The 45,989-nt window shown below is 44.1% G+C and carries 45 protein-coding genes, 1 other RNA gene and 2 pseudogenes; 46 read left to right on the top strand and 2 right to left on the bottom strand.

Annotated features, from left to right (window positions below):
* Nucleotides 1-72: 72 nt before the first annotated feature.
* The 6 genes and pseudogenes from LKD36_RS14570 to LKD36_RS14540 all read left to right on the top strand — a co-directional run.
* Nucleotides 73-351: pseudogene (locus tag LKD36_RS14570) on the top strand (VirB6/TrbL-like conjugal transfer protein, CD1112 family); the annotation flags it as partial.
* A gap of 332 nt (nt 352-683) precedes the next feature.
* Nucleotides 684-779: pseudogene (locus tag LKD36_RS17590) on the top strand (DNA-binding response regulator); the annotation flags it as partial.
* 45 nt (nt 780-824) lie between these two features.
* Complete coding sequence (locus LKD36_RS14555; RefSeq protein WP_308460054.1) at nt 825-3,317, top strand: VirB4-like conjugal transfer ATPase, CD1110 family; 2,493 nt, start codon at nt 825-827, stop codon at nt 3,315-3,317.
* Nucleotides 3,307-4,485, top strand: a complete 1,179-nt coding sequence (locus LKD36_RS14550) for a C40 family peptidase (protein ID WP_308460053.1) — start codon at nt 3,307-3,309, stop codon at nt 4,483-4,485. The genes LKD36_RS14555 and LKD36_RS14550 overlap by 11 nt, the downstream gene beginning before the upstream one ends.
* A gap of 13 nt (nt 4,486-4,498) precedes the next feature.
* The gene (locus LKD36_RS14545; protein WP_308460052.1) at nt 4,499-5,947 is read left to right on the top strand and encodes a hypothetical protein; all 1,449 of its coding nucleotides are present in this window, start codon (nt 4,499-4,501) and stop codon (nt 5,945-5,947) included.
* Nucleotides 5,948-6,024: 77 nt separating this feature from the next.
* A complete protein-coding gene (locus tag LKD36_RS14540) occupies nt 6,025-8,310 on the top strand; it encodes a VirD4-like conjugal transfer protein, CD1115 family (RefSeq protein WP_308460051.1) in 2,286 nt (761 codons plus the stop codon).
* A 63-nt stretch (nt 8,311-8,373) separates the two neighbouring features.
* Here LKD36_RS14540 and LKD36_RS14535 read toward each other — a convergent pair whose 3' ends face one another.
* Nucleotides 8,374-8,592, bottom strand: a complete 219-nt coding sequence (locus LKD36_RS14535; RefSeq protein WP_118771256.1) for a helix-turn-helix domain-containing protein — start codon at nt 8,590-8,592, stop codon at nt 8,374-8,376.
* 136 nt (nt 8,593-8,728) lie between these two features.
* Between LKD36_RS14535 and LKD36_RS14530 the strand changes: the two genes are divergently transcribed.
* The 20 genes from LKD36_RS14530 to LKD36_RS14435 all read left to right on the top strand — a co-directional run bounded on the left by LKD36_RS14530 (nt 8,729) and on the right by LKD36_RS14435 (nt 25,000).
* Entirely contained in the window at nt 8,729-8,938 is a 210-nt protein-coding gene (locus tag LKD36_RS14530) for a hypothetical protein (protein ID WP_308460050.1), read from the top strand.
* Nucleotides 8,939-9,266: 328 nt separating this feature from the next.
* Entirely contained in the window at nt 9,267-9,476 is a 210-nt protein-coding gene (locus LKD36_RS14525) for a hypothetical protein (protein ID WP_118771258.1), read from the top strand.
* Nucleotides 9,477-9,488: 12 nt separating this feature from the next.
* Nucleotides 9,489-10,364, top strand: a complete 876-nt coding sequence (locus LKD36_RS14520) for a hypothetical protein (RefSeq protein ID WP_308460049.1) — start codon at nt 9,489-9,491, stop codon at nt 10,362-10,364.
* 12 nt (nt 10,365-10,376) lie between these two features.
* Entirely contained in the window at nt 10,377-10,919 is a 543-nt protein-coding gene (locus LKD36_RS14515) for a hypothetical protein (RefSeq protein WP_308460048.1), read from the top strand.
* Nucleotides 10,912-12,162: an ATPase, T2SS/T4P/T4SS family gene (locus tag LKD36_RS14510; protein ID WP_308460047.1), complete on the top strand. Its 1,251-nt coding sequence runs from the start codon at nt 10,912-10,914 to the stop codon at nt 12,160-12,162. Before LKD36_RS14515 ends, LKD36_RS14510 begins: the two co-directional genes overlap by 8 nt.
* Entirely contained in the window at nt 12,159-13,277 is a 1,119-nt protein-coding gene (locus LKD36_RS14505) for a hypothetical protein (protein ID WP_308460046.1), read from the top strand. The genes LKD36_RS14510 and LKD36_RS14505 overlap by 4 nt, the downstream gene beginning before the upstream one ends.
* Nucleotides 13,237-14,184, top strand: coding sequence for a hypothetical protein (locus LKD36_RS14500; RefSeq protein WP_308460045.1), 948 nt, complete (start codon nt 13,237-13,239; stop codon nt 14,182-14,184). The genes LKD36_RS14505 and LKD36_RS14500 overlap by 41 nt, the downstream gene beginning before the upstream one ends.
* An 11-nt stretch (nt 14,185-14,195) precedes the next feature.
* A complete protein-coding gene (locus LKD36_RS14495) occupies nt 14,196-15,038 on the top strand; it encodes a type II secretion system F family protein (protein ID WP_308460044.1) in 843 nt (280 codons plus the stop codon).
* A 14-nt stretch (nt 15,039-15,052) separates the two neighbouring features.
* Nucleotides 15,053-15,472 carry a hypothetical protein gene (locus LKD36_RS14490; protein WP_308460043.1) on the top strand — a complete coding sequence of 140 codons (420 nt, stop codon included), beginning with the start codon at nt 15,053-15,055 and terminating at the stop codon, nt 15,470-15,472.
* Nucleotides 15,473-15,481: 9 nt separating this feature from the next.
* Nucleotides 15,482-16,033: a hypothetical protein gene (locus LKD36_RS14485; protein WP_308460042.1), complete on the top strand. Its 552-nt coding sequence runs from the start codon at nt 15,482-15,484 to the stop codon at nt 16,031-16,033.
* Nucleotides 16,034-16,046: 13 nt separating this feature from the next.
* Entirely contained in the window at nt 16,047-16,745 is a 699-nt protein-coding gene (locus tag LKD36_RS14480) for a CpaB family protein (protein WP_308460041.1), read from the top strand.
* A 501-nt stretch (nt 16,746-17,246) separates the two neighbouring features.
* Nucleotides 17,247-18,776: a hypothetical protein gene (locus LKD36_RS14475; RefSeq protein ID WP_308460040.1), complete on the top strand. Its 1,530-nt coding sequence runs from the start codon at nt 17,247-17,249 to the stop codon at nt 18,774-18,776.
* 16 nt (nt 18,777-18,792) lie between these two features.
* On the top strand, nt 18,793-18,999 hold the full coding sequence (locus tag LKD36_RS14470) for a hypothetical protein (RefSeq protein WP_308460039.1): 207 nt from the start codon (nt 18,793-18,795) through the stop codon (nt 18,997-18,999).
* A 633-nt stretch (nt 19,000-19,632) separates the two neighbouring features.
* Entirely contained in the window at nt 19,633-20,685 is a 1,053-nt protein-coding gene (locus LKD36_RS14465) for a hypothetical protein (RefSeq protein WP_308460038.1), read from the top strand.
* Between the two features lie 190 nt (nt 20,686-20,875).
* Nucleotides 20,876-20,974 (top strand): Flp1 family type IVb pilin, encoded by a 99-nt coding sequence (locus LKD36_RS17585; protein ID WP_308460037.1) that lies wholly within the window; start codon nt 20,876-20,878, stop codon nt 20,972-20,974.
* Entirely contained in the window at nt 20,931-22,370 is a 1,440-nt protein-coding gene (locus LKD36_RS14455) for a DUF5702 domain-containing protein (RefSeq protein WP_308460036.1), read from the top strand. The genes LKD36_RS17585 and LKD36_RS14455 overlap by 44 nt, the downstream gene beginning before the upstream one ends.
* 149 nt (nt 22,371-22,519) lie before the next feature.
* Entirely contained in the window at nt 22,520-23,131 is a 612-nt protein-coding gene (locus tag LKD36_RS14450) for a hypothetical protein (protein ID WP_308460035.1), read from the top strand.
* Nucleotides 23,119-23,508: a prepilin peptidase gene (locus tag LKD36_RS14445; RefSeq protein ID WP_308460034.1), complete on the top strand. Its 390-nt coding sequence runs from the start codon at nt 23,119-23,121 to the stop codon at nt 23,506-23,508. Before LKD36_RS14450 ends, LKD36_RS14445 begins: the two co-directional genes overlap by 13 nt.
* Nucleotides 23,505-23,930, top strand: a complete 426-nt coding sequence (locus LKD36_RS14440) for a hypothetical protein (RefSeq protein WP_308460033.1) — start codon at nt 23,505-23,507, stop codon at nt 23,928-23,930. Before LKD36_RS14445 ends, LKD36_RS14440 begins: the two co-directional genes overlap by 4 nt.
* Nucleotides 23,931-23,935: 5 nt before the next feature.
* The gene (locus LKD36_RS14435) at nt 23,936-25,000 is read left to right on the top strand and encodes a DUF6382 domain-containing protein (protein WP_308460032.1); all 1,065 of its coding nucleotides are present in this window, start codon (nt 23,936-23,938) and stop codon (nt 24,998-25,000) included.
* Here the strand turns inward: LKD36_RS14435 and LKD36_RS14430 are convergent, their stop codons facing one another.
* On the bottom strand, nt 25,001-26,905 hold the full coding sequence (locus LKD36_RS14430) for a sigma 54-interacting transcriptional regulator (protein ID WP_308460031.1): 1,905 nt from the start codon (nt 26,903-26,905) through the stop codon (nt 25,001-25,003).
* Nucleotides 26,906-27,205: 300 nt separating this feature from the next.
* Between LKD36_RS14430 and LKD36_RS14425 the strand changes: the two genes are divergently transcribed.
* The 20 genes from LKD36_RS14425 (at nt 27,206) to LKD36_RS14330 (ending at nt 45,730) form a co-directional block, all read left to right on the top strand.
* A complete protein-coding gene (locus LKD36_RS14425) occupies nt 27,206-28,240 on the top strand; it encodes a tripartite tricarboxylate transporter substrate binding protein (protein ID WP_308460030.1) in 1,035 nt (344 codons plus the stop codon).
* A 12-nt stretch (nt 28,241-28,252) separates the two neighbouring features.
* Complete coding sequence (locus LKD36_RS14420) at nt 28,253-28,699, top strand: tripartite tricarboxylate transporter TctB family protein (RefSeq protein WP_308460029.1); 447 nt, start codon at nt 28,253-28,255, stop codon at nt 28,697-28,699.
* Nucleotides 28,700-28,725: 26 nt separating this feature from the next.
* Entirely contained in the window at nt 28,726-30,207 is a 1,482-nt protein-coding gene (locus LKD36_RS14415; RefSeq protein WP_308460028.1) for a tripartite tricarboxylate transporter permease, read from the top strand.
* Nucleotides 30,208-30,443: 236 nt separating this feature from the next.
* Nucleotides 30,444-31,499, top strand: coding sequence for a tripartite tricarboxylate transporter substrate binding protein (locus LKD36_RS14410; protein ID WP_308460027.1), 1,056 nt, complete (start codon nt 30,444-30,446; stop codon nt 31,497-31,499).
* Nucleotides 31,500-31,577: 78 nt separating this feature from the next.
* A complete protein-coding gene (locus LKD36_RS14405; protein WP_118771278.1) occupies nt 31,578-32,030 on the top strand; it encodes a tripartite tricarboxylate transporter TctB family protein in 453 nt (150 codons plus the stop codon).
* Nucleotides 32,031-32,051: 21 nt separating this feature from the next.
* On the top strand, nt 32,052-33,551 hold the full coding sequence (locus LKD36_RS14400) for a tripartite tricarboxylate transporter permease (protein ID WP_308460026.1): 1,500 nt from the start codon (nt 32,052-32,054) through the stop codon (nt 33,549-33,551).
* Between the two features lie 28 nt (nt 33,552-33,579).
* Complete coding sequence (locus LKD36_RS14395; protein ID WP_308460025.1) at nt 33,580-34,758, top strand: amidohydrolase family protein; 1,179 nt, start codon at nt 33,580-33,582, stop codon at nt 34,756-34,758.
* Between the two features lie 148 nt (nt 34,759-34,906).
* Nucleotides 34,907-35,686, top strand: a complete 780-nt coding sequence (locus LKD36_RS14390) for a TatD family hydrolase (protein ID WP_308460024.1) — start codon at nt 34,907-34,909, stop codon at nt 35,684-35,686.
* Entirely contained in the window at nt 35,683-36,561 is an 879-nt protein-coding gene (gene rsmA, locus LKD36_RS14385; protein ID WP_308460023.1) for a 16S rRNA (adenine(1518)-N(6)/adenine(1519)-N(6))-dimethyltransferase RsmA, read from the top strand. The genes LKD36_RS14390 and rsmA overlap by 4 nt, the downstream gene beginning before the upstream one ends.
* Nucleotides 36,562-36,605: 44 nt before the next feature.
* On the top strand, nt 36,606-37,133 hold the full coding sequence (locus LKD36_RS14380; protein ID WP_308460022.1) for a hypothetical protein: 528 nt from the start codon (nt 36,606-36,608) through the stop codon (nt 37,131-37,133).
* Complete coding sequence (tadA, locus tag LKD36_RS14375) at nt 37,060-37,548, top strand: tRNA adenosine(34) deaminase TadA (RefSeq protein WP_331465246.1); 489 nt, start codon at nt 37,060-37,062, stop codon at nt 37,546-37,548. The genes LKD36_RS14380 and tadA overlap by 74 nt, the downstream gene beginning before the upstream one ends.
* Nucleotides 37,549-37,607: 59 nt before the next feature.
* Nucleotides 37,608-37,869, top strand: an RNA gene (gene ffs, locus LKD36_RS14370) — signal recognition particle sRNA large type.
* Between the two features lie 123 nt (nt 37,870-37,992).
* On the top strand, nt 37,993-39,069 hold the full coding sequence (locus tag LKD36_RS14365; RefSeq protein ID WP_118771284.1) for a 6-phosphofructokinase: 1,077 nt from the start codon (nt 37,993-37,995) through the stop codon (nt 39,067-39,069).
* A gap of 1 nt (nt 39,070) precedes the next feature.
* Complete coding sequence (gene dnaX / locus LKD36_RS14360) at nt 39,071-40,630, top strand: DNA polymerase III subunit gamma/tau (RefSeq protein ID WP_308460021.1); 1,560 nt, start codon at nt 39,071-39,073, stop codon at nt 40,628-40,630.
* Between the two features lie 13 nt (nt 40,631-40,643).
* On the top strand, nt 40,644-40,991 hold the full coding sequence (locus tag LKD36_RS14355; RefSeq protein WP_118771286.1) for a YbaB/EbfC family nucleoid-associated protein: 348 nt from the start codon (nt 40,644-40,646) through the stop codon (nt 40,989-40,991).
* A complete protein-coding gene (recR, locus tag LKD36_RS14350) occupies nt 40,991-41,587 on the top strand; it encodes a recombination mediator RecR (RefSeq protein WP_118771287.1) in 597 nt (198 codons plus the stop codon). Before LKD36_RS14355 ends, recR begins: the two co-directional genes overlap by 1 nt.
* Nucleotides 41,588-41,600: 13 nt before the next feature.
* The gene (locus LKD36_RS14345) at nt 41,601-42,644 is read left to right on the top strand and encodes an aldose epimerase family protein (RefSeq protein WP_308460020.1); all 1,044 of its coding nucleotides are present in this window, start codon (nt 41,601-41,603) and stop codon (nt 42,642-42,644) included.
* 118 nt (nt 42,645-42,762) lie between these two features.
* Nucleotides 42,763-43,881, top strand: a complete 1,119-nt coding sequence (locus tag LKD36_RS14340) for a LysM peptidoglycan-binding domain-containing protein (protein WP_308460019.1) — start codon at nt 42,763-42,765, stop codon at nt 43,879-43,881.
* Nucleotides 43,787-45,118, top strand: a complete 1,332-nt coding sequence (locus LKD36_RS14335; RefSeq protein WP_308460018.1) for a DUF5711 family protein — start codon at nt 43,787-43,789, stop codon at nt 45,116-45,118. The genes LKD36_RS14340 and LKD36_RS14335 overlap by 95 nt, the downstream gene beginning before the upstream one ends.
* Before the next feature lie 15 nt (nt 45,119-45,133).
* Nucleotides 45,134-45,730, top strand: coding sequence for a CvpA family protein (locus LKD36_RS14330; RefSeq protein ID WP_118771291.1), 597 nt, complete (start codon nt 45,134-45,136; stop codon nt 45,728-45,730).
* Nucleotides 45,731-45,989: the final 259 nt, after the last annotated feature.

Below are 45,989 nucleotides of genomic sequence, written 5' to 3'. Positions count from 1 at the left end.
GTGTAAGTCCGGTTCGGAGGGGAGTTCTCGGAAACCTGCCATAGTGATATGGTAAGGCGCCGGGTTCTTACCCTACTGCTGACCAGTCTGGCCCCCATCCCCGTTGCTACGCTTTCCAACCGGGAGCTTGGCGGCACCGGACAGAACTACATCAAGTCCCTGTTTGCCGTGGGCTTTCAAGGGCTGCTGATCCTTGTATGTGTTGCAATTTACGCGGTGCTCATTCAAGGCATCGCAACAAGCGGCGATCCCATTGGGGCGATTTGGGGAACTGTGGGCTACACGGTTCTGCTTTGCTTCATGCTCTTTAAGACCGGGAGCATTGCCCAGCGTATCTTTGGCGCTCATTAACAGGAGGAGGTGCTTATGCCGAGAAGATACGGGGCGGATGGAACGCGCTTATGGAATGGAAAAACGCCGGAGGAGTTTACTGAAGCGGACGCTTACCGCTTTATGGCGGAAACGGAGGCCGTCCTGCAAAAAAAAGAGCTGATGGACGACCCCGCCCAGCCTGCTCCGGCAAGCGGAAAGGAGGAATTTTATCTGAGTAAGAACGACGATGTATTGCTGACCCCGGAGCAGATTGCTGCGGAGGAGCGGCGCTGGCTATTTGATGCTCCCATCGCGGAGCTTGCAGAAGTCAAGGGCGTTAGTATTGACGAGGCGGTAAAAATGCGGACGGATGGGATTGCGACGGGAATTATATCGACAGTAGTACCCTTACGGTCTATATGCGTCGGCTTCGTATGAAGATCGAGGATAATCCAACAGAAATTTGAGAAATGTAGATGTGGCAACAATGGATGAGGTTTTCAGGAGAGAATATGGCAGCGATTAGGACAAAATACGAGCAGACAAAAGTGTACGATCCCCCGGTAAAGTCAGAAGTAAATAGTGTCCAGGATATTTTCTCTGTGGAAGCCATTGAGGAGAGCGGGATTTTTATTCTGCCAGAGCACCGGTATTCAAAGACCTATAAGCTTAGTGACATCAATTTTGCAGGCATAACAGATGAGGAACAGAAAACGATCATTGTAAGTTTTTCCAAGGTCCTGAAAGGTGTTCCCTGCAGATTTTCTTATAGCATTGCGAATGAGCATGTGGATGAGAAGAACTTTCACGAAAAAATTTTGTATAAGAAACGTGGGGATCCAGATGATGCTTTGCGTGATTCTTATAATCAGATAATCAGGGAGAAGCTGTCTGATGCAAAACAGGGGCTCTATCAGACCATTTATCTGACCCTTACTATTACTGCAGATGGAGCGAAAGACGCCAGAGCAACATTTATGTCAATTGAAGGGGCAATCAGATCTGCATTTATAGGGCTGGGGCTTAATGGGATGCAGGGATCATCCATGAAAGCACTTTCAATAGACGAGAGAATGCAGCTTATCTATAACTTTACGCACACAGGCCTTGGCAGTGAATATAAGTTTTCGTTTCACAAAGCAATAACCAGAGGACTGGACTTTATCAACATTCTGTCTTGTGCCGCTATTGAATTTGATAATGAATCCTTTGTGATGAATGGAATTTACGGGAAAGTGATGTACATAGATAATTACCCGAAAACATTAGAGTCAGATATTTTGACATCTATGTCCAAGATCAATTGTACCAGCTATGTCACTGTAAATAATGAACTTCTGGATATTTCCGGTTATAAACAGGAGATTGCAAGAAAATACATGGCGGTGGGAATGAAGATTGAGGGAGAAAAGCAGCGTAATCGGAACAACAACGATTATCTGGCAGATGCATCACAAAAACTTTTGAACGAGAAGGAAAAACTGGATCGGTTCATGAAAGAATTGGATAGCCTGGATGACCACTATTTCAACACAACGATTCTTGTCTTATTTCTGGCAGATACAAAAGAGGAACTGTCGCAGATAGAGGAAAAATTAAAGAATACCGCTTCGCTAAAGAGTCTGACATTGAAGAGCTGTTTTTCGATGCAAAAAGAGGCTCTTAATTCAGTATTGATATACGGAATACAGGAGTTCAAGCGTGTCGTGAACCTTTCTTCCAGTTGTCTTGCCATGTTTATGCCATTCAAGACACAGGAACTGAATGACGAAAATGGTATTTATTATGGAATCAATCAGTTGTCGCAGAATGCTATTTTTGCTGATAAGAAGCTTCTGAAAAATCATAATGGAATGATTCTGGGACAGTCAGGTTCTGGTAAAAGTGTATTTTCCAAAAGTGAGATGATCTCCCTGTATCTGAATAATCCGGCAGATCAGATCCTGATTGTGGATCCGCAGTCGGAATATGGTCCGGTGGTGGTGAAAATGCATGGAACAGTGATCTGCTTTGATTCAAAGAAGGAGTTCTATTTAAATCCGATGGATGTGGACTTCGAGGGAGTTGATTATGCGGGACTTCGGGAAATCATTTCGGAAAAGGCAGATTTTATTCTGACCTTGATTTCTTCGCTTTTAAAAAGAGATATGGAAGCAGAAGAACAAGGCATTGTGGATCGGGTGATTGATAAGGTCTATTCAGCAAATTATAGCATGCGAAAAAGGCTGAATGGGGAAAATGAAAAATCAGTGGAATACGAGGTGCCGGAGTTTATGAAAATGGAAGTTCCAGAGCTTTCATTGTCAGAGAACCTTTCAACGGAAGAACAGGTGCGTGCATATTCACCGACTTTGCAGGATGTATATCAGGGATTGCTGGATGAAGGGACAGACCTGTCAGATCACCTTGCTGCAGCAATGGAAATCTTTGTAAATGGATCTTTGAACCTTTTTAATCATAGGACAAACGTAGATCTGAGTAATCGCCTGGTTGCATTTGATATTGCAGGGCTTAAGGATAATCTCCGAGTTACAAGTATGCTTATTATGATGGAAACCTTACGGGGGAAGATTAGGAAAAATGCAAAACTGGACAGATGGACACATCTTTATATTGATGAGTTCCATGAACTTCTGTCAGTCGATCAAGTAGCTAATTTTGTCTTGAAGCTCTGGAAAGAGATCCGGAAAATGAAGGGAATTATAACTGGAATCACCCAGAACATGTCAGACCTCTTAAATGATGAGAATGCAGGAAAATTATCTGCAATTCTTTCCAATACAGAGTATTTTGCACTGTTATCCCAGTCATCCGTAGATAAGAGAAAGCTCATGGAGTTCCTGCCTAATATATCTCCGGCAATGTTCAATTTTGTGGACAATGCCGAGAGTGGAACCGGACTGTTGAAGATGGGAAGTATAACAGTCCCGTTTGATATGCGTATGAGTAAGGGATCCGAGATTTATGAGATCGTGAATACAGATGGAGGCGGATATGGCGTTTAAGAAGGAAGGGGCAGAGTTTACAGATGCTGTCAAATTTAAAGACTATGCCCTTTCTTTTGCAGCAGAGGAGGCTTCCCGATTTTCCAATGAAGATGGGGATGTGGCATCAGCAAAAGTTGATTTTGCATTAAGTAGTGCAGCTTCTCTGTCTGCCAGTAAGCATACGGCAAAAATTAAGGAATTAAGGCGATTCCTGAAATCAAAAGAAATAAAAGATGCTGCAGGGAATAGTGGAACCGGTACAAAGGGTAGAGAAGATGGAGTGATCCAGAGCACAGCAGCTTTTAAACGGACGGAAGCTGAGAAGGGCTCCCGGATGAATACCACAAAGAAGCAGATTACCAAGGAAAAGAGACAAGCAGCAAGGAAAACAGCCGTTGCCAAGATGCTCCGGGCAAAGGGCATGGTTGGGAACGAACTTGGAACGGAAAAGGTAACAGGGGATGCTTTTCGAGATGGAAATTCCGGAGCAGTCCGTGCGATTACAGAAATTCTTAATCCGGCAACGTATCTGAAAAGTCTTTTTGTAAAGATTGCAGGTGTGATCGCACCGCATATGATGGTGGTGCTGCTATACTTAAGTGTTTTCATGATATTGGTATCACTGATTGCAGGAATGTTTACCTCTATCAATACAGTGACTACAACCGTTACTGGATTCATATCAAAATATTCAGGACGTGGATCCATCATTGCAGAAGAATCACTTGATGAAGAAGAGATAGATGAAATCGTTGAAGATTCCGGTGCAACGGGCAGGCAGAAAGATGTGATAAGGTACGCACTTTCAAAGGTTGGATATCCCTATTCGCAGACAGACAGAACAAGTGGCAGTGCATATGATTGTTCTTCACTGGTCTATTATTGTTGGATGGCTGCAGGGGTTGATATCAGCTATGGGGGTGGTTATCCTCCGACAGCAGCGGCGGAGGCAAGCAAGCTCTACAGTAAAGGCGAGGTTGTAAATTCTACCAGACTGGATATCAAGGACATGGAACCTGGGGATCTAATTTTTTATGGTGGTCATGATAACGGACGATTTCTGGGAATATACCATGTGGCGGTGTACGTAGGGAACGGAGAGGTCGTGGAAGCATTCAATGAAAAACATGGGGTTGTATATCAGACCCTGAGAACAAAAAATCTCATTTTAGTACTAAGACCATAAGGAGAAGCAGGATATGGCAGATGAAATTGCACAGGTGGTCGATCTCGAATATAAAGGGATCTACTATCTGTTGAAGGGAACAAAGGCGATGATCGCAGCCATGGTAAGTGGCATTAAGTCTTTACATAAATGGAATCATGAGAAATGGCTTAACAAACCGGGAAGTTCCTCATGGCAGAAAATTCAGGAAGCAAGTGAGGGAATGGCACCGATTCTTGAGTTTCCCAATGAAATGTTTGAACCAATCATTGATATTACAAATGATCCGGACATAAAAGGAAAAGGGAGGATATCACCCTTTGAATATTACTGTCAGAAGAATGGATTAAGATATTGTATTATGCCAGATCTTAACCCTAATGACGATTACATTCCGGTTGCAGTGCTTGCACAGGATTTTGGTATTCATGATGAGCAGATCAAAGCTTACATGAGAAAGCGTGTGGAGAGTGAGGAGGCAACTGATAAGTCTTATGAGGAGAAGATATCCGAAGCGAAAGACAGACTTGAAGATGCGGAAACACCGGAAAAGAAAGAAGAGATCATGAAAGAGCTGGAGGCTCTTGAACAGGGGCGAAACCAGAACAGCGAGCTTTTGGCAGAGTCCAAGGGAAAGATGGAAAAAAATAATGTCCTCGATTTTGCGGACTATCTGAAGCAGGCGAAGGACACAGAGTTTTTAGATAATCCGGATCTTGCCATGCTGCAGGCACAGACATGCGGTGTTGTAAGAGAATTTATGCCGGAGGACTGTATGTATCCCATCCGCGATAAAGGGCTGGTTCCAGAGTCAAATGAACTGTACTACAGCCAGAAAACAGGTGATGATACGCTTCTTACAGTAAAAAGAAGCTTTGAAACCGATGAAAAGGGGCTGGTCTATTCAGTTTATGAAGTCTCGGATCCGGTGACAGGTGCGAAGCTTGAGCCGATATCTGACAGAGGCGTTACGATGGCTTTATGGAATGAAAAGCTAACTGGAATTTTGCGGGATGCAGGTATGATGAGGGATGAGCCGATGACCGTCATGAGAAGTGAAGATAACTTGCACGACTATATTCTTGGGTTAGATACAAATTTTACCAAAGCCCGGGAAGACGGGCAGGGGATATCTGGTGAAGCTCAAATTGTAATTGACCAGGCAAAGAAGGACACAGAGCAGGCATCTGTCTATGCCAGAAGCTTTTATTCTACAGTTACCGTTCCGGCAGAATCAGTTATGCCAAGTGAAAAAAGGATTTTATCACTGGAGATTGATGATGGGTTAGTCGAGGGAATTTCACTTGTGGGAATGGATTCTGAAAATGCCAAGGTGTCCATACGTTCCGACGAGAAATACTCTTATATTGGTTCTGACGGAAAAGAAAAAATACTTACTGGTGATGAGATTTTAAAGGCACTGGAAGGAAAAGCAAAAGGTGAAAGCAAAGATTTGGCAGCGACAAAGAACAAAGCAAGATAGGGAGTTTCTTTATGATTGATCTGTTTATGAGGGAGCGATCTGTCAAAAAGCATACAAGAAGCGTGAAGGAAACACTGATGATATACACAATGGGTGTGGTTATATGTGTATATCTTGGTTTTTTATTTGGAGCAGTGTGGATAGATGGGAATGATTTGAGTGAATTTGTGAACAACTTTCAATCATTCATTATTGAACAGCACCATTTTATTGTAGGAGTGACAGCAGCAACACCCACGTTTGTGTTATCTTTTGTCGTTGGATTTTCGATGGCGTTTATCATCATTTTCACCCAGATTGAGCATCCGTTTGCTGGTGAGGAATTTGGTAATGCGAAGTGGGGAGATGCAAAGGAGTTTACGAAGCTTTTTGCAAATCATGATGAGAAAAATATGGTGGAAGTGGTAACGGGGGATGCGGTCTTGGATCATCCGCTTAAGGTGAATACGGCAAATTACTGGATAGCAGAGGATGTGTATCTTTCCATCCATAATGAAAAGACGTCCAACTTAAATATGCTGGTAGTCGGGCCGCCGGGTTCCGGTAAATCATTCCGGCTTGCCCGCCCGATGTTGTCCCAGCTTTGCGGAAACTTTCTTGTGACAGATCCGAAGGGGGAACTCTATAAGCAGACTGGGCAGTACTTTGAGGATAATGGGTATGAAGTGATGGTTATGAATGTGGAATCAGAGGATGGAATGCCAATGAGCATCCATTTTAATCCGTTTGAGTATATCCGGAATGAGTCAGATATCATGAGCATTGCAGGGATCCTGATGAAAGCAACGACACCTGCAGAAGACAGCGGTGGAAATGACCAGTTTTTTGAGCAGTCTGCGGAAGTACTCTTAACCAGTATTATTTATCTGATCCATTATTATTATCCGAAGGAGAGCCAGAACTGGAGCACGTTTGTGAAGCTGTTGGATGCAACATGTGTATATACGAGTAAAGATGGTTCCATAGATAACAGGGCAGGTGGGATCCTTGATATTGCAAAAAAGGCACAGAAGTTTTGGAAGGAAGAAAAGCATATGGAAACGGACTTTCCAGGGTATGTTGCTGTTGAGAAGTATTATAACGGCGCTGCGGAAACAACAAGCTCTATTGTGGCATCATTGGATGCACACTGCAGATACATGAAGCTGAAATGTGTGATTGATCTTTTGTCAGAGGATGAGATAAAGATTGCAAAGAGTTTTGGATATTCTAAGCCATGTAAAGAAGCCCCTGCAGGAAAACGGATTCTGTTTATTGTGACCAGTGAGGATAAGCGTTATTATGATTGGATTCCATCTATGGTGTATTCGCTCTATTTTGATGAGCTGTACCACCTGACGGCGATTGATCCAAACCTTCATGAAACGCTGCCACAGCATCTGACCTTCCTGATGGATGAGTTTGCAAATGTCACATTGCCGGATTCCTTTGTAGAAAAGCTCTCTACAATGCGAAGCCGTAACATGAGTGCAGTTATCATTGTGCAGAACTTAATCCAGTTAAAGCGAAAATTTCCAAAGTTTGATATGGACAAAGACCTGATCGGTAACTGTTCCATTATTGATATTTTAGGTGCACCTGATATGGATTCTTGTGAATATCTATCAAAGCATTTTGGCACCCAGACGATCCATAAAGCAAGCGAATCAAATGCCAAGGATTATAAGGGATCCAGCAGCCGGTCAGAGGATGTGATGCAAAAAAGTCTGTTATCTGCAGAGGACATTTTTGCAATGAAAAAAGATGGGGAATGTGCGATTGTTGTAAAGGGTACGGCTCCCTTATATCAGACCAAGTGTCAGATGGAAAAGACTGATTTTGTAAAGCTTCTCTGCAGGAAGCATAATCCGTATGATCCAAGAAAGAGACAGGAGATTCGGAAGGGAAGACGGACAGACACTTCTCCGGTATTCTTTTCCGGCTCCAGGGCGAAAGAGGAAGCAAAAAAACTGGTTGCAGGTGGAGAAGAAATTGTGCATATTACGGTCGAAGAGGCACTTGCCTACCATGAAGCAGTCAGGATGAATGTGAAACCGGAGAATATCATTCTTACAGCTAAGGAACGTAAGCTGTTAAATGAAAATGCAAGAAAATATCGGGAAAAGCATGATATGATGCGGAAAATTGCGTTGGAAGAATTTAAGATCAATTCCGATGGAACAGAGTGCGAAGCAGCAGAGTATCGTGAACGCTGCAGGGTGGTGAGAAATCTTATCAATGATGGATTTTCCAATATCCATATCCGATTCTTAAAGCCACTGATTCTGGCAGGTTATAGCGTGAAGGATATCAAAGATCTCTTTAACCAGCGGTCTGACACGGAAGAAATCAAGGATTTTATTAAGCAGATGGGGATTGCATAAGTGCGATCCCTTTTTTTGTGATATTAAATATATAAAGGCAAGGATATCTTATGGAATACTTTGCTATTCAGGTCTTCTATACGTAATCAAGTCGCCGATTTCAAGATTCAAGTAATAACATAGTTTACATAGTAAACCTGTATCCAGACGGCAAAAATTGTTGTTGCAGTATCTATTGAAATTTGATCTGGGAATATCCAGATCTTTGCAAATCTGATTTTTGGAGATGCCTCTCTCCTTTAAAATGCGGTCAATATTCAGTTCCAATTTTCCGTAGTTCACAGGATCATCTCCTTTACATTTATGGTCTTATTATATATAATGAGTTCGTAAATAGTAATTCACTGAATAATACCTCACTGTTTAGTTATCCCCTGAAAAGAATAAAGAAAATGTAATTAAGAAGGAGTCGTCTCAAATGGGAAAAAAATTGGAATGTACAACGGAAACAGAACAATTCCTGAAGACTTATGATGATTTATCAGAAGATTCACAGCATTTTATCCGACTCATTCTAAAGATTGCTCATCTGATTTCGGATGATGAGTTCAGATTTATGATGAACTTTCTTACGTCCAGGGAGCAAGAATTACGTGATCTGAGACATAAAGTGAAGTCGAAGGATTGAGTGCAGAGAAATACGTAGCTGTTTGAAAAATGCAGATGCTGTGCGCCTCCCGCGATGGTAAGAATCCAAAGATTTTTGCCTGCATTTGTCCATCCCCAGGGAGACGGGCAGGGGATGGGGTGGGAATGGTATACAGATCATAAGCTACCTTTGTCACAAGCCTAAAAAACGGAATACACAACAAATACAAAACCTCGAATTGGTGCAATAACCAGTTCGGGGTATTTTTTTGGCCAAACATCTCCTGACAATTCGGATTAGGAAAGGCGGTGTCCTACATAACTTACGAAGGGCGAGGGTCCTACCAATACGGAAAGGAGACAAATACATGGCTTATACACACGCAATTGACGCTTTGAAAGGAGTTCTTATTACACTTGGAACCTCGATTGGTGCGGTCATGCTGGTTTATGGTGGAATCAAGTTTGCGATGGCATTTCGGCAGATGGATCAGCAGGGTGAGCATCAGGCAGTTTACTCGGTGGTGGCAGGTGGCGTGCTGCTCGGACTTGGAGCACTCGTTTCGATTTTGACTTAAGGGAGAACGGTGATGGAAACAGTTGTAAAAGCACTCTATAATGCTTCTTTCACGATCTGGAACACCTTGATGGAACTTGCCATGACGCTCTTTTCCACAAGCCCGGTGACGGCTGCAGGAGGTTCACCTTATGGGACGGTGCATTCTTTATACAACAGTATCTCTGCAGCAACGATTCCCATTGCTACCTGCTTTTTTGTAATTGCAATCTATAAATCCGTGATAACAAGCCCGCCGGAACAGCAGGCACAGCGATTTTTAATGGATAGTGTGAGATATTGCATCATCCTGTTTGTTGCAGCGCATCTGTGGGAGATCCTTGGTTATATCATAGAGTTTTCGGATGGAATTACTGCAGGTATTGGAACAGCAAGCGGTTATCGGTTGTCCATGGGAGGAGACCTGGAGCGGATTATTCATGAAGCATTGGAGCTTCCGGAGTTTGAGCTTTCCGGAGAGTGGATTGGGAAACTGTTTGAAGCCCTTGGCTGCGCAGCACTTCTGCTGATTGGTGGAGTGATTCTTGTGCTTGTCATGGTGGCAAGCTGCCTGTCCATCATAAGTTCAGCATTTCAAAGGATCTTAAAACCACTCATTATTATGCCCTTTGCAGGGATCGCAGTAGCGATGGGAGCGGGCGGTCATGAGATCGGACGGAGTATGTTCCAGTTTTTGAAGACATTTTTTGGTTTTTGCATCTCGGGAGCCATGATGGTGGTCATTATTAAAACAGGATGTACGCTTTGCACGAATCTTATAAGTGCTGGACTGGAAGGAAACAGTGATATTGAAAACTGCATTATGATGACGGTTCAGGCATCCATTACACCCATTGTGATTTCGGGATTGGTAAAGGGTACGGATTCTGTAATTTCACGGATGTTGTAGGGAGGTAAGGCTATGGCGCAGATGGAGAGAAATGTGAATTTAGAGGAAATTGATGCAGATGCACTCTTTGGGATAGATGCCCTGAAAGGGCAGAGCATCCTTCAGAAGCTCATCTTTTTTTGCTGCCTTCTGACAGGGATTGTTGCCAATGTCTGTATGCCGATGTTTCTTCATACACCAAGAGTGGTATGTGTTTTCATATTTCTGGGCTGTATTTTGGTCGGCATTGCTTTTGGCTGTAATTATACAGAGGATCTGACTTATGGGAAGTATCTGTATTGCTACTTCTTCAAGCCGGTAAAGACATTAAGGTATGAGTCAACCGAAGATATCGAGCTTATAAAGAAAAGGGCGGAGGAACTGAAAAAAGAGGAAGATCTGCTTTTGAAAAGGGAAAGAAATGCGAATCCCAGAGAGCAGAGAAAACTGCTTGTCAGGCTTCTGGTGTTTGTACTTGTGATAGCGATCCTGCTTCTGTCAGCACTTGTTTACGTAAAAGCAGTGAAGCCGAAAAGCTATCATCATGAGGTGATTATGGAGGAACAGGTTGAGTAGAGAGACGGAATTAAGAAATCTTGCGCTGTCCCTTGTGGATGAGTTTTATGAGAATCAGGGGCAGGGCATTTTAAATAACTTAAATAAGCGGACTTATGGAAATCTTTCGTCTGACAGGGAGGCGGTGCTGACAAGCATTGGAGAAAGCCTTTCTGAGTATCAGGATGAAGATGGAAATGAAATGACTGCAGAGGAGAGGGCTGCAGCCTTATCTTTTGTAAAAAAGGAGATCTGGGGATATGGCCTGATTGATGATCTGATCCATGATAAAACGATTTCTGATATCAAGATCCATGATGCAGGACATATAAGAATCAAACGGGAGGGAAGAAGAGAAACTTCCAATCTGGCTTTTCCGTCAGAGGCAGCATATCAAAGTTTTGTAACCAGACTATTAGAGAGAAACAAGGTGAATCTTGGAACTGCAAATGCGATCCAGACTTTCACAGATGCGGAGCAGGAAGATTTTATCCTGCGGCTTGCTGTTATCAGTGGTCTTCTGATTGTCGGAGGAAGTCCATGTGTTGTTATTAGAAAAATTCCCAAAAACAAATATTCACTGCAGGAGCTGGAGCAGATGGGAATGTTTTCGGAGCAGAGCAGCCAACAGGATGACGGGGAGGAAATTATAGATCCCTATATTTCCGTTGAACATTTGCAGTTCGATTTGCTGCTACACCGTATGATCCGCGGGAAAGGGATCCTTTTCACAGGAAAGGGGGCATCCGGTAAAACAACCCTTATGAATGCCTGTCTGGAAAAGATTCCGGAAACGGACTCGGTAATGATCTGTCAGGAGAATGCGGAACTCTTTGATCTTAACCATCCGGATCTGATAGCAGCTCACGTCATGATAAATGGTGGGGACAGCAAGGTTAGCTACAATCTGGGAGATCTCACAAGGGTAGCACTTCTTGTGGATCTGGACCGGGTGATCGTAGGGGAGGTGAAGGAAGGATCCGAAGCTGCAGGGCTTTCCAAGGCTTCCATGACTGGGCATAAATGCTGGACATCTGTTCACGGGGAAAGCTGTGAGATGGCAGTAGAGAAGATGGCAGATTATATCTCCCAGGCAACCGGCTATGGAAACCGGGAAGCACTAAAGCAGCTTCTGGGATTTGAATATGTGGTGCATCTGCGTGATTTCAGAGTGGATGAGGTTGTCCGGATTGCGGATTTTGACCATGAGAAGGGAAAACTTGTCTTGGAAAAAGTATATCCCTTTACCAAGGAGGAACCATGAAAAAGTGGGCAGTAGCAGGCTTTCTTCTTCCATTGTGCCTGTCACTTTCCGGCTGCAGTATTTTTGAGACCTTTGAAGGGCAACAGGATGGGAAGCCAAATGCCAGTGCCAATGTGTATGAGCTGTCTTCTGGAAAAGCATATGTCTGGAATGATCCGAAGGAAACGGATATCCGCAATGATCTGGGTCAGGATCGGACGGGAGAGCCGGTGTTTTTTACCTGCCCGGTGGGAGACATCAACTTTAAGGGAGACGAACTCTCTGACATTGACCAATATCCGAGAAGTATCTGGATTTCATCCGAAAAGGACGAGGAGATTCCTACCGTTACCAGTAAGAATTCCCTTCTCTATATTTCGGATACCAAGGTTCCTGAAGAGATTGTCTTTGAGCGGTTTGCGGATTATGGATATTCTATTGGCATATCCAACATGGAACCGGACGGTGGCGGGCACTACTACATTACCTACGCGGAGACGAATGAGGATGACTATAAATATTCTGTAGATATGAAGTCAGAGGCAGCACAGGTGACACAGTTTGATACCATTGACAGGCTGTTCCTTGATAAGGTAGGCGGGATGGAAGTGAATGAAGAGACAGTGAGTGCGGGAGGTACGGTGCTGGGGCTTACAAAAGACGAGTCTTATATCTGTGAGTTTTATACCGGAACCTTTTATCAGGACTTTAAGCTCACTGCTGACATTCGCAGTTTCGGGAAGCTGGAGCGGTTCGTATGCTACGACTATGAGTTTTTACATGCAAACTGTATCCGGATCCAGATTCCGGAATGGTTTAAGTCTGGGTATTACTTTGTACAGGGAGTCGGGCTTTTCCGGTATGTGGCAGAAAAAGATCTGGAAGCATACAATGGACTTCCCTATGATCCGGACATCGACTGGAATGATCCGATCAAACAATATGATGAATATGGAGTTTGTATCTTTGATCCCAGTCTTAATATTGGAACCGGGGAAACAGAAGATCTGGAAAGCATGTCAGATCCGGGGATGGAAGAATCAGAGATCGTGATAGGTGCAAGTGCGACAGAAGAACAGGAAAGGAGTGGAGCAGATGGATCCGATGAGAGTGATCCTGTGGATGGTAATCAGTAGCTGCATATTTGCAGCCAGTGTTCTCATCCACAGAGCGTTTGTGGAGCAAAGTCTTTTTCAGAAGATCTATGGGAGATACAGAGGAAATCTGGAAAAGAAGGTAAAGGAAGAGAACTGGTTTGTTTCAAAGTATGGCGTGATTGAAAATCGGAGTTTTTTCTATAAAGTAGACCGGCTGGTGACCATGAGCGGGCTGAAAAACGGTTTTTCGTTTCTGTCCGGTGAAGTTTTTGTCGGGATCCTGCTTGCAAGTTTTGTGGCTGTGGCGGTACTTGGAAGCAGGGTGAGCAGAAATGTATTCTTAAGCATCTTTCTTGCTACAGCAGTGATGACAGCAGAGGTACTTGTGGTGGTCTTTTTATCAGGCAGAACCTATAACCGGATTGAAGAGGATACGAGTCTTTTTATCTCGATCCTTTCCAATCACGCAAAAGGAAGCTCTGATATCATAACCATTATGACAAGAACGCTTCCGAGCATGGATGGGCCGGTACGGGAACTGATTAGAAGGTTCCTTATGGATGCGGAAAAGACCGGAAACATTGATTTCGCCTTTGATGTAATGAAAGAGTCCGTTGATAACCGGACCTTCCAGACCATTCTGGTGAATCTTAAAAACTGTATGCACTATCAGGCCAATTATGAAGAGGTGCTGCAGCAGATGATGAATCAGGTGGCAGAGGCAATGAGTGCCAGGGAGGAGCGGAAGAACATTCTCTTTAGTATGAAGATCACACTGATTTCTGTATCCGTAATGAGTGTGATTATCGTGGTTCTTATTGGAAAAGGCATAGGGGTAGATGTAAAAGCGATCCTGACCGGAAATCTGATCGGACAGTTCCTTTTATTTATCACAGGACTTTTATATCTGTTTGTTGTGGCAAAACTTTTTGGCGTTGATAAGTAGAGGGGAAAAAGATGGTTGTAGGCTTATTATTATGTTTTATTTTTGCTTTGATCTTTACGATGATCCAGTCCCTTCTGTTGAGCCAGAGAGGGACAGATGTAAAGACCTATGCGCGTGAGCAGCTTGAGCATTTAAAGAAAGGGAAACACTTCACAGAGTTTGTGCTGCGTAAGCAGATGAAGCTTAAGAAGTGTGGTGCGGATATTTTTGTGAGGGACGGCATTCTTGTCAGCCAGTGGTATTTGTATAAAGCCCTGTTTGCGTTTGTTACAGGTGGGGTTACTTATCTTTTGGCAGAAAAAATCTTTCGAGTGGATAAAGGATACCTGATAATTGCAGGGATGGTTGCAGTTGCATGGTTTTTTCTGGACATCTATCTTTCGGTGGAAAACAGGCAGTCGAATGAGATCATGATGGCGGATATCTGTGAGATGAGCAGATCCGTGCTTTATGGAAAACGGGGTGGTCAGTACATCATTGATGCCATCAGGGATGCGGTGCTGGTGGTAGAGAATAAGCGTCTTAAAATGGGGATGATTAAGCTTAGAAGTAATCTGGATGCCGGAAGAAGTCTGGAGGATTCCTTAAATGAATTTGAGATGAGCTTTACTACTCCAGAGATTGCGAGCTTCTGTACAGTAATTAAATCCCTGCAGACGACCGGGCACGTGGAAGAAGCACTGAAAACATTGGAAAACAACATTGAAAGGGGACAGGCAGGCGTAAATAAACGAAAATGTATTGTCCTTGAAAATAAGACAATGGTGTATGTGCTTCTGGTGGCATTTGATCTGCTGCTCATGATCCTCTACTGTATCATTATGAAACTTCTTGATATGCAGATCGCATTCTGAGCAGGAGGAGTGGCATGAGAAATATTTTGTTTCGGAAAAAAGAGGCAACAGTGATTGAAAATATGCTGGTGAGCATGATTAGTCTGGTTATGGTCTGTGCATTTCTTGTTATTGTATTTGGGGCTTTTTCCTCCATCAATGACAAATGGAGCATGAGACAGGCTGCGCGGGAGACGCTTTTAATCATGGAAACAGAAGGGTACTTAAAACCGGAGGATGAGCAGGCTCTTATTACGGAGCTTACTGGATATGGGCTTTATGATATCAACCTTACTGGAACCACGAAAACGGAAGTGGATTATGGGGATCGGATCTATCTTAAGATCACGGGAACCTATGATGATAACATTCTGGCTTTTGCAGGTGGGGTCTCACAGGTGGCAAGTCATCCGACTACCATTACCATTCAGCGTCAGACTACGGCAAAACAGTAAGGAGACCATATGTGGGAGAAGAAAGAAGCAACCGGCGCAGTCGGGTACGTAATGCTCTTTACCATGGAGATCATCATGGTTATCATTACGTTCTTTATGCTTGCCAGTGCAAAGCTTATGACGATCCAGCATGATGTGGATGATGCCCTGGCAGATTCGGTTCTGGCTTCCCTTGTTGCAGATGATATTTATTATTTTGAAACATGGGAAGGGACAGGGACTGCAGTTATAAAGTTTCGGAATCTGGATGAGAGTTACAGACTGTATCGGGACTGCATGAAGGATGCCATAGAATCGAAAGAGGAATTTTATGGGAATATACAGTATCCGGTGTTCATCTGCTATGAAGTGGAGGGAGAAGAGGTGACGATTACCACCTTCCATGCGTCTGGCGGAAGGAGCAGGACAAAGGGTGTGCTGGGTGATGTGGTAACACCCACAGGGAAAACAGTCAAAGAAACAAGTGCCTATGGAAAGGTTACATTTGAACTATCAAGCCTGATCGGTGGAGATCCGATAGAAAAAAGCAGGGATCTATACTGCACACTGGAAATCAATTGACGGAGGAATAGATATGTTTGAGAAAAAGGCAAGTATCAAGGAGACGGACAAGCGGGAAAAAACCAAGCTGCAGAAGAAAGGGATGGATGTCATTCGGATCGTGCTTGTTCCGCTTCTGATTACGGCAGCACTGGTGGCAGCACTCTATCTTGTAATGGATAAGATAACAGAACGTGATACGCTACTTAAAAATGTGGTAGTGGCATCCAAAAATCTGAGGGTGAATGCATATATAACACCGGATGAGGTGGATGAGTATTTTAAGGTGATTTCTGTGGATGGGGCTGCAGTCAGCAAGGATGCATATACTTCCATGGATGACTTAAAGGAAAAAGGTTTTTACACCAACATTCCCATTGGAAATGGTCAGATCATTTATTCCGGGAGCCTGAAACCAACGGATGCAAGGCTCGATAAGTACCAGTCCGGGTATGAGATGACAAGCATTGCGGTATCCAATTTTGACAAGGGAGTTAATGGAAAAGTACGGGAAGGAGCTATCATTGATGTTTATGCGGTGGATCCGGCAACGGATGAGCTGGTGAAATATGCAGAGGATGTCTATGTGGCTGCTGCATTTGATTCTTCTGGAAATGAACTGACCACAGATGAAGGGGTGGCACAGAGTTTTACCATCTATGTAAAAGAAGCGGAGATTGAAGAATTGAATAAGGCAATCAATTATGGAGAGATCCATATTTATCAGAAATAAGAAGATTGCAGATAACAAAATCTATGGTGGATGAAGAACTACAATATCTTGACTAATAATAAAGCTTAATATACAATATATACATATTTTTTGGTTGAGTATGAATGTTTAGTTGATCTGGTTTGTTGAACTGGGGAGACAGGGTGCATTGCATTGTGGCCCGCATGGAAGCCTGGATTTGTGGTAGAGATGCTGGTTAAGTACACATTTGGCATGGGATCGTAGTTGTTATTCCGGAGAAACGGAAATGTGGGCTTATTAAAAAAGGACTTCATAAGTGCAGATTTTAAAAGTAGATATATTTATAAAAGAGCTTTGAACAGATAGATGCTGTTCAAGGCTCTTTTTGTGCAGAAATAAAATGTTTATTCTGATGCATGTAAAAGAAACTATGAAAAAAGAGTAACAAAAAGTTACTAGATTATCATTGACAAAGGAAAGGGCATCTGATATTATAAATATGAGGGACGGAATTGTTAAAATTAAGAAGGAAAAGACAAAATGAGAAAAATTGCAAAACAGATACTTGACAAGACAACAATTGGGAAAAATAGAGATATACAGGCGGTGGTTGAATTTATGTCTGAGCCTGATAGCGTTAATAGAATGATTACAGCAACCAAGGCAGGCAAACCTGCTCTTGCAGGTATCGCCAAAGAATTGGAGCAACGATATGGGGACTGCAAAGGTATGCCACTTAATAATGTTGCAAATCGCAGAAACATTGGTTGGATCGTGAAATACGTAATGGCAGAGTATGGATATGAGCCCTTACCTAATAGCGAGAGGACCAGGATAGGTGTGGACTCTGGCTCTAAGTATTTTACGAGTGCGGCTATCTTTAGAAAAACAGATAATGTGCCTGTGCGAGATATTATCACTCAATCAATAGAGATAGACAGAGACCTTACAGAGGAAGATTTGTGGGAGCGACCAGAATCAGTGAAGTATGATGAAATTAAAGAAAGTACGCGCGAAATTCGATGGAAAAGAGAGTATCTTGGCGTGGACTATGATTTTCTTGCTAAATATTTAAATATAACCGGGTTTAAAAACTTATTAAATCGGGATGACATCGAAGCAATATTTAATGGAATCAAAATCCCAGCCATTGAATTAAAAGAAGCAATTTTTGACAGTCTTTCTTATTTTGAAAATTTTGCAGAAAGAAATAAATCTACATATCATGAGATACTTGGTTCGTCGACGAGTAAGGCGTTACAAGCATTTTATAATTTAGAAATCAATCCAGAAGAGGTTACAGATGTCTGGGTATATTACGACAAGTGGGATGCAATATTGGATGGACGTTATAATCTTATTGCAGATGGCAAAAATGATGAAAACCAAGAAATTATGCTAGATGTACCACGATTTGTACTCAAGTCTAAGGAGCAGGAGTACTGGTTTCATGGCCTGACTTGTGGATATGCAGGGCAGGGATGTGCTGGAACGCAAGAAATTTTGCTAAAAATTGGTGCAATTAAAAAAGAAGAAAATTGTGTGAACATGGAGATTTCCCATAATAAGTGCCTTCATTTTTTTCAAAAAGATGGGAAATGGACATATCAGGGGGAAGAATCCAGATATGATTTGCACTACAGTCAAATCGAGAGCAAATCAGATATTAGATTGTTTGCGTATAATAATAATCTGACAATTTCACAAAGCTATAAGTATGGATTTCGATATAACAGGGCTCTTGCTATCGAAGAACCAGATATAGAATGGTTTGGGGCTTCTCTGTATTTTGTCGGCGGAGAAAAGGGGGTCACGGAAATAGAACTAATCAAAAACAAGGACCTGAGTGGGAAAAGTGGTTCTACATGGAAAGAGCCGTCTTATCAAGTGATAATTCGCGGGATGAATAGTCGAGAAATTTGGCTGGACTATCCATTTGATATGATCCCGCCATCAAATAGAGATAATCTATATCAATTTTTTAGCAATTTGGGATTTTCTGTTCCAAAAGAAGATAATTCTGGACTATTTAAATCAAAAAAATCAATATATGGAATTTATGAAAGATAAAATGGGAGGAAATCATATGGATATAGAAGACATGATAGTTGATCTGAATGATTTGACACAAGATGGGGTTATAGAATGTCCTTATTGTCACAAGGGAAAGACTTATACATATTCTGCAAAAGGCAAAGAATCAAGTAATTGTCATATATGCAGACGATTGGTGTTGTGGGATTTTGATCAGATGAAGGCTTATAAAGCTAAAGCCAAAAAATATGTGAGTTAATATACTATTGCTACTTGAGCACAGGGGCATTAAGCCACCACATAGCCGGGGCAGATCATGTTATTTTTATGATTTGCTACGGCTATTTTTGTGGAGGATATAATGACAGAGATATCGAATGACATGTATTGGGCTTCCTGCCCCCAATGTTCAAGTAAGATGCTTAGAATTAAAAGTGGGGAGATAGAGATTATTTGTACGAATCAGCAGTGCAAAAGAAAATGGCTTATTACGGTGGCAGATGGTACATTTGAGTACAAAGCTGTTAAAGCTGAAGAATAGTAGAAAATAATTCAAAAATTTAATATAGAATGAGTAATGTTGCGACAGAACCGAAAAGGTCGGCAATATTTACAATAGTTTGCATGAGCAAAAGCACTTGAATAGTTTTAGATAATAATCTTCATTAAGAAGGTATTTAACTATTAAGCATGACAAGAGCCTGCAAAACGGAGTACTACCTAATTTTGGGTAGTCTGTTTTGCAGGCTCTTTTTTGTTGCTCCGTTTTGCGGCTCACCGGAAATTCTGGTGGATCACAAAATATATTTTCCATTTCCAAATCTGGAATTTTCCGGACAACTACGGATTCGCCCAACTGGTGGGCCACATATCCGTAGGGAGGATATGGAAAATGAGAGCGCAATTAGTGTTTGACAACAAAGTTGAAAGTAAAAAATCGTATCTTACAAGAATGGCAAGACTGTTAGATGTTATCCGCAATCGTCCAGAAGAGATATGCGGATATCCGCAGATTGCTGGAATATCGCCTGATGAAGTTAGGGAATTTGAAAATTATCTTTGTAAAATTTTAGAACCAGAGGTTAAAAAAGCAGCAGAGTTGGCTGCCTATAAAAACAAGATTATGGAGTATACAGATGTAATTACCAATATTGCTCTTGTTTCCGTTATGCAAGTATTACATACCTATAACGATCCTGCTGTGGTTGCAATACAGGATGGTTATAGTATAGATACTTTTATAGCTAATCACATAAAAAATGCTGTCCGGGAAGCATTTAAAGAAAAAACAGGGTTAAAAAAACATCAGCTCGATAAGGCAAATAGAGTAAGGAAAGCAAAGAACTACATAGCTACGACAATGCAGAAACCATATGACACCATTGAAATAGAGGATATTTACAAAGCACAGACACAGATAAGCAATGCAAAACCTCTCTCAAAAGAATCAATCAAGGATGTGCTTAACTATATGGAAACCCAGGTGCATATTGACGAAATTGAAAAATTTGAAGTGGCATCAAATTATGATTCGGTTTCGGAAATTGAATCGGATGAAATCAAAGAACAATTGCATGCTGTGCTTTTGAAAATGAAAAAGGCACAAAGATATGTTTTTCTTAAACGATTATTCGCTGGGGAAGAAAGAATTACGTACAAGCAGCTTGCAAGAGAAACCAAACTAATTGAACTATGCAAAGATGATGAGGTTTGTAGAAGAAATTTAATGAGGGGATCGCTTAAAATATCCAGACCTGGAGGAAAAGAGACCTCTATAGAGGAAGAATATACAGATATTGTTTATTTAAAAATTGACTACATGGATTACTTATACAGAGATGCACTTAAAAAAATTAGAAAATTTATTATAGAAAATGAATTATTTCCTGCAGATTTGGAAGGTTGGATTGAAGAATGGATCTTGGATGAATTTCAGGATTTATAGAGCACTATAAAATAGATTTGAAATAGATTTGATATTGTACGATGCTTTTCTGACGCCAAAATGACATCAAATACAATTGCGATATGACGTCAATGTGACGTTTTAAGAGAAAGTGATAGACAAAAAATACAATGTGTTTTCTGTAAAAACTCCTGAATTATAAGGTTTCGAGCAGGAGGTAAAAATTTTTGTGGTATTGATTGGTCTGGTTATCATTTTTAAAACCAGAATCACCGGAGTAGTAAATGATATTTTTGAAAAAATTGTTTCGCAGAGCAGCAGTGTCTGAGAGGCGCAGCGGGCAGATGAGCATCTGGCTTGCACTTGGATTTTCTGTCTTTCTGGCGCTTTATCTGGTGTGCCTAGAATCGGTCAGAATGCAGTCTGCGAGAAGACAGGCGGAGCAGGCCGCGGAGAGCGGACTGTTCTCCCTATTTTCTGAATATGAACCGCATCTTCTGAAGGAATATAGTTTGTTTGCACTGGATACGTCTTTTCGAAGCGGGACGGAGAACATGGATGAGATCTGTGCACATCTTTGGAAATTTGCGGAACTGAACACGGTAGATGCAGAAGGAAAAACGCAGGAGGGTCTGGCTCTTCAGGGAGTATCTGTCAAAGACCCGGTCAGGCTGACGGATGGGCAGGGAGCGGTTTTTTACCGTCAGGCAGTGCAGGTGATAAAAGAAGAGACAGGACTGTCGCTGGCAGAAGACTGGATTTTTGACGAGGCTTTTCAACAGAAACTGGAAGATGACAGCCGGAGCTTTCAGGAAGACTGCGAAATGTATGAAGGCTCTGTCGTGGATTATGAATATGAAGAGGGCGAAGAAGAGATGTCTTCGGAAGCGGAGAACTGGGATGGTATGTGGAATCGGTTCACGCTGCAGCAGGTGATGGATCAGCCGGAAGCGATCTCGCAGAAGGAAATATCACTGGAGCAGGTACCATCGCACAGGACACTTTCCCGAGGAACAGGGGCCGAACTTGGTACAGAAGATACGGTACTTAATAAGCAGCTGTTTGTCAGCTATCTGTGTGAGTATATGAGGCATGCGGCGGATATGGCAGAAGAATCGGAAAATGACCGGTATCTTGACTATGAACTGGAATATATCTGTCGGGGAAATGCATCAGATGCACAGAATCTGGAAGAAACTGTAAGGAGAATCCTGCTTCTGCGGGAAGGCGTGAATTACGGATACCTGCTTACGGATGAAGAAGCAAAGGCAAAAGCGGAACTTCTCGCTGTTGTTTTGGCTGCAGTGACAGGCAATGAGGCTCTGGTAAAAGGAGTGAAGCATCTGATTTTACTGGGCTGGGCTTATGGAGAAAGCCTGGTGGAGGTCCGCCAGCTTCTGAAAGGACAGGAAGTGGTTCTTGTAAAAACAAAAGAGGACTGGCAGGTTCCATTGTCAGGAATTATTGCGCTTATGGGGAACCCGGGCGCTTATGATGAACAGAAGACAGAACAGAAGGGAATGAGTTATGAATCATTCCTGCGGCTTTTTCTGACCATACAGTCTTCGGAAACACTGGCCATGAGGGGACTGGATATCATTGAGGGCCAGCTGCAGAAAAATGCCGGATGTGAACGGATTCATGTGGACCACTGTATTGACCGGTTGACTGCGCAGATCTGGATGGATAGCCTTCAGATGGAACGAAGTTACCGTTATGAATAAAGAAAAGGAAAGAAGGGAGGTGCAGAGGGATGCTCTTTCGGTATTACAATCTATTCTCTCTCCAGACACCCCACGTAAGGAGGACCAACACCCAACATCTTACAAATGATTCCGGAAGAGCTTCCCTGTACATCTCACGAAAAGGGAGCATGACGCTGGAAGCGGCAATGGCAGTTCCTTTCTTTCTGTGTGCAGTGACGGCACTTTTGTATCTGTTTGTCTTCACAGCACAGAATGGACAGGCATACCGGCGGCTTATGGAGAAGGCAGAGATGCTGGCGGTAACGGCAGGTCAGATCACGGGAGATGATCCCTATATCAGGCTGTATGACTATGAGACGGCAGAACTTCCTTTTGTATCACTGTTTCCAGTGCGGAATCCGGTGATACGGAAAGTGGAAATTCGCGGATGGACAGGATATACGGGGGAGACTTTTGCAGGAAACGGACAGGAGGAGATGGTCTATAAGACACCAGGAGGCGAAGTTTATCATAAAAGCAGAGATTGTACCTATCTGAAGCTGTCAGTTCATATGGTGTCTGCGGCAGAGCTTCCGAACTGCCGGAATGAATCCGGAGGAAAATATGGCCCCTGTGAATACTGTGTCAGAAAAGAATCGCCGGGAAGGATGGTTTATATTGCTGACTATGGAATCAGTTATCATAACAGCAGAAATTGTCAGGGGCTGAAAAGAACAGTGATGGCAGTTCCGCTGTCTCATACGGAAGGGCTCAGGTGTTGTTCACGATGTGGAGCGTAGCGGAAGATGTCTGGGTTATGGGACATTTGCTGCTGCTGTCTTTACAGGACATCCGTGACAGAGAACTGTCTTTTGCAGTACTCTTGGAATTTCTGGGAACAGGTCTGATCTGTGCATTTGTCACAGGAACAGAAGTCTGTTTGTGGCCGGGAATGACACTTTTATTACTGGCAGCGGCAAGCGGGGAAAAAATCGGATATGGAGATGGATGGCTGATACTGGGAATGGGGATGTGGTGTTCTGCAGAGGAAATTGTGTCTGTGCTGCTGATGGGATGTGTTCTGTGCACAGGTGCGGGGATCCTGCGGAAAGAAAAGGAGCTGCCATTTGTTCCTTTCCTGACGGCGGGTTATATTGCGGGGAGGTATTTGCTGTGAACAGATGGAGCAGAAAAAAAGGGCGTTTTGTGCTGGAAGCAGCGTATCTGGTACCGATGGTCTGTCTTCTTATGGTATATCTGGTTTATTTTACGCTGTATGCACATGACTGTGCCGTATGTGCCCATACGATGATAGAAGCAGGAATGAAGGGGATTTACAGAGAAGAAAAAACTTCCGGAGAAATGGAAGATCTGATCCGGCAGGAGCTGCAGAAAAAACTGAAGGAACGGCTTCTGTGGATGGAAGCACCGGATATCACGGTGGATGTGAACCCGGTGCGTGCCAGAATCCGCGTTTCCGGAACCGGACCATTCCTCCGGAAAATAAGGATAGAGACGGAGCGGACATTATATCGGATATCGCCGTGTCCGGCGCTCAGAATGAAACTTTTTCTTACACGGAAAAAGAATGGAGAATAACTATAATGAATGTACATTATAAAAGAGATTTAAACAGTAACTATATGATACTGACGGATGAACACAGAGAAGACGGGTATGAGGTGCGCATGATTACAGAAAATCGAATCTATGGATTTCTCCCATGCGTGTGTCAGGAACATGAGCAGCGGACGGAATATTACTATGAGATTACAGGACGGCAGAGCCTGCAGCTGGCCTATGAGCGGAAAAAGATAAACTGTGAGCAATTAAAAGGATTTTTACGAGAACTGCTGAGAATTCTTGAGGCGGCAGGAGAATATCTGCTGAATCCGGAACATTTCATTCTGGAACCGGAATATATCTATCTTCATGCCAGAACAGAGCGGCTGTGTCTTTGCTACTATCCTGCCTGTAAAAAGGACATCAGAGAATCATTTCTGAATCTGGCTGAGTATTTTCTGGGAAAATTGGATAAAAGTGATGCAGCGGGCATCGAATTTGGATACGATCTCTATCAGCGGGCAATGGAACCAAATTTCAGTCTGGAAGAACTGATGAAACGGACAGAAAAAGAAGGAAAGTGTCAGCCGGAGGCAGCAAATATAAAAGAAAATGTGCTGGAACAGGTTTCTGTGCAGGAGGAGATTCCGGAGAAGACCGGGAGCTGGAGAAGTTTTTTCAAGAAAAAACCGAAAAAATCAAAGCTGGAAGACTATCTGGCGGAGGCTGACCAGATCGACAGTGGAGCCGTGCTGTTTCTGCGGGAGAAAAATTCGATCGGAGAGACTACTTATCTGAAAACAGAAAAAAGAGAAGGATTACTGTTGAAAAGCCGTAATCCAGAATATGAAGATTTTCATATTAAAGGGGAAAGCTTTTTGATCGGTAAAAAGAGAGACAATGTAGATGGCTGTATTCCTGCGGAAACCATCAGCCGAATCCATGCCCGTATCACAAAGGAAGGACCATCCTACTATCTGGAAGATCTGAATTCTACCAATGGAACATGGGCAGACCGGATTCAGCTGGATCCTTATGAACTCTTTCCGCTGGAAAACGGAATGAGAATCACGTTTGCCAGCGTGGAGTATGAGGTGGAGGTTTAGTTAAATTCCGTATTTTTTCATCTTCCGCCACAAGGTGCTTGGATGCATATTGAGATATTCTGCAGTCCGGGAGCGGTTGTTGCGGAACAGTGCCAGTGCTTTTAATATTTCTGCTTTCTCATCATAGGCAGGAAATTCTTCAGAAACAGTCGGAGACCTCTCTGGCTGTTTTTCTGTCTGCAGGAGAGTGGGTGAAGCAATATCCGGGAGTGCACGGTAGATATCATCGGTATCTGCCGTATCCTTTTGGCACAGGATGCAGAGACGTTCGCAGAAGTTACGCATTTCACGGATATTGCCGGGCCATGGATAATTTTCCAGCAGCCGGAGTGCACGATCGTTCAGATACTTTAACCGGCAGCCGGTTCGTTCATGTTCAAATTCAATGTAATGAGTAAGCAGAAGGGAGATATCCGCACCACGCTTTCTGAGTGGTGGAAGATTCAGCTCCAGAACGTCCAGACGATAGAGAAGATCCTGACGGAATTCTCCGGCGGCTACTGCTTCTTTCAAGTTTTTGTTGGTAGCGGAGATGACACGGACGTCGATGGGGATGACCGTATCATTTCCCAGACGGATAATCTCTTTTTCCTGCAGGACACGAAGCAGACGACTCTGCAGTTTTGGGGAGATATCGCCGATCTCATCGAGAAAAATAGTTCCCTTGTGAGCCATTTCAAAGAAACCCATCTTTCCGCCTTTGGCAGCACCTGTAAAAGCACCTTCCACATAACCAAATAATTCACTTTCCAGCAGGTTTTCCGGAAGTGCGGAACAGTTGATCGCGACAAATGGATTATTCCGCCGGGTACTGCTGTTATGGATACTTTGGGCAAACAGTTCTTTTCCGGTACCGGTCTCTCCATAGATCAGGATATTGGAATCCGAGTAGCTGAAATTGATGGCATCCGAGATGACGGAGTCCATGATCTGGCTGCTGTGAATGATCTGGGAGAAACGATATTTGGCGGTAAAACCGGAACGATGCATTTTTTTACGAATCTGACTTTCTTCTGCCTGAATCTGGGCGGTATTCTGAAAGGTCAGTACGCATCCGGCATTATCGTATTCGCTTTCAATTGGTACACAGTTAATCATCAGAGGGATGCTCTGACAGTAGTGAAGCTCTGAAAGAAATTTCTTTCCCTTATGTATGACATCATTTACTGCCAGGTCTGGAAAATACTCCTGAAGGGCATGTCCGATAAATGGAGTTTTGACATCCTTTAGAACCGTGTGGCAGTAGGAGTTGGCAAAGGTAATATATCCTTCTCGATCCGTAGAGATAATGCCCTGGAAAGAATAGTTCATAATATTGGCAATTTCATTACTGCGCTCTTTTTCACGGAAAGAGATTTCTGCGGCAAGTTTTGCTTCAGCAATCGCATTATTGATGGATTCACGGCCAGTTTCAATCATCACAGCCGGAATATGATATTTCTCTGAGAGAAGAACAGTAGTATGTCCACCCACAATGGCATCATTTCCGTCTGCGATTGCTTTCTGGATCATGGTTTCGAGCTGGGTTTCTTCCACAATGGGGTAAGCGGTGATCTCAATATCAGGGAAGATGGAATGTGCATTTTCTGAACTGTAGACCATATTAAATGCACCGACAAGTGCCAGCTTTTTTAGCGGAACTTTGCGGCGGCATTTCTGGATGGCAGCGATGACGTCATAACCGGATACTTTTAATTCCGTACAGGCAATTCCTTTTCGCTGCATGGTATGAGCGGTAAATCCTCGGGCAATGGCGATATCTGCGTTGATGTTATCCAGTGGATTATTAAAAAAATCCTGGATGATTTCATATTGAAAATCATCGTGATCCGGGCGTTCTGCGATAACCTGCCGGATAGTTGACTGCATTCCTGGGTAAGGCGCAAAAAAGACCAGTCGTATCATAAAAATAAAGACCTCCGTTTTGATTATGTTAAAAGGTAAAAATACCATGTTAAGGAGCAGTTAAGAAACATGCAAAAGAGCACATACTGTTTATTGCATAAAATTGCAATTGAATAGTTTATGGAAATATTATAGGTGAAAATGCAAACTTCTGCAAATAAATTTCATGACTAAAATATGATTTTACAGAACAAAATGAAGAAAATGACTGTTTTTTGGGTGAAAAAAACTGGCATTTGAATTGCTCTATAGAAAGGCATCAAAAAAAGAAACCGAAAATACATAAACGGAGGGACGAAAATGAAGAAAAGAAGTATTGCATTATTGATGGCAGCCATGATGGCAATGAGTATGGCAGGATGCGGATCATCCGCTTCCACAGAGACACCGGCTTCTGATGCATCAGAGAGTGCCGATTCATCTGATACCGCAAATGCAGCAGATGCTGATGGATTCTATGCAGGCAAGACGGTGGAGATGATTGTACCGTGGGCAGCAGGAGGTGGAGCAGATACCGCATGTCGTCTGATTTGTTCCTATATTGAGAGGGAACTAGGATGTACCATTGTTATTAATAATGTAACCGGAGGAGGCGGAAGTATCGGTCTGGCTCAGCTTACAAAGGCAAACACGGATGGTCTTTCCTATGCATATTTTGCCAATACAGACTCCAACGGTGACATCATGCTGGAAGGTGTTCCATATACGGCAGAAGACTTTGCGCCGGTATGTAAATTTGCAGCAGACCCGCATATCATCGTGACTTCCAATGCATCCGGTATCAAGGATATGGATGGGCTGATTGCAGCAGGCCAGGATGGAACGACTTTGTGGGGAATCGGTGGAGCATGGACTCACTGGGATTTCGTAAAACTGGAATTTCAGGAGGCTACCGGAACGAATTATAAACGTCTGGTATATGATGGAGGAGCAACCGTTATGACCGATATTATGAGCGGTGACTGTACCGTGGCAACTCCGTTCGTATCAGAAGCACTGACTGCTATTGATGCGGGAGAGGCAGTGCCGATTGCGATTACCAGCGCAGAAAGAAATGATGCATGCCCGGATATTCCGACAGTCGCAGAACTTGGCTATGAGGGATTTGATTCTACCATGTGGAGAGGCTTTGTGGCTCCGGTTGGAACCGATGAGGCAGCTATGAGAGAGTTTGCAGATGCAGTCGGAACCGTATGTGAGAACGAGGAGTTCCAGGCAGCAGCCGTAAAAGCAGGAATTACTGTTGATTATACTGATTATGATGCATTCCAGGACTTTTACTGGGAGAACCATAATGCAGTAAAAGCTTACTATGAAGCAAATTCCAATATGTAAGGAGGGAGTACATTGAAGAAAAGTATGCCGGATGTGATCTGTGCAGCAGTGTTGCTGATTTTTTTGACAACTGTGGCGGTACAGGTTCCAGCTATTCCGAAAGTATCCAGAGCATATCCGATTTTTCTTCTGGCAGTCGCATACCTGATGGGAATCTGGCTGCTGGTGAAGAGTCTGCGCAGGTTAAAGCATGAAGAAAAGCAGGAAACAGAAGTAATTGCTCAGACGAAAATCATCCTTCCCTACTGTGTGATGATTGCACTGTACTTATTTTTAATGAGCAGAATCGGATATGTAGTTTCTACAGTTGTGTTTATGATGGTTTCCCTGCTGTATCTGAAGTTTAAGAGTAAGATCGGTATGGTGATTATCAGTATTGTCACGACGATTCTGATTTACCTGATGTTTTCCAACTTCCTTGGCGTTATCCTGCCGAGGGCAGCATGGTTCCGTTTTTGATTCGACAGAGAGGGGGATTATAGATTATGGAAAATATTATGATTGGATTTTCCAATGTATTTCAGCTCAGCAACCTCTTTATCTGTATCGGAGGACTGATGGTTGGCGTTTTGTTCGGTGCATTGCCAGGATTTTCCGCAACGATGGCGGTAGCGGTGTTTGTTCCATTTACTTATGTAATGGAGCCTGGTCCGGCACTTCTTCTGCTAAGTGCGTTGTATTGCGGCGGTGTATACGGTGGTTCTATTCCGGCCGTTCTGGTTGGAATACCTGGAACTCCGGCATCTGCACCGACAGCGCTGGAAGGTAAGGCAATGGTGCGGAGAGGAAAAGCAGGACAGGCGTTGAATCTGGTTACGATAGGTTCCTGCTTCGGCGGATTTATAAGTTCTGTTGCACTTCTGATCTGCGCACCTCTGCTTGCAAAGATTGCGAAAATGGTAGGACAGCCGGAGCAGATGTTTGTAGCGATTTTCGGACTTTCTGTAGTCGTTATGCTGTCTCAGGATAATCTCTTTAAAGGATTGATGGTGGCATTTGTCAGTCTTCTGCTTGCGACTTTCGGACAGGATCCGGTAGAGGGATTTCCGAGATTTACCTATGGTCTTTCCCAGCTGACCGGAGGATTTTCTGTAGTTCCGGTACTGATTGGTATCTTCTCACTTCCGGAAGTATTTAAGATGCTGGAAGATCCGTTTGGAAAAATGTCAGAGTCCGGTAAAGTTGGTTCTATGAAGATCGGAAGGGGAATCATAAAAAAGAACTGGATCAATGCATGGCGTTCCACTATTATGGGTGTTATCGTTGGTATTATTCCGGCGGCAGGACCGGATATTGCGGCATTTCTCTGCTATAATGAAGCCAAAAAAGCTTCCAAAACACCAGAAGAATTTGGAAATGGAAGTGATGAGGGAATTATCGCAGCTGAGTGTGGTAATAATGCGGTAACTGGTGGTTCGCTGATCCCGCTTCTTACCCTTGGAATTCCGGGAAGTGCACCTGCAGCTATTTTCCTCGGCGCTATGATTATCCATGGCATGCGTCCGGGTCCGACCATGTTTACCGAACATGCAGATTCTGTTTATACAATGATCATTGGTTTTGCCCTGATTAATCTGCTGATGTATCTGGTTGGTATGCTGTACTGCAAATGTGGAAGCCTGATTCTGCTGATCCCGAAATCTGTTCTTGCCACTGTCATTGTTGTTCTGGCATCTGTAGGTACGTTTGCAACGAATAAAAATATGTTCGATGTTTATGTGATGTTTGTGTCTGGTGTGATTGCTTATATTATGATACGAAATGAGTTCCCGATTGCACCAATTGCCCTTGCACTTCTTCTTGGAACGACCATGGAAAAGGCAATGTCCCTGACCCGTACCATGTATGAGGGACAGATGTATATGATTTTCAGCAGACCACTGACACTGGGACTTGCGCTGTTTACCGTATTCTCCTTTGTATTCCCATTTGTGAAGATGCATCTGGATAAAAAGAAACAGCAATAGTTGCAAGAATATGCAAAGAAAATAAAACAAAATGCAAAGAAATGCAATAGTTCAGATTCCGCAAAAAACCTCTGTGGAAAATGTTAAGAATTTGTGAACTTGAAAAAACCTTGAGTTTTCGGCATTTTGTCAAAAACAAAAGGAAATTGGAATTGTTTTTGGACAAGTTGGCACGAGGCTTGCTCTATATAGGGGCAACAAGAAAAAACAAAAGTTTTTCATGGAGGGAAAGAAAAATGAAAAGAAAAAGTTTGGCGTTACTGATGGCTGCAATCACTGTATTCAGCGCAGTTGGATGTGGATCCAAGGATGCGGCAGCAGACACAACCACAGCTGAGCCGGCAGCAGAGGAGACCACCGAGGCATCTGATGATGCAGCAGCAGCTGACACTGCATCTGATGCAGATGGCTTCTATGCTGGAAAAACGGTAGAGATGATCGTACCGTGGGCAGCAGGCGGTGGAGCTGATACTGCATGTCGTCTGATTTGCTCTTATATGGAGAAAGAGCTTGGATGCACCATCGTTATCAACAATGTAACCGGTGGCGGCGGAAGTATCGGTCTTGCACAGCTGACCACAGCTAATCCAGACGGACTGACCTATGCATACTTTGCAAACACTGACTCTAATGGAGACATCATGCTGGAAGGTGTTCCGTACACTGCAGAGGATTTCGCTCCGGTATGTAAATTTGCAGCTGACCCGCACATCATTCTTGCATCCAATGCATCTGGCATCACGGATATGGATGGCCTGATTGCAGCAGGACAGGATGGAACTACTCTGTGGGGAATCGGCGGCGCATGGACTCACTGGGATTTCCTGAAACTGGAGTTTGAAGAGGCAACCGGAACTAAATACAAACGTCTCGTATATGATGGAGGCGCATCTGTTATTACCGATATCATGAATGGTGACTGTACCATCGGAACTCCGTTCGTATCTGAGGCTCTTTCCGCAATTGATGCAGGAGAGGCAGTGCCGATCGCTATTACCAGTGCTGAGAGAAATGATGCATGCCCGGATATCCCGACAGTCGCAGAGTTGACTGGCAAAGACTTCGAGTCCACCATGTGGAGAGGTTTTGTAGCACCAGCAGGAACTGATGAAGCAGCTATGAGAGAGTTTGCAGAGGCAGTTGGAACTGTATGTGAGAATCCGGAATTCCAGGATGCAGCTACCAAAGCAGGCGTTACCGTTGATTACACAGATTACGATGCATTCCAGGATTTCTACTGGGAGAATCATGAATCTGTAAAAGCTTACTATGAAGCAAATGCTAATATGTAAGTAAAAAGTTATCATACGAGTGAATGAATGCACCGGGCAGTTTCTACACTGCCCGGTTCTTAAAAGGAGGGGCTGTTTTTGAAAAAGAGTTTTCCGGATATGATTATCAGTATCGTTCTGCTTGCATTCCTGACTTCCCTTGCAGTGCAGGTTCCGCAGATTCCGGCAGTGTCCAAGGGATATCCGCTGGTATTACTGATTGTCTCCTATCTTATGACATTTTATCTGCTGATCAGCAGTGTAGTAAAATTGAAATCCGAAGATAAGCAGAAAACCCAGGTGATTGAACAGGCAAAGATTATTGTTCCGTACTGCCTGATGATCGTGGTATATCTGTTCCTTATGAACAAGATCGGATACATTGCATCTACGGTTGTATTTATGCTTGCTTCCCTGATCTATCTGAAACTGAAAAATAAGGTATTGATGGTTATATTGACCGTCGCTCTTACTGTTGTTGTATATTTTGTATTTACAAATTTCCTGACCGTAATTCTTCCGAGAGGAAGCTGGTTCAATATCGCATTTTAGGCAGAAAGGAGATTAAGCTTTATGGAAAATATTATGATTGGTTTTGCCAATGTATTTCAGCTGAGTAATCTTCTTGTCTGCATTGGCGGTCTGTTTATCGGAGTTCTCTTCGGAGCACTCCCGGGATTCTCTGCAACCATGGCAGTGGCAATCTTTGTACCGTTTACTTATGTTATGGAGCCGGGTGCTGCACTTCTTCTTTTAAGTGCTCTGTACTGCGGTGGTGTATTTGGTGGTTCTATTCCGGCCGTTCTGGTAGGTATTCCTGGAACACCGGCATCCGCACCGACCGCGCTGGAAGGTAAAGCACTTGTCAGAAAAGGTGAGGCAGGACGTGCGCTCAACCTGGTAACTCTGGCCTCCTGCTTTGGTGGTTTTGTAAGTTCCGTCGCTCTTCTGGTATGTGCTCCTCTTCTTGCAAAGATTGCAAAGATGGTAGGGCAGCCGGAGCAGATGTTCGTAGCAATTTTCGGTCTTTCCGTAGTTGTTATGCTGTCTCAGGATAATTTGTTCAAAGGCCTGATGGTAGCAGTTGTCAGTCTTCTGCTTGCAACCTTCGGACAGGATCCGGTAGAAGGATTCCCGAGATTTACATATGGTCTTTCTCAGCTGACCGGAGGTTTCTCTGTAGTGCCGGTGCTGATCGGTCTGTTCTCGCTTCCGGAAGTATTCAAGATGCTGGAAGATCCGCTTGGAAAGATGGCAGAGTCCGGCAAAGTCGGTTCCATGAAACTGAAGATTGAAGATATTACACACAATATGTTTAATGCAATCCGTTCCACGGTACTTGGCGTGCTGATCGGTATTGTACCGGCGGCAGGACCGGATATTGCAGCATTCCTGTCCTACAACGAGGCTAAGAAAGCATCCAAACACCCGGAACAGTTCGGAAACGGAAGTGCAGAAGGTATCGTGGCAGCAGAGGCAGCCAACAACGGTGTTACCGGTGGCTCCCTGATCCCGCTTCTTACCCTTGGTATTCCGGGAAGTGCTCCGGCAGCTATCTTCCTCGGTGCAATGATTATTCATGGTGTTCGTCCGGGCCCAACACTGTTTACCCAGCATGCTGACACCGTATACACCATGATCATCGGTTTTGCACTGATCAACCTTCTGATGTATATCGTAGGTATGATCTACTGCAAATGTGGAAGTCTGATTCTGGTCATTCCGAAATCCATTCTGGCTACTGTTATCGTAGTACTTGCAGTAGTTGGTACTTTTGCAACCAATAAAAATATGTTCGACGTATACGTAATGCTCGGTGCAGGAATCATTGGATACATTATGTTGAGAAATGATTTCCCGATTTCACCGGTAGCGCTTGCACTTCTTCTTGGAACCAACATGGAGAAATCTCTGTCCCTGACCCGTACGATGTATGAAGGACAGTTCTACATGGTATTTACAAGACCGCTGGCAGCAGCACTGGCTATCTTTACTGTATTCTCCTTTGTATTCCCGCTGGTGAAGATCGCAAAAGAGAAGAAGAAAAAGAAAGCAGAAGAAGGACAGGCTTAATCATTACCACCAGAAGGAGAATGAATACATGTCTTTAACCGCTGTTTATGCAAAAAAAGCCCTGATCGGAGAAGAACTGCAGGTTCTTGATGATGCCTGCATTCTGATCGAAGAAGAGAGCATTAAAGAAATAACAACCCGCAAGGAGTTTGAAGCATCCGGAAGAGAGGCAACAATTGTCTATCTTGGCGACAAAACCGTTCTGCCAGGTATGTTCGAGTGTCATAACCATCTGGCTCTGGATGCAAGACTTCCGGGCCATCTGGATATGATGAACCAGAGTGAGTGCGAGCACACACTTCTGGCTCTCAATGGACTGAAAGACGATCTGATGTCCGGTGTTACCACGGCAAGATGTCTGGGAGACCGCAATTACATCGATGTGGTACTGAGAAATAAAATCAGAGAGAACAAAGTGACAGGACCGGACCTCCTGGTATGTGGAATCGGAATGAAGGGCCGTCACGGTCATGGATATGTAGGTATGCCGCATTCAGGAGTGGAAGAGTTCAGAAGAACCGCCCGTGAAAATATGTTCCACGGAGTAGATATCCTGAAAATCTTCGTCACACCGGGTGGAGCAGCTGTGACTCCGGATGAATTCATCCCGTGTTTCATCTCCTATGATGAGATTCGCACCGTTGTGGAAGAGGCAAAGGCGCTGAATATCAAGACTGCCGCACACTGTATCGGAGGTAAAGGACTTGAGTACTGTGTAAAAGCAGGTATTGATGTGATCGAGCATGTATACAGTATCACTCCGGAGCAGGTAAAACTGGTAGAAGAAGAACATAAAGGATGGATTGATATGACATCCGGTATCGTGCTTGACCCGGAGAGAGAACCGTACTGCCCGCCGGCAGCTGTTCAGAAAACCCGTGCTGCAAGAGAGTATTCCAGACAGTGCATGAATCAGATCTATCAGAGCGGAAAGATCCGTTATACCATAGGAACTGATGCCAATCACGGTCTGCTTTACAAAGAACTGGAGTTCGCATGTGAAGGCGGCGCAACTACCATGGATGCACTGAAAGCTGTTACTGTAAATGCAGCAAAAATGTGCGGTGTGGAGAAGAAAAAAGGTATGCTGAAAGAAGGCATGCAGGCAGATATCATCGCAGTTGATGAGAATCCGCTGGAAAACATCCATACGCTTAAAAATGTCAGCTTTGTTATGAAGAGAGGACAGATTTATAAAGACGTATAAGACAAGGTAACCCAAATTTTTTCACTTTTCATAGAGACCGGGCTGTTGGAGAAATCTGACAGTCCGGTCTTTGACTTTCTGATAAAGATGTTGCGCTGTGTATTTAAAATCGGTATACTGAATAACAGATTGTAAGGAGACAAAAAAGATGATTTTTGATACCCATGCACATTATGATGATGATGCATTTGATGATGACAGAGAAGAACTGTTGTCTTCGCTGAAAAGTGCGGGAGTAGGAATTGTGGTAAATTCAGGAGCCAGTCTCGACGGATGCCGGAGAACCATAGAACTGACTGAAAAATATCCATTTATCTATGGTACCCTGGGCGTACATCCGGATGAGGTAGGGGAACTGAATGAGGAAACCTTTTTCTGGTTGAAGGAGCAGTTGATGCGGCCGAAGATCGTGGCAGTAGGTGAGATTGGCCTCGATTATTACTGGGATAAAGAGAAGAGAGAGATTCAAAAGGAGTGGTTTGTTCGTCAGCTCCGTCTTGCAAAAGAATTGAAAAAACCGGTGGTCATTCACAGCCGGGAAGCAGCAGCCGATACTATGGAAATTTTAAAAGCTGAAGTATCGAAGGAGATTTCCTATGAGATGCACTGTTATTCTTATTCGCCGGAGATGGCTGCAGAATATCTGAAGATGGGATTCTACCTGGGAATTGGCGGAGTGCTGACCTTTAAAAATGCGAAGAAATTAAAAGAAGTGGTGGAGATAGCACCCATAGAGAGATTGCTTCTGGAGACGGATTGTCCGTATCTGGCTCCGGTACCGAACCGGGGAAAACGAAATGATTCCACCAATATTCATTATGTGGCTGAAGAACTGGCGCGTCTGAAAGGAATGACCCCGGAAGAAGTGATCCGGATCACGGAAGAGAATGCCAGAAGATTTTACAGAATTTCGGAGGAGAACGTATGAGCAGACCGGAACCAAGACTTGGAAATCCTAAAAATACGATAGAAATTTTGCAGAAATACAAATTTGTATTTCAGAAAAAATTCGGACAGAATTTTCTGATCGACGAACATGTGCTGGATAAAATTATCAGTGCAGCCGGTATTGGTTCGGACGATTTTGTAGTGGAGATCGGACCGGGAATCGGGACGATGACTCAGTATCTGGCATATGCAGCGCGCGGTGTTGCTGCCGTGGAGATCGATAAAGCACTGATTCCGATTCTTCAGGATACATTATCTCTCTATGATAATGTAACTGTAATTAATGAAGATGTACTGAAGGTGGACTTAAAAAAACTGGCGGATGAGATGAATGAAGGAAAGCCGGTAAAGGTGGTTGCAAATCTTCCATATTACATCACCACACCGATTATTATGGGACTGTTTGAGAGTCATGTGCCGGTCGAAAGCATCACAGTCATGGTGCAGAAGGAAGTAGCGGACCGGATGCAGGCAGATCCGGGAAATAAGAATTATGGAGCACTGTCACTGGCGGTTCAGTATTATGCGGAGCCTTACATTGTGGCAAATGTGCCGCCGAACTGTTTTATGCCTCGGCCCAATGTAGGATCTGCGGTGATCCGTCTGGATGTACACAAAGATCCTGCAGTGAAAGTGAAGGATGAATCGCTCATGTTCGGGATTATCCGTGCGTCATTCAATCAGAGAAGAAAAACGCTCCAGAACAGCATCAGCCATGATCCGAAACTTGGAATTGATAAAGATATGGTAGCGGCGGTGTTGGAAGAAATGGGATTGTCCGCAACTGTGAGAGGGGAAGCGTTAAGTCTTGCCCAGTTTGCAGAATTTACGGATCGTGTGCTCAGTCATAAATAGAGGCATGTCTGCATAAAATAAGCCTAGGGACGGGAGGAGATTTTATGCAGGATTATCGAAGAAAGATTGCATATCTGTATGCGTATGAAGGCGGAGAAAAACTTGGAAATGCAGGTTTTGTGAAAGCAGAAGACCGTGGGGGGATCTGCCGGCTGGCAGTACATCTGAGATGCTATAGCCGCTCAGGAGAAGATCCCGGGAAAGTGTATCTTTATTTTCGACACAGGCAGCAGCTGGTGGGTATCTATTTGGGAGCGCTGAAAAATCGAAACGGGGCACTGGAATGGCAGGGGACTTTTTCTTCAGATGACATCCAGGGGAAAGGAATCCGTTTCGGACAGACAGAGGGAGTCTGGATTCAGAGACCGGGAGGAAAAGAATACGTGGCAGAATGGGATGATTATCCGGTGGATATCAGCCGTTTTGTGATCTATCCGAAGGGCGGGGAGAAATGTATCCGATGCCCGTGGTTTGGAAAGTGTGAGAGGAGCAGCGTGGATGAAGCTGACAGAAGAGGAACGGTATATGAAGGAAGCGATCCGGCAGGCCAGAAAAGCCGGGAAGCTGAATGAAGTCCCCATTGGATGCGTGATTGTGAGGGATGGAAAAATCATAGCCCGTGGATACAATAGAAGGAATACAGATCTCAATACGCTGGCCCATGCGGAATTGCAGGCTATAAGGAAAGCCAGCCGCGTGGTAGGTGACTGGCGGCTCGAAGACTGTGTAATGTACATTACACTGGAACCGTGTCAGATGTGTGCGGGTGCTATTGTGCAGGCACGGATTCCCAAAGTCGTGATCGGAAGCCGGAATCCAAAAGCTGGATGTGCCGGTTCGGTTCTGGACCTTCTGCATGTGCCTGCATTCAATCATCAGGTAGAGCTGGAAGAGGGCGTTCTAAAAGAAGAATGTTCAGAACTTCTGGTCAGCTTTTTTCGGGAGCTTCGGCAGAAGAAAAAGGCAAATGAATTGACAAACCGATAAAAAACGGCTATACTGAACAAGCATCTTTGAAGATGCAGCTGAATATTGTCATAAACTTTCCGTGCAGCCGGGGAGATGGCGGTGCCCTGTACCTACAATCCGCCTTAGTGGGGGTGATATCCTGCCCCGGGCTGTTTGGTCGGAAGCTGCCCTGTATAAGTGGCATTGATGTCCGGGTCCTGCGCAACAGGAACCTGTGAACCGTGTCAGGTTGGGAACAAAGCAGCACTAAGCGGGATCTTCTGTGTGCCGCAGGGGTGCCTGGGCTGAGTTAACTGTACAGGTAACGTACCGGTCGGCAGTTCAAAGCAGGATGCACGGATTTAAAAAGATAAAGAGGGCTTCTCAGGCAACTGGGAAGTTTTTTTTGTTATGCATTTCTTGTGAAAAGTCTTTTCGTAGGGTATAATCAGAATAAATCCAAAGAATAAAGGAGAACAGACTATGAAGAGAGTTGGTCTTTTGACGAGCGGCGGAGACTGTCAGGCGTTGAATGCAACCATGCGTGGCGTGGCAAAAGGACTGTATAACGAGTTGGGCGGAGACGTCGAGATTTATGGATTTGAAGAGGGATATAAGGGACTGATTTATAATGAATACCGTCTGATGACAGGACGGGATTTCTCTGGAATTCTTACAAGAGGAGGAACGATTCTCGGAAGTTCCAGACAGTCATTTAAGACAATGAGAACGCCAGATGAGAACGGGCTTGATAAGGTAGCAGCCATGAAACAGAATTATAAGAGACTGGACCTGGACTGCCTGGTAATTCTTGGTGGAAATGGAACGCAGAAAACAGCTAATTTGCTCAGCGAAGAAGGTCTGAATGTCATTCATCTTCCGAAGACAATTGATAATGATATCTGGGGGACAGATATGACCTTTGGTTTTCAGAGTGCAGTAGATATTGCAACGGAGTGTATTGACTGCATCCATACAACGGCAGCTTCCCATGGACGTGTATTCATCGTGGAAGTCATGGGTCACAAAGTAGGCTGGCTGACGCTTCATGCCGGAATTGCGGGCGGTGCAGATATCGTTCTCATTCCGGAGATTCCGTACGATATCAATAAAGTATGTGAGGCAATTGAGAAGCGGAATAAGGCGAAAAAAGGCTTCACAATTCTCGCCGTTGCAGAGGGTGCCATTTCTAAAGAAGATGCAGCACTTTCCAAGAAGGAATATAAAAATAAGATGGCCAACTATCAGTACCCATCCGTATCTTATGAACTGGCAGATCAGATCAAAGAGCAGATTGGTGCAGACGTCAGAGTAACGGTTCCGGGGCATACACAGAGAGGCGGTTCGCCGGTTCCGTATGACCGTGTACTTTCTACCCGGCTGGGAGCCCGTGCCGCAAAACTGATTGTGGATGAGGAGTACGGATATATGGTCGGTATTGTAAATGGGGAGACATGTAAAGTGCCATTAGGTGAAGTGGCAGGAAAGCTTAAGATGGTAGACCCGAATTCAGGAATCATTGAAGAGGCCAAGATGATCGGCATCAGTTTCGGAGATTAAGATGTCTTATACCGCATTATACAGAAAATTCCGTCCATCTGAATTTTCGGATGTAAAAGGACAGGATCATATTGTAACAACGTTGAAAAACCAGATCGAGGCAGATAGAATCGGACATGCCTATCTTTTCTGTGGTACCAGAGGTACCGGTAAGACAACCGTTGCAAAGATCTTTGCCCGCGCAGTGAACTGTGAACATCCGGTGGACGGAAATCCCTGCGGGGAATGTGCCATGTGCCGTGCTATTGCGTCGGGTGCATCCATGAATGTGATTGAGATTGATGCTGCATCCAACAATGGTGTGGATAATATCCGTGAGATTCGTGATGAAGTGGCATATTCACCGACAGAAGGAAAATATAAAGTTTATATTATTGATGAGGTGCACATGCTTTCCATCGGGGCATTCAATGCACTTCTGAAGACACTGGAAGAACCACCTTCCTATGTGATCTTCATTCTGGCAACGACGGAGGCGCACAAGATTCCTGTGACGATTCTGTCCCGCTGTCAGAGATATGATTTCCGGAGAATTACGACTGAGACGATTGCCGCCAGACTCCGGGAACTGATGGATACAGAAAAAGTAGAGGTGGAAGACCGGGCACTGACGTATATTGCCAAGGCAGCGGATGGTTCCATGCGTGATGCATTGAGTCTTCTGGATCAGTGTATTGCATTCTATCTGGGGCAGAAGCTTACTTATGAGCATGTCTTGGAAGTCCTGGGTGCCGTGGATATCGATGTGTTCAGTAGTCTGTTTCGTAAGATTTGCAGACAGGAAGTCACGGATGTAATCCAGGAAGTGGAAAAGATTATTTTACAGGGACGAGAACTCTCCCAGTTTACGGTAGATTTTATCTGGTATTTGAGAAATCTTCTGATGCTCAGTACCGATGATCATATGGCGGAGATGTTGGATGTGTCAGCGGAAAATCTGATACGGATGCAGGAAGAGGCTGCCATGACGGACCCAGAGACGCTGATGAGGTATATTCGTGTATTTTCCGAACTGTCAGGGCAGCTTCGGTATGCAACGCAGAAACGTGTGCTGGTGGAGATTGCACTGATCAAACTGTGCAGGCCTTCCATGGAGAAAAACTACGATTCTCTGCTGCAGAGAATTTCTCAGATCGAGCAGAAATTGGAGCAGGGGGCAGTATGTACGCCTGCAGCAGCCGGAACAGATTCTTTAGCGCAGAAAATGCCGGCTGCTCAGCGGGAAAAGCTTCCGAGAGAAGCAATGTCAGAAGATGTTCAGCTGTTTATAAACAGATTTCAGGAGCTTCGAAGAAAAATGGGAGGCATGCAGAGTCAGCAGCTGAAGGATGCGGTGGTGAGAGAACTGCCGGAAGGCGCCGGAATACAGGTGATTCTCGGCAGAGAACTGCCGGTAGACGAGCAGGCGCTTTCAGAAGATCTGCAGCGTATGATAGAGAAAGAACTTCATGTGCAGATGAAGGTACAGGTTCATACTCCTCATACAGATCCGAGACCGCAGGAGCCGGTGGCAGATCTGTCGGGGTTTATAGATATGGAAATAGAAGTAGATTCAGAATAGGAGGATTTTTAATATGGCAAGAAGAGGAGGATTCCCGGGTGGAGGAATGCCGGGCAATATGAGTAATCTGATGAAGCAGGCACAGCGCATGCAGCGTCAGATGGAGGAGAGCGCAAAAGAACTGGAGAGCGCGGAATTTACAGCGGCAGCAGGCGGCGGAGCAGTAGAAGTGACGGTGACCGGTAAAAAAGAAGTGACTAAAGTCAAACTGGATCCGGAAGCAGTTGATCCGGACGATGTGGAGATGCTGGAAGACCTTATTATGGCAGCAACCAATGAGGCGCTCAGAAAAGCAGAAGAAGCATCCGCAGCGAATATGGCGAAACTGACCGGAGGATTGGGCGGAGGAATGCCGTTCTAATGGAGTATTACAGTAATCAGATTGGACAGCTGGTGGAACAGCTGTCTTCTTTGCCTGGAATAGGTGCCAAGACCGCACAGCGGCTGGCGTTTCATATTATTGATATGCCGCAGGAGCGGGTAGAAAAACTGGCAGAAACCATGGTCAGTGCCAGAAAAACAATCCGTTACTGCAAAGAATGCCTGACCCTGACGGATCAGGAACTCTGTCCGATCTGCGCAAATCCCAACCGGAATCATAAAGTGATTATGGTAGTGGAAAATCCACGGGATATGAGTGCCTATGAAAAGACGGGAAAATATGAAGGTGTTTATCATGTGCTTCACGGGGCAATCTCGCCCATGCTGGGAATCGGTCCGTCCGATATCCGGCTGAAAGAACTGATGCACAGACTGGAAAAAGATGTGGATGAGGTGATCATTGCCACAAATTCCAGTCTGGAAGGGGAAACAACAGCCATGTATATCAGCAAACTGGTGAAGCCGACCGGAATCAAGGTGAGCAGAATTGCCAGTGGAGTTCCTGTAGGAGGAGACCTGGAGTACATTGATGAGGTAACATTGCTCCGTGCACTGGAAGGCCGCGTGGAACTGTAAGGAGGGGAAAACGGTGAGTATTTCAAAAAAAAGTTTCGGGGTTACAAAAGACGGAAAAGAGACATTTCTGTATACTATTAGTAATAAAAATGGGATGAAGGCAGCAGTGTCCAATTTCGGGGCTATTCTGGTACAGCTGATAGTTCCGGATAAAAAAGGCGGGGTTCGAGATGTGGTACTCGGCTTTGATTCGGTAGCAGGATACGAAGGGAATGACTGCTTTTTCGGTTCCACTATCGGGCGGAATGCAAACCGGATCGGCGGCGCGGAATTTGAACTGGATGGGACAATCGTTCATCTGGCGGCAAATGAGAATGGCAATAATCTTCATACAGATTTTGATCATGGATTTCACAAAGCGGTCTGGAATGCAGAACTGTTGGAAGAAGAAAATGCAGTGAGATTTTCTTATCATAGTCCAGATGGGGAAAACGGGTTCCCGGGAAATCTTGACATAAAAGTGACCTATACACTGCAGGAAGATAATGCCATCCGCATTGATTATGATGGAGTCAGCGATAAGAAGACTGTGATCAATGTGACAAACCACAGTTATTTTAATCTGAATGGACATGACAGCGGATCTATCTGTGATGAGCGGGTGATGATTCAGGCAGATGCGTTTACAGAACTCGGAGCCGGATCAATTCCGACGGGCAGAATTCTGCAGGTAGAGGGGACTCCCATGGATCTCCGTTCTGGAAAACGTGTAGGTGATGAAATTGATGCAGATTTTGGACAGCTGACTTTGACAGGTGGTTATGACCATAACTGGGTACTGCAAAATCATGGAAATCTGGAAAAGGTGGCACAGGTGGAGGATGATGCTTCCGGAATTGTGATGGATGCGTATACGGATCTTCCGGGAGTGCAGTTTTATGCAGGAAACTTTATTACCCCGCAGAAGGGAAAAGATGGAGTATCTTACGGAAACCGTCAGGCGCTTTGTCTGGAGATGCAGTATTTTCCGGATAGTATACATCATCCGGAATTTCCGCAGCCGGTATTTGATGCCGGACAGCATTATCATGCATCTGCTATTTACAAATTTCGATAATAAGATAAGAAAGACGCTTCGGCGTCTTTTTTTGTCGATAAAATAGAAAAAAAACGTATCTGTTTCGGCAAAAGAGCAGAAACTTTCGTGCTACCATTAGGCAGGATGGAGGGTAAACATGAAAACATTTCCGAAGAATATACGGCAGATAGGAGAACCTGGAGCAGGAAGAAAAATACTGATAGAGGATTATGTCTATACATATCTTCGGCAGCTGGCGGAAGATGATCTGACCTGCATGAAGACAGCAATTCTTGTGGGATATCCGGAAACAGAAGTGCTTTATATCCAGGGGGCATTTGAAGTGGATATGGGACAGGAACGGAAGTGCTGGTTTGGAAATGAGCAGTGGAGAGATATATTTGAAGTGCTTCAGAACTGGTTTGAAGGAATGGAAGTGGTTGGGTGGTATTTATCTAATCCGGGCTTTCCGCTGGCGCTGACAGAAGAAGTTAAGGTGATTCATGGGCGGCATTTTTCCGGAGATCAGTATGTATTTCTGCAGATGGATGCGTTGGAAAATGAAGAAGTTTTTTATGGAAAAAGTGAATTCGGGCTTGCGCCTTTGAATGGCTATTATATCTATTATGAAAAAAATGAAGCAATGCAGGCGTATATGAGCGGACAGAAAAAAGGAATGGGAATTGAACCAGAGGGAATTCTGGAGGATCGTGCCGCGCTTCGTTTTCGAAGTGTCATGCAGGAGAAACGGGAACATCATGCGCAGAAAAAAGCCATGACATTTCTTGGTACGGCATGTGTCTTTCTGGCGATGGTGATTCTTGTGATCGGAGTTACCCTTGTCAATAATTATGATCGTATGTCCAATATGGAAAATGAGATTTACAGGATCTCGGAAAATCTGGATCATACAGAGGGGGATACTGAACTGGCAACGGCTGTAGAAGAGGAAAACCAGGAGGCTATTGATAATATGGATGAGAAGGATGCAGCAGAGCAGGATTTAGCGGAAGAATCCTCATCCGGGCAGTCGGACGAGCCGGAGACACTGCCAGAAGAATCTCCGGATACCGGTACGGTCGAGGAACCGGTTCAGGAAGTTTTGTCACAGACAGTGCAGCAGCCGGAACAGTATACCGTGAAAACAGGTGATACGCTCAGCAGAATCAGCAGACAGCGGTATGGGACAGACACAATGGTCAGGGAAATCTGTGATGCCAACGGACTGGAAGACGGAGACAAAATTTATGCGGGACAAACCATTGTACTTCCTTGACAGAAGATGGTATACTACTGGAAACAATGGTTTCCGGAGAGAGAAAAAAACGATGGCAATACAGCTTCTGAAGAAAAACAGCGCCGTTGACGGCGATATGGACGAATACAGAAAGAATCTTCGCGGACACCGGCTCAGAATCACAGGTTTATGGGCAGGTGTTTTTGCGATTATAGTGATCGGTGCACTGGGCATCCGATCGTATCTGACACACAGAGTGTTTTCAGGCTACGAAGTGGTGCTCAGCTATGAGCGTTCAGATACCATGAATACACAGTATGCGGAATTTCAGAATTATGTGCTGAAATATGGTTCGGATGGTATTTCCTGCGTGGATAACCAGAATAAAACAGTCTGGAGCCAGACTTATAATATGCAGAATCCTATTGTGTCTGTCCGTGGAAAAAGTGTGGCAATTGCAGAAAAAAACGGGACAGAGGCGATGGTATTTGACAGTACCGGACTGCAGGGAAAGATTCAGACCTCGCTTCCGATCAGGAATATTGAAGTGTCATCCCAGGGAGTGCTGGCAGTGCTGGTGGATGATGACAATGTAACCCGTCTGTATGTGTATGATAAAAGTGGTGAACAGCTGGTGGAAGCAAAATTTGAGCTGCAGGATACCGGATATCCCATGGGAATGTCGCTGAGTTCAGATGCGACAAAACTTGCGGTTTCTTTTCTGCAGGTGAATGATGGAAGTGTTAACAGCTGCCTTGCCTTTTATAACTTCGGCTCGGTCGGGGAAAATGTATCCGATAACCTTGTGGCATCGGAGATTATCAGCGGAGAGATCATTCCAAGTGTCCGGTATCTGGACAGTACACACTGCTATGCGGTGGGGACTGGTGGAATTCTGCTCTATAATGGAACACAGATTCCGGAGAAAATTGCAGAGATTCCAACGGAACAGGAGATAGAGAGTGTCTTCTGGTCAGATAATGCGCTTGGTATTGTTGTGGAAGGAACGGAAAAAGCACATGAACTGCGTGTCTATGACAACAAGGGAAATACAGAATACACGCTGGAGTTCGATCTTGATTACAGTATGCTGAAATTCTCGGGGGAAAATCTGCTTATTTATAATGACTTTGACTGCATGATGGTAAATCGTTCGGGAAATGTGTTCTTTGAAGGGACATTTGATGAATCTATTTCCAATATCTATTCTATTTCCGGAAATATCCGGTATATGGTTATGCATGCGTCCAGAACGGATCAGATCCATCTGAAATAGGAGTGATAACAGGAAATGGAAGGAATAAATGCAGCCGATATCCTGGGGATTGTGTTTCTGGGATATGGGATTATTGACGGTTACAGAAAAGGATTTGTAAAGAAAGGAATTTTGTTTGGAATCTCTATTCTGACACTGGTGCTGGTATATATGGCGTCTCCTTATGTGGCCGAATTTTTCCGGGGGATACTTCCCGCAGCGTTTTCTCTGGAGAATGTACTGGGAACGGACAGTGATATCTACAGACTGCTCGTCTTAAGCGGATTTGGAGACGAGGCGGAAAAATATATGTATGTGATGGCGTCCAGAGTTCTTTCGGTGGTAGTTACCTATCTGACAGTAAAACTCCTCCTGAAGACGCTGATCTTTTCTTTGGAATTTGTGAGCAGGGTTCCAGGAATCAGTTTCCTGAACCGTATTGCAGGAGCAGCTTTTGGACTGCTTCAGCAGCTGCTGGTACTTTGGCTTCTGATGCTGGTGGTGGCAGTGTTCAGTATGACACCGTGGGGAAGCCAGATCTATGAGTTTGTACATGGGAGCATGGTACTGAATCTGATCTATGAGAACAACCCGATTCTGCTCATTGGAATTGTACTGGTTCTGCACCCGTAGAAAAGTATTTTCAAAAAAATAAAAAAAGCAGTTGACATTTATTGTACCAGGTGATAATATAATCGAGCTGGCTGTGAGAACGGCTGGTATACATGAACTGAGAGTTTGAAAACAATAAACTGAACTTGAAAAAAGTTAAAAAAGTTGTTGACAAGCGAATGCGAATGTGATAATATATCAGGAGTTGCTGCTGAGGCAACGAGATAAACAATGAACCTTGATAATTAAATAGTGCTTTAAAGATCTTCGAAAATTCTTT

The organism is Hominiventricola filiformis (assembly GCF_020686965.1).
GTDB classification, from domain to species: Bacteria; Bacillota; Clostridia; order Lachnospirales; family Lachnospiraceae; genus Hominiventricola; species Hominiventricola filiformis.
Note: the sequence above shows the minus strand (reverse complement) of the source record. Positions and strands in the feature narration are given on the sequence as shown.

What these genes read in the sequence shown, in the direction of transcription:
- LKD36_RS14450 (WP_308460035.1), top strand. Translation starts at nt 22,520, where the DNA reads ATGACGCTGGAAGCGGCAATGGCAGTTCCTTTCTTTCTGTGTGCAGTG.
- dnaX (WP_308460021.1), top strand. Translation starts at nt 39,071, where the DNA reads ATGTCTTATACCGCATTATACAGAAAATTCCGTCCATCTGAATTTTCG.
- rsmA (WP_308460023.1), top strand. Translation starts at nt 35,683, where the DNA reads ATGAGCAGACCGGAACCAAGACTTGGAAATCCTAAAAATACGATAGAA.
- LKD36_RS14430 (WP_308460031.1), bottom strand. Translation starts at nt 26,905, where the DNA reads ATGATACGACTGGTCTTTTTTGCGCCTTACCCAGGAATGCAGTCAACT.
- LKD36_RS14475 (WP_308460040.1), top strand. Translation starts at nt 17,247, where the DNA reads ATGAGAAAAATTGCAAAACAGATACTTGACAAGACAACAATTGGGAAA.
- LKD36_RS14545 (WP_308460052.1), top strand. Translation starts at nt 4,499, where the DNA reads ATGGCAGATGAAATTGCACAGGTGGTCGATCTCGAATATAAAGGGATC.
- LKD36_RS14485 (WP_308460042.1), top strand. Translation starts at nt 15,482, where the DNA reads ATGTGGGAGAAGAAAGAAGCAACCGGCGCAGTCGGGTACGTAATGCTC.
- LKD36_RS14470 (WP_308460039.1), top strand. Translation starts at nt 18,793, where the DNA reads ATGGATATAGAAGACATGATAGTTGATCTGAATGATTTGACACAAGAT.
- LKD36_RS14445 (WP_308460034.1), top strand. Translation starts at nt 23,119, where the DNA reads ATGTGGAGCGTAGCGGAAGATGTCTGGGTTATGGGACATTTGCTGCTG.
- LKD36_RS14410 (WP_308460027.1), top strand. Translation starts at nt 30,444, where the DNA reads ATGAAAAGAAAAAGTTTGGCGTTACTGATGGCTGCAATCACTGTATTC.
- LKD36_RS14520 (WP_308460049.1), top strand. Translation starts at nt 9,489, where the DNA reads ATGGAAACAGTTGTAAAAGCACTCTATAATGCTTCTTTCACGATCTGG.
- LKD36_RS14530 (WP_308460050.1), top strand. Translation starts at nt 8,729, where the DNA reads ATGGGAAAAAAATTGGAATGTACAACGGAAACAGAACAATTCCTGAAG.
- tadA (WP_331465246.1), top strand. Translation starts at nt 37,060, where the DNA reads ATGAAGCTGACAGAAGAGGAACGGTATATGAAGGAAGCGATCCGGCAG.
- LKD36_RS14415 (WP_308460028.1), top strand. Translation starts at nt 28,726, where the DNA reads ATGGAAAATATTATGATTGGATTTTCCAATGTATTTCAGCTCAGCAAC.
- LKD36_RS14390 (WP_308460024.1), top strand. Translation starts at nt 34,907, where the DNA reads ATGATTTTTGATACCCATGCACATTATGATGATGATGCATTTGATGAT.
- recR (WP_118771287.1), top strand. Translation starts at nt 40,991, where the DNA reads ATGGAGTATTACAGTAATCAGATTGGACAGCTGGTGGAACAGCTGTCT.
- LKD36_RS14435 (WP_308460032.1), top strand. Translation starts at nt 23,936, where the DNA reads ATGAATGTACATTATAAAAGAGATTTAAACAGTAACTATATGATACTG.
- LKD36_RS14395 (WP_308460025.1), top strand. Translation starts at nt 33,580, where the DNA reads ATGTCTTTAACCGCTGTTTATGCAAAAAAAGCCCTGATCGGAGAAGAA.
- LKD36_RS14465 (WP_308460038.1), top strand. Translation starts at nt 19,633, where the DNA reads ATGAGAGCGCAATTAGTGTTTGACAACAAAGTTGAAAGTAAAAAATCG.
- LKD36_RS14555 (WP_308460054.1), top strand. Translation starts at nt 825, where the DNA reads ATGGCAGCGATTAGGACAAAATACGAGCAGACAAAAGTGTACGATCCC.
- LKD36_RS14515 (WP_308460048.1), top strand. Translation starts at nt 10,377, where the DNA reads ATGGCGCAGATGGAGAGAAATGTGAATTTAGAGGAAATTGATGCAGAT.
- LKD36_RS14400 (WP_308460026.1), top strand. Translation starts at nt 32,052, where the DNA reads ATGGAAAATATTATGATTGGTTTTGCCAATGTATTTCAGCTGAGTAAT.
- LKD36_RS14505 (WP_308460046.1), top strand. Translation starts at nt 12,159, where the DNA reads ATGAAAAAGTGGGCAGTAGCAGGCTTTCTTCTTCCATTGTGCCTGTCA.
- LKD36_RS14365 (WP_118771284.1), top strand. Translation starts at nt 37,993, where the DNA reads ATGAAGAGAGTTGGTCTTTTGACGAGCGGCGGAGACTGTCAGGCGTTG.
- LKD36_RS14355 (WP_118771286.1), top strand. Translation starts at nt 40,644, where the DNA reads ATGGCAAGAAGAGGAGGATTCCCGGGTGGAGGAATGCCGGGCAATATG.
- LKD36_RS14500 (WP_308460045.1), top strand. Translation starts at nt 13,237, where the DNA reads ATGGATCCGATGAGAGTGATCCTGTGGATGGTAATCAGTAGCTGCATA.
- LKD36_RS14330 (WP_118771291.1), top strand. Translation starts at nt 45,134, where the DNA reads ATGGAAGGAATAAATGCAGCCGATATCCTGGGGATTGTGTTTCTGGGA.
- LKD36_RS14540 (WP_308460051.1), top strand. Translation starts at nt 6,025, where the DNA reads ATGATATACACAATGGGTGTGGTTATATGTGTATATCTTGGTTTTTTA.
- LKD36_RS14495 (WP_308460044.1), top strand. Translation starts at nt 14,196, where the DNA reads ATGGTTGTAGGCTTATTATTATGTTTTATTTTTGCTTTGATCTTTACG.
- LKD36_RS14340 (WP_308460019.1), top strand. Translation starts at nt 42,763, where the DNA reads ATGAAAACATTTCCGAAGAATATACGGCAGATAGGAGAACCTGGAGCA.
- LKD36_RS14380 (WP_308460022.1), top strand. Translation starts at nt 36,606, where the DNA reads ATGCAGGATTATCGAAGAAAGATTGCATATCTGTATGCGTATGAAGGC.
- LKD36_RS14550 (WP_308460053.1), top strand. Translation starts at nt 3,307, where the DNA reads ATGGCGTTTAAGAAGGAAGGGGCAGAGTTTACAGATGCTGTCAAATTT.
- LKD36_RS14490 (WP_308460043.1), top strand. Translation starts at nt 15,053, where the DNA reads ATGAGAAATATTTTGTTTCGGAAAAAAGAGGCAACAGTGATTGAAAAT.
- LKD36_RS14335 (WP_308460018.1), top strand. Translation starts at nt 43,787, where the DNA reads ATGGGACAGACACAATGGTCAGGGAAATCTGTGATGCCAACGGACTGG.
- LKD36_RS14455 (WP_308460036.1), top strand. Translation starts at nt 20,931, where the DNA reads ATGATATTTTTGAAAAAATTGTTTCGCAGAGCAGCAGTGTCTGAGAGG.
- LKD36_RS14480 (WP_308460041.1), top strand. Translation starts at nt 16,047, where the DNA reads ATGTTTGAGAAAAAGGCAAGTATCAAGGAGACGGACAAGCGGGAAAAA.
- LKD36_RS14525 (WP_118771258.1), top strand. Translation starts at nt 9,267, where the DNA reads ATGGCTTATACACACGCAATTGACGCTTTGAAAGGAGTTCTTATTACA.
- LKD36_RS14425 (WP_308460030.1), top strand. Translation starts at nt 27,206, where the DNA reads ATGAAGAAAAGAAGTATTGCATTATTGATGGCAGCCATGATGGCAATG.